The organism is Rothia sp. CCM 9418, assembly GCF_048512825.1.
In the GTDB taxonomy this organism is placed as follows: Bacteria; Actinomycetota; Actinomycetes; order Actinomycetales; family Micrococcaceae; genus Rothia.
In genome coordinates, this window is sequence record NZ_JBLXXX010000004.1 from 1 (window position 1) to 57,671 (window position 57,671).

General features: G+C 48.7%; 53 protein-coding genes, 1 tRNA gene, 3 pseudogenes and 2 riboswitches. Of the genes and pseudogenes, 34 read left to right on the plus strand and 23 right to left on the minus strand.

What is annotated here, in order from left to right; translation table 11 throughout:
- Positions 1-826: 826 nt before the first annotated feature.
- The 4 genes from ACN083_RS06080 to ACN083_RS06095 all read right to left on the minus strand — a co-directional run bounded on the left by ACN083_RS06080 (position 827) and on the right by ACN083_RS06095 (position 4,107).
- A complete protein-coding gene (locus ACN083_RS06080) occupies positions 827-1,411 on the minus strand; it encodes a hypothetical protein (RefSeq protein WP_419101947.1) in 585 nt (194 codons plus the stop codon).
- A gap of 108 nt (positions 1,412-1,519) precedes the next feature.
- Positions 1,520-2,125: an ATP-binding cassette domain-containing protein gene (locus tag ACN083_RS06085; protein ID WP_419101948.1), complete on the minus strand. Its 606-nt coding sequence runs from the start codon at positions 2,123-2,125 to the stop codon at positions 1,520-1,522.
- On the minus strand, positions 2,118-3,008 hold the full coding sequence (locus ACN083_RS06090) for a hypothetical protein (protein WP_419101949.1): 891 nt from the start codon (positions 3,006-3,008) through the stop codon (positions 2,118-2,120). The genes ACN083_RS06085 and ACN083_RS06090 overlap by 8 nt, the downstream gene beginning before the upstream one ends.
- 862 nt (positions 3,009-3,870) lie before the next feature.
- The gene (locus ACN083_RS06095) at positions 3,871-4,107 is read right to left on the minus strand and encodes a hypothetical protein (protein WP_419101950.1); all 237 of its coding nucleotides are present in this window, start codon (positions 4,105-4,107) and stop codon (positions 3,871-3,873) included.
- Between the two features lie 1,404 nt (positions 4,108-5,511).
- On the opposite strand from ACN083_RS06095, the gene ACN083_RS06100 reads away from it, so the two are divergent.
- The 9 genes from ACN083_RS06100 (at position 5,512) to ACN083_RS06140 (ending at position 12,586) form a co-directional block, all read left to right on the plus strand.
- Positions 5,512-6,183 carry a hypothetical protein gene (locus tag ACN083_RS06100; protein ID WP_419101951.1) on the plus strand — a complete coding sequence of 224 codons (672 nt, stop codon included), beginning with the start codon at positions 5,512-5,514 and terminating at the stop codon, positions 6,181-6,183.
- Between the two features lie 341 nt (positions 6,184-6,524).
- On the plus strand, positions 6,525-7,826 hold the full coding sequence (gene mpaD, locus ACN083_RS06105) for a daptide-type RiPP biosynthesis aminotransferase (RefSeq protein ID WP_419101952.1): 1,302 nt from the start codon (positions 6,525-6,527) through the stop codon (positions 7,824-7,826).
- A complete protein-coding gene (locus tag ACN083_RS06110) occupies positions 7,813-8,982 on the plus strand; it encodes an iron-containing alcohol dehydrogenase (protein ID WP_419101953.1) in 1,170 nt (389 codons plus the stop codon). The genes mpaD and ACN083_RS06110 overlap by 14 nt, the downstream gene beginning before the upstream one ends.
- An 11-nt stretch (positions 8,983-8,993) precedes the next feature.
- Positions 8,994-9,161 carry a hypothetical protein gene (locus ACN083_RS06115; protein WP_419101954.1) on the plus strand — a complete coding sequence of 56 codons (168 nt, stop codon included), beginning with the start codon at positions 8,994-8,996 and terminating at the stop codon, positions 9,159-9,161.
- 32 nt (positions 9,162-9,193) lie between these two features.
- The gene (locus tag ACN083_RS06120) at positions 9,194-9,352 is read left to right on the plus strand and encodes a daptide-type RiPP (RefSeq protein WP_419101955.1); all 159 of its coding nucleotides are present in this window, start codon (positions 9,194-9,196) and stop codon (positions 9,350-9,352) included.
- 277 nt (positions 9,353-9,629) lie between these two features.
- Complete coding sequence (locus ACN083_RS06125; protein ID WP_419101956.1) at positions 9,630-10,355, plus strand: ABC transporter ATP-binding protein; 726 nt, start codon at positions 9,630-9,632, stop codon at positions 10,353-10,355.
- Complete coding sequence (locus ACN083_RS06130) at positions 10,342-11,088, plus strand: hypothetical protein (RefSeq protein ID WP_419101957.1); 747 nt, start codon at positions 10,342-10,344, stop codon at positions 11,086-11,088. Before ACN083_RS06125 ends, ACN083_RS06130 begins: the two co-directional genes overlap by 14 nt.
- Positions 11,089-11,496: 408 nt before the next feature.
- Positions 11,497-11,766: a hypothetical protein gene (locus ACN083_RS06135; RefSeq protein WP_419101958.1), complete on the plus strand. Its 270-nt coding sequence runs from the start codon at positions 11,497-11,499 to the stop codon at positions 11,764-11,766.
- Positions 11,767-12,229: 463 nt separating this feature from the next.
- A complete protein-coding gene (locus ACN083_RS06140; RefSeq protein ID WP_419101959.1) occupies positions 12,230-12,586 on the plus strand; it encodes a hypothetical protein in 357 nt (118 codons plus the stop codon).
- A gap of 399 nt (positions 12,587-12,985) precedes the next feature.
- On the opposite strand, the pseudogene ACN083_RS06145 reads toward ACN083_RS06140, so the two are convergent.
- The 4 genes and pseudogenes from ACN083_RS06145 to ACN083_RS06160 form a co-directional block, all read right to left on the minus strand.
- Positions 12,986-13,190: pseudogene (locus ACN083_RS06145) on the minus strand (helix-turn-helix domain-containing protein).
- Positions 13,187-14,839 (minus strand): DUF2326 domain-containing protein, encoded by a 1,653-nt coding sequence (locus ACN083_RS06150; protein WP_419101960.1) that lies wholly within the window; start codon positions 14,837-14,839, stop codon positions 13,187-13,189. Before ACN083_RS06150 ends, ACN083_RS06145 begins: the two are co-directional and overlap by 4 nt.
- Positions 14,833-14,916: an ABC-three component system middle component 7 gene (locus ACN083_RS06155; RefSeq protein ID WP_419102220.1), complete on the minus strand. Its 84-nt coding sequence runs from the start codon at positions 14,914-14,916 to the stop codon at positions 14,833-14,835. The genes ACN083_RS06150 and ACN083_RS06155 overlap by 7 nt, the downstream gene beginning before the upstream one ends.
- Before the next feature lie 122 nt (positions 14,917-15,038).
- Complete coding sequence (locus ACN083_RS06160) at positions 15,039-15,458, minus strand: ABC-three component system protein (RefSeq protein ID WP_419102221.1); 420 nt, start codon at positions 15,456-15,458, stop codon at positions 15,039-15,041.
- Between the two features lie 152 nt (positions 15,459-15,610).
- On the opposite strand from ACN083_RS06160, the gene ACN083_RS06165 reads away from it, so the two are divergent.
- Positions 15,611-16,441 carry a DNA polymerase gene (locus tag ACN083_RS06165; protein ID WP_419101961.1) on the plus strand — a complete coding sequence of 277 codons (831 nt, stop codon included), beginning with the start codon at positions 15,611-15,613 and terminating at the stop codon, positions 16,439-16,441.
- On the opposite strand, the gene ACN083_RS06170 is transcribed toward ACN083_RS06165, so the two are convergent.
- A complete protein-coding gene (locus tag ACN083_RS06170) occupies positions 16,438-17,184 on the minus strand; it encodes an Abi family protein (protein WP_419101962.1) in 747 nt (248 codons plus the stop codon). The genes ACN083_RS06165 and ACN083_RS06170 overlap by 4 nt on opposite strands.
- A 349-nt stretch (positions 17,185-17,533) precedes the next feature.
- The gene (locus tag ACN083_RS06175) at positions 17,534-17,680 is read right to left on the minus strand and encodes a hypothetical protein (RefSeq protein WP_419101963.1); all 147 of its coding nucleotides are present in this window, start codon (positions 17,678-17,680) and stop codon (positions 17,534-17,536) included.
- Positions 17,681-17,707: 27 nt separating this feature from the next.
- Between ACN083_RS06175 and ACN083_RS06180 the strand changes: the two are divergent.
- Positions 17,708-18,488 (plus strand): annotated as a pseudogene (locus ACN083_RS06180) (phage antirepressor).
- Positions 18,488-18,924 (plus strand): annotated as a pseudogene (locus ACN083_RS06185) (DUF4406 domain-containing protein). Before ACN083_RS06180 ends, ACN083_RS06185 begins: the two co-directional pseudogenes overlap by 1 nt.
- 89 nt (positions 18,925-19,013) lie before the next feature.
- Here ACN083_RS06185 and ACN083_RS06190 read toward each other — a convergent pair.
- Entirely contained in the window at positions 19,014-19,178 is a 165-nt protein-coding gene (locus ACN083_RS06190) for a hypothetical protein (RefSeq protein WP_419101964.1), read from the minus strand.
- Positions 19,179-19,908: 730 nt separating this feature from the next.
- On the opposite strand from ACN083_RS06190, the gene ACN083_RS06195 reads away from it, so the two are divergent.
- From ACN083_RS06195 to ACN083_RS06210, 4 genes are read left to right on the plus strand one after another with little or no spacing between them, the layout of a single operon-like run.
- Positions 19,909-20,340, plus strand: coding sequence for a recombinase family protein (locus tag ACN083_RS06195; protein WP_419101965.1), 432 nt, complete (start codon positions 19,909-19,911; stop codon positions 20,338-20,340).
- Positions 20,283-20,636, plus strand: coding sequence for a recombinase family protein (locus ACN083_RS06200; protein ID WP_419101966.1), 354 nt, complete (start codon positions 20,283-20,285; stop codon positions 20,634-20,636). The genes ACN083_RS06195 and ACN083_RS06200 overlap by 58 nt, the downstream gene beginning before the upstream one ends.
- The gene (locus tag ACN083_RS06205) at positions 20,621-21,181 is read left to right on the plus strand and encodes a recombinase family protein (RefSeq protein WP_419101967.1); all 561 of its coding nucleotides are present in this window, start codon (positions 20,621-20,623) and stop codon (positions 21,179-21,181) included. The genes ACN083_RS06200 and ACN083_RS06205 overlap by 16 nt, the downstream gene beginning before the upstream one ends.
- On the plus strand, positions 21,178-22,485 hold the full coding sequence (locus ACN083_RS06210) for a recombinase family protein (RefSeq protein WP_419101968.1): 1,308 nt from the start codon (positions 21,178-21,180) through the stop codon (positions 22,483-22,485). Before ACN083_RS06205 ends, ACN083_RS06210 begins: the two co-directional genes overlap by 4 nt.
- A gap of 462 nt (positions 22,486-22,947) precedes the next feature.
- Here ACN083_RS06210 and ACN083_RS06215 read toward each other — a convergent pair.
- A tRNA-Gly gene (locus tag ACN083_RS06215) sits at positions 22,948-23,021 on the minus strand.
- Between the two features lie 114 nt (positions 23,022-23,135).
- Here ACN083_RS06215 and dcd point away from each other — a divergent pair.
- Both dcd and ACN083_RS06225 read left to right on the plus strand, forming a co-directional pair.
- Positions 23,136-23,723: a dCTP deaminase gene (dcd, locus tag ACN083_RS06220; protein ID WP_419101969.1), complete on the plus strand. Its 588-nt coding sequence runs from the start codon at positions 23,136-23,138 to the stop codon at positions 23,721-23,723.
- An 8-nt stretch (positions 23,724-23,731) separates the two neighbouring features.
- On the plus strand, positions 23,732-24,865 hold the full coding sequence (locus ACN083_RS06225; protein ID WP_419101970.1) for a hypothetical protein: 1,134 nt from the start codon (positions 23,732-23,734) through the stop codon (positions 24,863-24,865).
- 108 nt (positions 24,866-24,973) lie between these two features.
- Here ACN083_RS06225 and ACN083_RS06230 read toward each other — a convergent pair whose 3' ends face one another.
- Complete coding sequence (locus ACN083_RS06230; RefSeq protein WP_419101971.1) at positions 24,974-26,323, minus strand: MFS transporter; 1,350 nt, start codon at positions 26,321-26,323, stop codon at positions 24,974-24,976.
- A gap of 252 nt (positions 26,324-26,575) precedes the next feature.
- Positions 26,576-26,842, minus strand: coding sequence for a DUF4235 domain-containing protein (locus ACN083_RS06235; protein WP_419101972.1), 267 nt, complete (start codon positions 26,840-26,842; stop codon positions 26,576-26,578).
- A 203-nt stretch (positions 26,843-27,045) separates the two neighbouring features.
- Positions 27,046-27,148: riboswitch (TPP riboswitch) on the plus strand.
- 51 nt (positions 27,149-27,199) lie between these two features.
- On the opposite strand from ACN083_RS06235, the gene ACN083_RS06240 reads away from it, so the two are divergent.
- Genes ACN083_RS06240 through ACN083_RS06250 form a run of 3 tightly spaced genes read left to right on the plus strand, consistent with a single transcriptional unit; the run spans position 27,200 to position 30,239 of the window.
- Positions 27,200-27,796 carry an ECF transporter S component gene (locus ACN083_RS06240; protein ID WP_419101973.1) on the plus strand — a complete coding sequence of 199 codons (597 nt, stop codon included), beginning with the start codon at positions 27,200-27,202 and terminating at the stop codon, positions 27,794-27,796.
- 2 nt (positions 27,797-27,798) lie between these two features.
- Entirely contained in the window at positions 27,799-29,436 is a 1,638-nt protein-coding gene (locus tag ACN083_RS06245; RefSeq protein ID WP_419101974.1) for an ABC transporter ATP-binding protein, read from the plus strand.
- Entirely contained in the window at positions 29,436-30,239 is an 804-nt protein-coding gene (locus ACN083_RS06250; RefSeq protein ID WP_419101975.1) for an energy-coupling factor transporter transmembrane component T family protein, read from the plus strand. Before ACN083_RS06245 ends, ACN083_RS06250 begins: the two co-directional genes overlap by 1 nt.
- A 17-nt stretch (positions 30,240-30,256) precedes the next feature.
- On the opposite strand, the gene ACN083_RS06255 is transcribed toward ACN083_RS06250, so the two are convergent.
- The 4 genes from ACN083_RS06255 to ACN083_RS06270 all read right to left on the minus strand — a co-directional run bounded on the left by ACN083_RS06255 (position 30,257) and on the right by ACN083_RS06270 (position 33,277).
- Positions 30,257-31,135 carry an aminodeoxychorismate lyase gene (locus ACN083_RS06255; RefSeq protein WP_419101976.1) on the minus strand — a complete coding sequence of 293 codons (879 nt, stop codon included), beginning with the start codon at positions 31,133-31,135 and terminating at the stop codon, positions 30,257-30,259.
- A 28-nt stretch (positions 31,136-31,163) separates the two neighbouring features.
- Positions 31,164-31,745: a tRNA (adenosine(37)-N6)-threonylcarbamoyltransferase complex ATPase subunit type 1 TsaE gene (locus ACN083_RS06260; RefSeq protein WP_419101977.1), complete on the minus strand. Its 582-nt coding sequence runs from the start codon at positions 31,743-31,745 to the stop codon at positions 31,164-31,166.
- Positions 31,746-31,767: 22 nt separating this feature from the next.
- Complete coding sequence (locus ACN083_RS06265) at positions 31,768-32,247, minus strand: low molecular weight protein-tyrosine-phosphatase (RefSeq protein ID WP_419101978.1); 480 nt, start codon at positions 32,245-32,247, stop codon at positions 31,768-31,770.
- 151 nt (positions 32,248-32,398) lie between these two features.
- Entirely contained in the window at positions 32,399-33,277 is an 879-nt protein-coding gene (locus ACN083_RS06270) for a hypothetical protein (protein ID WP_419101979.1), read from the minus strand.
- Positions 33,278-33,758: 481 nt separating this feature from the next.
- Between ACN083_RS06270 and dnaK the strand changes: the two genes are divergently transcribed.
- The 5 genes from dnaK (at position 33,759) to ACN083_RS06295 (ending at position 39,459) form a co-directional block, all read left to right on the plus strand.
- Positions 33,759-35,600 (plus strand): molecular chaperone DnaK, encoded by a 1,842-nt coding sequence (dnaK, locus tag ACN083_RS06275; RefSeq protein ID WP_419101980.1) that lies wholly within the window; start codon positions 33,759-33,761, stop codon positions 35,598-35,600.
- Positions 35,601-35,603: 3 nt separating this feature from the next.
- Positions 35,604-36,188 (plus strand): nucleotide exchange factor GrpE, encoded by a 585-nt coding sequence (locus ACN083_RS06280; RefSeq protein WP_419101981.1) that lies wholly within the window; start codon positions 35,604-35,606, stop codon positions 36,186-36,188.
- Positions 36,189-36,372: 184 nt separating this feature from the next.
- Complete coding sequence (locus ACN083_RS06285) at positions 36,373-37,326, plus strand: DnaJ C-terminal domain-containing protein (RefSeq protein ID WP_419101982.1); 954 nt, start codon at positions 36,373-36,375, stop codon at positions 37,324-37,326.
- A 2-nt stretch (positions 37,327-37,328) separates the two neighbouring features.
- Positions 37,329-37,754, plus strand: coding sequence for a heat shock protein transcriptional repressor HspR (locus tag ACN083_RS06290; protein ID WP_419101983.1), 426 nt, complete (start codon positions 37,329-37,331; stop codon positions 37,752-37,754).
- A 256-nt stretch (positions 37,755-38,010) separates the two neighbouring features.
- Positions 38,011-39,459 carry an alanine/glycine:cation symporter family protein gene (locus ACN083_RS06295; RefSeq protein ID WP_419101984.1) on the plus strand — a complete coding sequence of 483 codons (1,449 nt, stop codon included), beginning with the start codon at positions 38,011-38,013 and terminating at the stop codon, positions 39,457-39,459.
- 176 nt (positions 39,460-39,635) lie between these two features.
- Here ACN083_RS06295 and trmB read toward each other — a convergent pair whose 3' ends face one another.
- The gene (trmB, locus tag ACN083_RS06300; protein ID WP_419101985.1) at positions 39,636-40,436 is read right to left on the minus strand and encodes a tRNA (guanosine(46)-N7)-methyltransferase TrmB; all 801 of its coding nucleotides are present in this window, start codon (positions 40,434-40,436) and stop codon (positions 39,636-39,638) included.
- A 351-nt stretch (positions 40,437-40,787) separates the two neighbouring features.
- On the opposite strand from trmB, the gene ACN083_RS06305 reads away from it, so the two are divergent.
- Positions 40,788-42,242 (plus strand): amino acid permease, encoded by a 1,455-nt coding sequence (locus tag ACN083_RS06305; protein WP_419101986.1) that lies wholly within the window; start codon positions 40,788-40,790, stop codon positions 42,240-42,242.
- 113 nt (positions 42,243-42,355) lie between these two features.
- Positions 42,356-43,156, plus strand: a complete 801-nt coding sequence (locus ACN083_RS06310; RefSeq protein WP_419101987.1) for an HNH endonuclease family protein — start codon at positions 42,356-42,358, stop codon at positions 43,154-43,156.
- Between the two features lie 24 nt (positions 43,157-43,180).
- Here the strand turns inward: ACN083_RS06310 and ACN083_RS06315 are convergent, their stop codons facing one another.
- A complete protein-coding gene (locus ACN083_RS06315; protein WP_419101988.1) occupies positions 43,181-44,554 on the minus strand; it encodes a hypothetical protein in 1,374 nt (457 codons plus the stop codon).
- A gap of 196 nt (positions 44,555-44,750) precedes the next feature.
- Between ACN083_RS06315 and ACN083_RS06320 the strand changes: the two genes are divergently transcribed.
- On the plus strand, positions 44,751-47,093 hold the full coding sequence (locus tag ACN083_RS06320) for a Tex family protein (RefSeq protein WP_419101989.1): 2,343 nt from the start codon (positions 44,751-44,753) through the stop codon (positions 47,091-47,093).
- Between the two features lie 22 nt (positions 47,094-47,115).
- Here the strand turns inward: ACN083_RS06320 and ACN083_RS06325 are convergent, their stop codons facing one another.
- Positions 47,116-47,673, minus strand: a complete 558-nt coding sequence (locus ACN083_RS06325) for a GtrA family protein (RefSeq protein ID WP_419101990.1) — start codon at positions 47,671-47,673, stop codon at positions 47,116-47,118.
- Between the two features lie 192 nt (positions 47,674-47,865).
- Positions 47,866-48,699, minus strand: a complete 834-nt coding sequence (locus tag ACN083_RS06330; protein WP_419101991.1) for an aldo/keto reductase — start codon at positions 48,697-48,699, stop codon at positions 47,866-47,868.
- 221 nt (positions 48,700-48,920) lie between these two features.
- On the opposite strand from ACN083_RS06330, the gene ACN083_RS06335 reads away from it, so the two are divergent.
- Both ACN083_RS06335 and ACN083_RS06340 read left to right on the plus strand, forming a co-directional pair.
- On the plus strand, positions 48,921-50,216 hold the full coding sequence (locus ACN083_RS06335; RefSeq protein WP_419101992.1) for an MFS transporter: 1,296 nt from the start codon (positions 48,921-48,923) through the stop codon (positions 50,214-50,216).
- 69 nt (positions 50,217-50,285) lie between these two features.
- Complete coding sequence (locus ACN083_RS06340) at positions 50,286-51,233, plus strand: DUF808 domain-containing protein (RefSeq protein WP_419101993.1); 948 nt, start codon at positions 50,286-50,288, stop codon at positions 51,231-51,233.
- Here ACN083_RS06340 and ACN083_RS06345 read toward each other — a convergent pair.
- Complete coding sequence (locus tag ACN083_RS06345; protein WP_419101994.1) at positions 51,216-54,731, minus strand: SNF2-related protein; 3,516 nt, start codon at positions 54,729-54,731, stop codon at positions 51,216-51,218. The two genes, ACN083_RS06340 and ACN083_RS06345, sit on opposite strands and share 18 nt — an antisense overlap.
- A gap of 145 nt (positions 54,732-54,876) precedes the next feature.
- Positions 54,877-55,005, plus strand: a riboswitch (SAM riboswitch).
- 31 nt (positions 55,006-55,036) lie between these two features.
- On the opposite strand from ACN083_RS06345, the gene ACN083_RS06350 reads away from it, so the two are divergent.
- The 3 genes from ACN083_RS06350 (at position 55,037) to ACN083_RS06360 (ending at position 57,652) form a co-directional block, all read left to right on the plus strand.
- On the plus strand, positions 55,037-55,231 hold the full coding sequence (locus ACN083_RS06350) for a nuclease PIN (RefSeq protein ID WP_419101995.1): 195 nt from the start codon (positions 55,037-55,039) through the stop codon (positions 55,229-55,231).
- Positions 55,228-55,677 carry a plasmid stabilization protein gene (locus tag ACN083_RS06355; RefSeq protein WP_419101996.1) on the plus strand — a complete coding sequence of 150 codons (450 nt, stop codon included), beginning with the start codon at positions 55,228-55,230 and terminating at the stop codon, positions 55,675-55,677. The genes ACN083_RS06350 and ACN083_RS06355 overlap by 4 nt, the downstream gene beginning before the upstream one ends.
- Before the next feature lie 184 nt (positions 55,678-55,861).
- The gene (locus ACN083_RS06360) at positions 55,862-57,652 is read left to right on the plus strand and encodes a DUF6350 family protein (protein ID WP_419101997.1); all 1,791 of its coding nucleotides are present in this window, start codon (positions 55,862-55,864) and stop codon (positions 57,650-57,652) included.
- Positions 57,653-57,671 lie beyond the last annotated feature (19 nt).

A 57,671-nucleotide genomic window follows, 5' to 3' on the forward strand; every position in this document is an offset into this window, starting at 1 on the left:
TACTCCTCAAAGTGTCTCCAACTAATACTCGACAATCAACCTCGACTCTAGCTGTAACCAACAGCCGATAATGAAATAATAGCGCTATCGTTGACAGTGTTAGCATTAAAATCGTTCTATATTCTATAACGTATCTAAAATATCTCATTAAAATATCAGAGTCCGCTGATATTCGTTCAATAAATAGTAATAGTATTAGAAAAGAGAATAAAGAAAAGTATGATAAAAATAATTCAATGCGATTATTTGTTCTTAAAAATGATTTTGACAAAAAATCTGACACTGCTTACTCCAAATAGGCTTATGGCAATAGCTGAAGCTATTCATAGTGTTTACTCCTTCGTAACCAGCTAGAACCAGCCACCCTAATTACAGCCAACTAACCATCACCATTGTCACGATTAGTTGGTCAATTTTAAAGATATTTTTACTATCCTATCCGAATTCTTAGATAAGTAAAGAGTATAGAAGCTATATCGCTATACACCCGCCACCCAAAGCAAAAGACCTTGTTGCCTCAGCGATAGAAGGAGAATACTAGATGGTTAAATATCATGACGAAGATTTAATTTAAGCATTATCTTCTGACAAACAGTCGCAGTCTCTCCTCAACATCTCCGTTATCAGGGCACTGATGTTCTGAAAAACTATAGTTTGTAATCACCATAATCTTTCTTGGCTCAATAGAATCTTGAGGACATGGCTTACTAACTTAACTATCAAGCTTAGCGTCCTGACTAAAATATGGTTCGCCTATACCCGCACGGTGTCTACCATGAAGCATAGACAGGACGGAGGAACAGATAAACCTTCTAATCTAGCTTGCTCAACTTTTAGACAGTGCTAGATGAGCGTGTATCTGACTTGTTAGCAAGAGTATTGCAGAATTAGCCGCGATTGTTAGCACAATAAATGCAACGAGTCTCGGATACACAACCTGCTTCCCTCGTGAAGCAAAAATCGCAAAAACAATCGCTGTTATCACTCCCGATAGCTGTTGAACATACGGCCCATAAGCCATTGGTAGAGCGTCAGTTTTGCCTAGAACAAATAGTGTGAATACTGCGAGTGAAAATGGCATCTGCGCTACTAAAATATATCCCCAACTTTCGCCAATTCTTGGGCGGGGAAGGCCCGTTGATACTGCAAAAAGAATACCCAACGCTATACCTTGGAAAAGAGTCAGTAAAAGAGCCCATCCAGCAGTGATAACACGCAAGAAAACCATAGTCGCACTCAGCGATAAAACTTGTGACCCGCCAAAAGAATTAAGTTGCGTAACGAGCAAATTTTCTACAGTAATAAGGATAGATGCGGTATACACCAGCCCTAAGATAATACGGAGACTTACAGGGATGAGCGTTCGTTGTGATGCATCGGTTTGTTGAGTATGTGACGGTGTCGTTAACATTTTATGGGTCCTTTATCGGTGAAGAAAATAATGATTTCATCTCATCCGGTAACCGTTGCTCTATACAAGTAGAACAACGCTTAATACATTACGAGTAATTTTGCCCAATCATTTTGGAGTGTTTTTCTCTAAGGAAATCAGATGCGGTCCATCAATGTGCAAAATGTGTGTTGCTAGCTCATTCATATCCTGTAAATTATGCGTCGCAAAAAGAATCGACTTTTCTTGACTAATATTCACTAACTGATCTTGAGCGCTCGTACAGGATTCAACGTCCAGCCCATTAAAAGGCTCGTCAAGCAATAGCATCGAAGAGGTAGGTAACGAACAAGCTATTGCAAGTACCAGCCTTTGACGTTGCCCCAAAGATAATGCCCCTAGCTGGGTACTCAACATCTGCTGAGTGATTAGAGGATTTTTTGACAACATCTCACTTTTGAGATGCTTACCCTGCCGAGAAAGCACATCAACTACCTCAGCAACCGTTAACGTGTCGAGAGTTAAATATTCTGTGTCTATATAAGTAGCCGTAAATTGAGGCGAACCAATGAAATGAGCCTGATATACCCTGCCAAGAATTCGTAATAAGGTTGTTTTGCCAACCCCATTACGTCCGGTGACTGCTACGAGACCTCGTTCTGGTAATTGAAACGTAACATCGTCAAATACAACATGATTCCCATACGAAAAAAATAGTTCCTCAATTTTAATCATCTATATCTTGATCCTTTGGTGTGCAAAAAATTGAAAGCAACCACTTATCTGAGTCGAGGTAACGAAGCCACATGAGAACACCAGCCGATACAAGAAATAACAAACTTGCAATAACGACGCTTAAAGAATTCTCGTCTAAGTGAATAGAAGGCGTTACTCCAACAGCGCCCGAAACGGAACACACTATGGCTAGGGCAATACCAGCGCCTAATCCAGAACGAGAAATTATCCCTAATGAATTAAGTGATGACGAAGGTAGAACTACTGTTCGACGCTGAATGGCTATTTCCTCGACAGCTAACTCCAAAAATACAAGAGAAAAAAGCAGAATGATTCCAGAATAGGTACCTTGTAACGCTAAAAAGAGAACCCCTCCAACAAACAGAGGTAATGACAAAAGCACCCAATTAAAACGATAGAATCTCACAATTTTCTCACCAGAAAATTGCAAATCTCGACCAAGTAATAGACCCATGCCTAGTGATTCGGGGTTGGTAAACCGTGCCGCATGTACTCGTAGCAAGAGGCAACCCAACATGATGCCAGTAACAAGAATAAGACCTGTTAAATGTGAAAAGCGGTCACTCATCTGTAAAACAATAGTCACTACCCACGACAGTGCAAGGGATAGACCAACAAGTATTCCAATCTTTTGATGGGTCTTGGTATCTTTCGGTCCCAAACGGTGCTTCCCAAGCCAACTAGCCATAATAGAAGTCGTGATTGCGGCTAATACAGTTAGTAGTCCGGCAAAAAGTGATTGCACTATTGTGAGGGCAAATAACTTGATACCCCACTGGCTCACATCAAAATAATACGTTACTAGCCCAAGAGCAACCGCAACGGTTGTCAGGTTGATGACGCGAACCAATAATGTGCTCATTTTTCGCTCAAAGGCTAGAAGCAGCATTAGCAGTATTACATAAATTGAGACTACCTCGAATAAAATTTCAGTTTGTAGATGTATCGCCTGTTTAATCGTGAATACCACGATAGGAAGAGCCACTAACAGAGACCCCGAACAAAACCCGTATCGGCTAGCTGGAGATAATAAGCTGAGGAAAAGATGATGACGACGCCTATTCTTTGCCTCAACGTTCAGTACAAACAGTACGCACCCCATACAGATTAGTAAGATCATTCCGTTTGCATCGGACGTTTGAAGGTCAAAAATTCGCTGAAGGGGAGGGGCGATAAATGAGCATACTAGACTCGTAGCGATATTTATCCACGAAAAATAAGCAAGCACACGAGAAATTGTGCGTGCATTACGGGTCTCAATCCCAAAAGATTCTAAACGGCTTTGGGTAGCATGCATTACTTTACGCGTCTCGAATAAAAGTGCTACCCGAACGCCGATGAGCAGTGAGCCAGCCCATGACTTCAACGAATACACTCGAACCGCCTATACATTCAGAACAACGCTCACATTGAAGATAAAAACCATAAAAATACCGTCAAATACCCTGTATAAGGATATACACCTACTATCTTAAAAAATTAATGACAGTACCAATAGTAGCTTTAACCCTTGTCTTGGCAATAGTGCTGACCATCAGGAGGAATAGAGAACATGAAACTCAGCTTCTCCAAATTGCTAAATAAAGTGTTTGGGCGTTAACCCCTAAAGGGGTTAACGCCCAAACAGTGCTGACTTATCCAACCTCATGCCAAACCGCTTGAGGCAGTGTCACAAAGCAACAGCATAAAAACCCTGCGCTACTGACGTATGCAGGCAAGTGTAATCAATGCTTGTTCTTATTCCGGTGCTGCATGAAAGCATTCCACCATAACAGCATGGCCAGGCCAACGTATCCTGCAGCAATTTCACCAGCAACGATGAGTAACTTCAGCCATGTTGCCTCGATACTCGCTAATTCGTCCCAGGTGAAAAAGTATGCGACCAGAGCTAGCACTGGGATGCCAAACAGCGCCCAACGCCAGAACTGAGAATCCAAAAGATGTGGCTTCATCTTCTCCATATGCCATCCTCCTGACTAGGCGTGGCAAGAACCGGTAAATTGGTCAGGTGAAACAATAGCCGTGACCGCCACCTTAAACCTTGTAGTCATGAATTACTCCTTAGGTTTTGTGTAGTGCACCATTGCACTATGAAAGAATATTAGCACTCAGTATGTGTCTTTCAGCACATGTAACATTGTTAGTATGAAATGCTCTATAATACCAAAAGCCTGCACTCGTCATACACGCTCCCACTCGCTTCGCCTTCACCTCTGATAGCGCGGTCGAATCCGCCGTAACATGCCCTGCCTTCCATATCTGATAGGTTTGATGGGGATAGAGGCTCGTGCCCAAACATGCATGGGGGTATCCACCACATGGACTGTTTGACTCGCTGACTGAGGCGTACTTGTCTGGAAGGTGTTTTTCTTCGGTTGGGTTGTGCTGGGTCTTGCTTACACTCGACCCTGACCTTTCTCGATTGTTACTATCATCACCTAGAAGACCGCGATAACAAGCAAGAACACCCACTCGGATATTTTGTATCCAAATGGGCGTCTAGATGGATACTTAGACGTCGGATTTGATAAGGGCTCAACTTGCCTTAGATTTTTGGTGATAAGGGGTTTTGTTACTTCCGGGGGCGACCTCTAGAGCTCTGTCCTAAGCGTCCGGTGACCGCCATGGGACTGACTCATACTGAAGGGCTGCGCAGCGGACTGTCTAGGGGGTGCGGATCGCGGTTTGCGTTGGCGTGTATCTCGTGAGGGGGAGCAGCCTCGCTGGGTACCATCTTTAGTAAATAACTTTATGGATTGCATAGTGCATTAGCTTATGACTGCGGAGCTGCGCTGAGAAGGATCGATGTGGGTGGCAAAACGGAGAAGACAACAATTGGCTTCTACAATATGTAGACTTCCTGCATGGTCAGCCCTCGAAGGTCATCACGAAGCTATCCGAAGAAGATGAGGCTGCTTTCATGCTCAAGAACGGCAGACCGATGGCGGTGCTCATCTCGATCGACAGGTGCGAGCGACTAATGAAGGCCGGGATCGGCGTCACCGAGTACTAGAAGGCTTCTACGAGGGATATTTGATGGCAGTGAAAAGACATACTGGATCTACTGGTGGAACACCACACGCCTTAACGAGTCCTTGGATTACGCCGTACCAGGCAGGGGCCTCGCCAGCTAGAATCAAACCCGGATCAACGAGCTGGTCCCATATAAGAAGCGGAACAAAATCCAGTACTCTTCAACCGCTACTGACTAACCCAAAACGACAGTCTATATGACTGTTCAAACTGCTAAATCGATCCGGGAATTGTGTAATCTTGTCAAGCTAATACATAGCTTGACTATCATCTTGTTCATAGGTATAGGTATGATTCTATACAGTTCTCAAATGCAACGATGGAGTTGAATTTTGATACGTAGGAATACTGTTAAATGGGGCTTTGCTAGCTGGGCTAGCGGTTGTCCTCAGGCTCTTGGAATTTCGCGAGTTGTTGTACTTGCCGACGTACATCATCTGCCCATACTGCTCGAAAATAACTACATCAACGACAAGACACTCGTTTTTGCTCCATCCGAGGCACCAAGGGTTGATGTGACGTTTGATGGAGATTTGGAAGCTCCGACCAGTGAGGTGCGCCTCGCGAATAGTTTTACCATCCAATCAACCTCACTCGCACTGGCTGACTTCATGCCAACCATTGGACCCCGGTTGTTGCGAATCGCAACAGAATCAGACCTTGACGTACTGTTAGTTGCTGCTGACGAAGCTTTCCATAACGGTTACTTCAAACCAATACTAGTAGACCCATCTACGATCATTGCGAACGAAACAGCCTTCGGGCTTTGGCGGGGTCAGGGAACACCCAATGAGCGTCTATGGATTGCTTCTGACGGGACTGTGCGGGTGAGTGCTGATGGCACTCCGCTCGGGAGTGTACGTCAACAATTTAGCCATATTAAGAAGTCATATGCCGAATTGCATAGCCCAATATCAGGTTGCCCAGCAGCTCTCGAAATCGTATCGGCTAACAAGGGTTGCCAAGAAGCTATCGAGAGTAGACCTTGGTTGAAAACTTCCTGAATGTGGCAGGCATGTGGCGTTCACTCCTAGCTAGAGGAATTGAACCCGTGAGAGCTTCAGGATTTGGTGGCGTTCACGACCTGGAATCCTCGATGCAGTGGGGACGCACTGACTACGGCATCTTGTGGAGTGCTGAAAACGCGTACATAGGTACAGGATCACTTGGCTCGATTATCAAAATCTCACGTGAGGCTGCCCGTGTATTAGAAACAGTGCGGATGCTAAACGGAGATTCCCTGAATGATCTGGACCCAACCATCCGCAGCCACGTAGAAAAATTGGAACGAAAGTTAGGTGTTCACATCCTACCAAGTAGCTCATTAGTGAGAGGGGAGTAGGAAATGACGGCAAATCCAAGTAGCGCGCTCTTGGCAAACCTTCTAGCTCCCGTAGATCGTAATCGCCCAGAACACATCGCCATGAGTGCTCAAGGTCATCACGTGACATATGAGGATGGAAGTGTCAAGCTTTGCGCAACAAGTGGGTTATGGAATGTACCACTGGGATACGGTAACCGCAACATCGCAGATGCGATACATCGGGCGGCTATTGATGCTTCATACCTCAGCACGTTTCGTGCCGAACATACGTATGCTCGACAAGCCGCTGACGCACTGGTTACGTTCAGTGGACTGGATAATGCGTATACGAGGGTGTACTTCTCCACAAGTGGTGCTTCTGCGAACGATCTCGCGATGAAGATCATTCGTATATATCAACTTGTAAATGGCAACACGAACAAGGCGAATATCGTTTCCCTTCACGATAGTTATCATGGATTGTCTTTCGGTGCTTTCGCATTGACAGGTCAAGATCTCGGTCAAGCCATGTATGGAGTAGATCAAAGGAATATTCGGCATGTTCGCGTAAACGACGTGAATCAGCTGCGACAGTTATTCGACATCGAAGGAGAACGTATCGGTGGCATCATTCTTGAGCCGGTCCTTGGAAACGGATGCCAGGTTATTGAACCAGATTTCTTGCGTGCAGTCTTCACCTTACGTTCCCGCTACGGCTTCTTAATTATTGCCGATGAGGTCGCCACTGGCTTTTGGCGCACAGGAGTAGATTTTGCGAGTAATCAGTGGGAGGAGAAGCCCGATGTGCTTTTACTTTCGAAGGCGCTGACAAACGGGACACTTGCAGCTTCTGCGATTTTGTTGAGCAAGAATACTTCGGAAGTGCTCGATACGGTGACAATCGCCCATGGGGAAACTCAGGCCGGTTCACCAATTGTAAGTGCAGCAATCCTAGCGACATTGCAGGAACTCTCTGCGTTTGAAACGGATACACGTGTTAAACAATTAGAAATTAGACTGACAAGTGCACTCGAAACTCTCCGGGAAAGCAATGAGCTGATCACCGAAATAGGTGGCGTAGGCGCAATGCGGTCAATTAGCTGTGTAACTCCGAATGGTCATCCGCTGAATGGCGAACAGGTTCAACGTCTAGTCAGGTTAATCAAGACCGAGGGAGTCATAGTATATCCAGGAGTTTCCGGTATTCAAGTATTTCCGGCTTATACCTACACGACAACAGATCTCGAGTTTATGACGGAACAAATCGACGCAGGGCTCGAAGCGTTTTCGCAGACATTTCAAGATGAATCAAAGCTAAAGGGGGTGTCTAATGCTTCCCATTAACACTCAAACTGTGCTTGTCGCTGGGATGTCAGATCTCCGTAGGTGGATCCATGGCTATAACAGTGACTTTTTAGATATCGTCCTTGATTCATCCATCTTGGAAGGCTCAGTGACGGAAAGATTCATTAATTCTTTGGGACATTCTGTTGGTGACACTCGTGTGATCACGTATCGCAGTGGAAGACTCGACGGTCATCTCCGAACTGGTTCTTTTGTAATCGTTGTTGGAGGAGGCTCCTGCCTCGATGACGTGAAGCTCCGTGTCTATTTGAACTCCCTTGGACTTACGGAGTTGCCTAATCTAAATGCGCGGTGTGGGTTTCTCCTTCTTCCTGAGCTACAACACCGTGCCCACCTTCTAGCGGCAATCCCGACGACTCTCGGGACTGGAAGCGAAGTAAGCCAAGTTGCGGTGGCGAAGAAGCCGGGAGATCGAAAGCTTGTCTTGGGGGCAGGGCTTGCACCTACGGTCGCGTGGCATAATACGGATTTCTTGCAATCGCTCCCTTTGAATATCCTCCATGAAGGTGTTCTGGAAATCTTTGCTCGTCTCCTTGGAACATTTATCGCACCGCAAGACGATACGCATCAGCCTGAAGATGCAGTGGTTCGGGGATACGTGCACTGCATGGCTCCAGCACTAATGGACGGTGACCGACTCAAAGACTCTCGTTGGCAAGAGAACTTACTCAGAATTGGCGCACGTTCTCATCAATCAGGTGTGACGTACAAACGCCCACCTTTTGGAGTTAAGTGGTGGCCAATCGTCAACGAGATTTGCGCACTGACAGGGGAGCGTAAAATCCCTGTTCTGTCGTTGATCCTTCCCCAAATACTTCTTCGGATCCTAGAAGGTGATGATCGTTGGGGAAGTGCGGTACGCCTGAGATCCATTTGGAGCTCGTTTGCAGAGAACGCCGGGCGGGATGTACCTGAAGACCCAGTGGCAGGTGTTGCTTCCCTACTTGCTGACAACGTTCAGCACTCAGATCATCAATCTTTATGCATTCCCATGCTTGTGCAGAGAATAATGCGAGCATGGGGTGAAAGGCTACCGATGTTTCGTGGATTCGAGGGCAATGAGCTTGAGAACCTTCTTGAAGCTGCATTAGTACCGTCCCATGCTGTATCGGTAGCTAGTCAAGGTAATAATTGAAAGGAGGGGAAATGAAAAACCAGCTAGAACTTCTGGAACTCGATATGCAGGAGCTTGAGCCTATGGACGCTCCGTTCTGGGCAACTGCAGCAAGTGTTGTATCGGGAATCTCTGCAGTGTCTGGCACGGCATACACCGTGTTTAAGTCACTCGTTGCGGTGCCGATCATTGCGACCTAAATTCTTCCAAATTACCGAAAGGAGTACATACCATGGAACCTTTTGAAATCCGAGCACTACCAGAATTGGAAATGCAGGAACTTGAGGCCATGGACGCACCCGGTTGGTGGACTGGTTTCCAAAAGGGCGTCGAAATTACCGTCGCGACACTGGTCTTCTCGGCTGCGACAGCTGCCTCCGCAGCAACCTAATCCCAAACGATCCATTACTGACTAGTAATGCTAATTGGCTATGTGAACCTGAGCATTCAGGTTCACATAGCCACCCAGAGGACGTGATACACGTGAATAAGAAGAACAATGGTAGTGCCAAGGTGACGTGGGTCCTCATTGCCCTGCTCGCCGCAATCTTTGTCATCGTTACATTTGTCGATGAGAGGTTTAAGTCGGGCTCCCTCTACGTCGCACTCATAGCCACTCTAGCTGCCTTGGCTTTTATTGGCTTTCAAAATCGCCGGGATCGATAGTTATGGCAGAGGCGGCAATCGAGTTTCGAGGATTTTCAAAGTCTTTTGGATCAGTAACAGCTGTTGAGGATGTATCGTTCTCTGTCGAACCAGGTCGGGTCGTAGGGCTCTTAGGAGAAAATGGGGCTGGTAAAACGACATGCATACGTGGACTCCTTGGCCTTCTTGAATCGGACGCAGGCGACGCACTTATTTTCGGTAAACCGTTCAGCACCCGTCGCGAGAGAAATATTGTAGGAACTTCAATCGACGGCATAGGGTTCACTCCTGGTGCGACTGTCAGACGTGAACTTATGATATGGGCTCATGCACATAATGTCAGTCGCGAGAGAGTCGATACTGTGTTGGAACAAGTGAGCCTTACCGATGCCGAAAACCGTAGCGTCCAGAAGCTCTCCCAAGGTATGAAACAAAGGCTCGCCCTCGCGACGGCCCTGTTGCCCGATCCTGATATTTTGCTTCTTGACGAACCAACAAATGGTCTTGATCCAACTGGAATTCGTTGGCTGAGAACGCTTTTGCGCAATTTTGTTGCAGCGGGGAAAACAGTTCTGCTTTCTAGTCATTTGCTCAACGAAGTTGAGCAAACTGTTGATGATGTAGTCATCTTAAAACGAACTGTGAAGTTCACTGGTTCCCTGAGTAATTTTACAGAGAACGGACATTTTAGATTAGAGGATAAGTTCTTTGAACTGATGGGAACCGAGGGACTGAATGATGCTAGGTAACCGATTTCGCTCAGACCTCCTGAAAGCATTTACCGGGAAGCCGTTCTGGGTCCTTATAGCAATTGGTCTCGGTCTAACCGTACTTTTTGCCTTTGGATTCGCAGAATCGTTGGTGGATCCTGCCTTACCTCAAGTTTCATCGGAGGAAGGGAGTGCCACGATCCTTCGCTCATTCTTCGCGATGACTATCTGTGCTGCCTGGATGGGCGCTTTGATTATCACCCGCGAATATGGAACTGGGACTATTGCTCGGACGGCTATAATCTCTCCCACTAGAACAAGTGTTGTGGGAATGAAGACACTTACTGCAACAATTGTCGGCGCAATCTTGGGCGCCGTAGCGGTGATTGTCGCAATCCCAGTATCAATGCTCCTTGTCGAATCAAAAGGATTTGAGTTTGTGTGGACGAGTGACGTCGTTACTATCGCGATCGGTGTTTTTGTGTCGACACTACTTTCTTCTTTGTGGGGGCTGTACATAGGTTTCATAACCCGTAATTCCGTTACCGCTATCTCCGTCATTGCACTCGTTACGTGGATGATCGAACCCGCAATTCAACGATTTGCACCAGAAATATCTGGGTATCTGTTCACTCTTGCCACAACGGGGGTAGTGCTGGACCCTCACGATGAATTACTCAGTGTCGGCGCATCATATCTTGTTCTCATTGTTTGGCTGGTAGCACTTGGGCTGGTCTCGACTGTGCTGTTCCGTCGGAAAGACATTGCGTAAGGACTGCATGCGTATGAAGAACACGGGATTTAACGACAGCTGGCCCACAAAAATCCTCCTAGGATTTCAGACGCGGTTGTTCTCCACGAGCCCCATCAAGATGACGAATCGTGGATCCTTCAAGCTGGTAGTCGGCGTTATATCCGGATCCAACCTGAACTTGCGCGACTCATTCAGTCGCTCACTGGAGAGCGCAGCGTTGAAGAGCTTTCTAGAACTCTAGGCGGGGTGTGGACTCCAGCAAATATCGAAGCTGCACTCGAGAAGCTTCACGGAATGAATCTGTTGTACACAGGGGAATCAAAAAGGAATAGCCGGCGCTTTCGATTCGAGGGACTCCACCGAATTCAGTTTACTCTTCTAGAAACTCCCCAGTTGTTTGAGAAGTTGAGGCCCTTTGCGAGATCGGTGGTATCCAAGCCAAGTCAAATTATCTGGGCAACCATTTGCGCGGTTGGTGTTCTCGCATTGCTCGGAAACTTCCAAACATTAATTGATGCAGTCGCGACTCCTGTTGATTTTCGAACTTACCTTATTGTTGGACTCGCATCCTTGTCCATTATGTTCTTACATGAGTTTGCGCATGGACTAGTTCTTACTGGATTCGGAGGATACCCCCAACAGCGTCGGAGTCATGCTTTTCTACTTTACTCCAGCTTTTTATTGCGACATCAGTGATGATTGGCGGCTTAGGAATAATAATCGACGCGTCGCTGTCGCATTGGCAGGGATTATCTTTCAGCTCGGTGTTGCTGGTATATCGTGCATCATAGCGCTCTTTCCCATTAGCTATGAAGTGTCTAAGGGTCTCCTCTTATTTGCAACGCTGAACTACGTTTCGTGCATAGTTAATGCGCTCCCGTTTATCAAGCTTGACGGCTATCTAGCTCTGATGACTTATCTAGACCGCCCATTCTTGCGAGAGAACTCTATGAAGCTCGCACGTACCTGGCTCTCTCGAGTATTCTTTGGTATTAGAAGACCTCAAACCGACTTCGAACCAAAGGTTATACTGTTCGGATTGCTCTCCATGATGACGCCGATAGTTATTGTAGCTACTCTCATAAAGATCGATCGAGACAATCCGACTCGAGCATTGGAAGGATTGAGCTTCACTCACGTATTTGACCCATTTGTCGATATGAATCTTCCACTGGGGGCCGAGATTCTAGAGTTGGGTGGCACCTACACGACGTGCGGATTCTTGAACCAACATCCAGAATTGTATGGCGAGTCGACCAAGAAGCTAGGACTCGGTGTTCAGGTCGGGTTGCAGAACGTCATCATCAAGAATTTACGAATTCAGGGAAATTGTCTCGGCTTTCGCTCAGACCTTGAACGAGCTCTCAATATAGCGACAATTCATGGAGCTCCATTCCCTGTTGAACGCGAGTTTTCTTTTGCCGATATTGAAGGATTCATCAATGAGAGTTTCTTCGACAGATCGAAGCTTGGAAAAGTCGTCATGCGAATGCGTCAGCCTGAGCCAGCTGAGTAGTATCTTGAGGTACTGAGTGAGGTCTGTACAGATGATCACTCGTCGCAGGTAGTAGTCTCATCATGAGTGCGCTAGGAGCGAGTAGTTGGTACTGTGATTATGGAACTGTGGTATTGCTAGCTTCCGGGTATTCCGTACCGCAGCGGGGATCTTAACTATTGGTGACTGGCTGAGCTTGTGTGGGGTGTTGCCGTATATCGTAGTCACCGAGTTCGACGCATTGGCCAGTGCTGGATTTGCTAACGAGTGACGTCCTATCCATTAGCCGACCCATGTCATCTAGGTTAAAATGCGGTTGACCTTTAAGGGCGCTATAACTAGTCTGAAGGATACCAATCTGCGTCTCGATGTTTGATCTGGGGTTCCTGAATCTCCGCTCTTCACTTTTGAGCGGTGCAACTACTCGTTGACGCTCTCAAATAGTTCCTCTACTTTGCATTCCAAGACGGTTGCGATTTTCATCAGGACGTCCATGCGCACGGGTTCGTTTTTTGCCGAGTTTGGCGAGTGAGTTACTGCTGATTCCTGCTGCTTCGCGGAGTTGGACTTTGTTCATGTTCTTGTCAATGAGGATCTTCCAGAGTTTGTTGTATCGGATTTTCATGGGCGTTCCTTTCGACTCCACTTTTCACCGAAGAGAGCTTGTTCATTATTGTCGAGCTTGAGTACCATCGTGGCCGTGAGAATAGCTTGAGCCTCGGGTGTGCATTCGCTGGTTTTGTCTACGGAGATGAAGATCTGTTTCTCGATTTGACCGTTGTAGACGCGCACAAGGTTGGACAGGTCGGGTCTGGGCATTGAATCGAACACAATCGAGTCGTGAGCGACTGCGGGTAGCACTGTGTTTTGCATGACCGCGAGGTCGTAGATGACCATGCTGCGATGGTTTGTTCCCGTGCCTTTATCCTTCGGTGTCTCAAAGGTATAGCTGTTGTAGGCGTTGAGTGTGAGTTTGGGAGCGTTGTATTCACCGCCGGTAATTTCATCGTTGATTAGCTCCATCTGGGTATTGATGGCAATCTCAATATCGGTGAGGACGTTCTCGATTTGTTCGTGGTAGCGATTGCTGGCTTGCTTTTTCTCGTTCTGGAGGCGGTTGCGGGTGTCAAATGCCTCATTCTCGTCTTTGAGCTTATTGATCCTGCGATCCAGAGACGTGTAGGCATCGAGGAACTCGTCTGTGAAAGCTTTCGATGTCGGGATCGAGTCCATGTATGAAAAGAGGTCGCGTTCGGCTACTTCAAATTCCTCGATTTGTCGCTCGACCTCGATTTTGGCTTCCTCGAGCTCTTCGCTGAGGATGGTCTGGATCTTGGTGTGGAATTTTTCAATGTCGACGAGTTTTTCGAGGTAGGCGTTAGGAAAGAACTCGTGGAGTGCGGCTAGGTCGGCTTCTGTGGGGTATGCGCCATGGCGGAGGTTGAGATCCAATAGGTGGAGCTCGTCCTTCTTAGCCTTGATTGCGCGTCGTATGTCAGTCAGCTGGAGTTTGAGGGTATTGCGTTCATTAGCGTTTTCAACTTCGGCAGGATCAACTGAGGTTTCAGTGGATTGGGCGAGTTTGTTCCGTTCGTGTTCGAGCTTGGCAATCTCGACGATGTTTGCCTTGTATTTAGTGAGCCCGTCGACAGCAGAGGGGATGAACTCGTAGCGGCGAGCCGCACGGAAAGCACTTATCCGTTCATCGGCGTTTTGGAGTTGGTTCTTAAACTCTTCGATGGATTTATAGTACTTGAACAAAGCGATTAGGATGTTGATCGCGTCGCGTTGGGATTCTTCACCGCTCCGTGTTTGGAGGGGTTTGAGTTCGTTGTGGTTGGTCTTGCCGTAGATGCGGAAGAAGCGACTGAGTGTGTTACGGAAGGACACTCCTGGCAGATCCATCCCGTATTGCTGGGCGAGCCAGGTGGTGAACTGCCTAATCTCCCATGGCTGCGCGATGATGTTTCGGTTTTCGTTAACGACAAGCACTGTCTTTGCATCATCAGAACGCCGGGCGAAGCGATATTCGATGCCGCCGAATTGGAATGTGAAGTAGATGGTGTGGGGGTCGAGTTCTTTAACAGCGTCACTGTCAACGTAGGAGTTGCCGCCAAAGACAAAGTCGATGATGAGCATCATAGTGGATTTGCCGATGGATCCTGCTTCTCCTTTGATCGAGCCAAGGATTGTATTGAGCCCCATGTGAAACGTGATGGGTGGGCGTGGCTGGCCATCAACCTTAAACAGGTCACAACTGATTTCTTTCAGCATCGGTATAGAATCCCTTCATCGCTGAGGTCGATGCGTCCGAGAGCGTACAGGCAGTCCAGTGCATCGATCAGCTTGATCGGATCGGTCCGGGGCTGGAACCAGGTGGAGCGCTACTTGCTTGGGTGTCATCGGCTCATCGAGAAGCCTCAAGATCTCAGGCAGTAGCGGCACTGCTGTGGCTTGGTAGGAGAACAATTTGTTAGGAAGCAGCATCGAACACCTCGCATGACTGGACAAAGTAGGACACCACGTAGGCGCAGTAACGCTGGTCTTGTTTCGTGATCTGGATCAGTCGATCAGTGAGGTCGCTGTGGATGCGCATTTTGGGGTAACCCTTGTCGATGAGTTTGCGCGCCAAGGCTTTGATTTGTGCACGCAACAGCGTGTCGTCGAAGGTTTTCAAACGGACTTCTTCTTGCATCTGCTGTTCGATAAACCTGTAGAAGCGGGTAACATGCGTCACGACTTCGTCGTAGATGAAGAAGTCCGTGTGTTCGTCAATCTTGTCCTTGACCGCGACTGGTTCGAACTCCAGCGGCTCGAAGTCGGTGTACTTGGCATTGCCGAGCTTTTCTATGACTTTGGTGATGCCGCGTTCAATATCGACGGTAGAGAGCAGTTGCCGGGCGTTTCGCCGGAAGACTTATCCAGGTTCAAAACCTGCCCCGCAACTACCTGCCTGACCTCACCCAAGCACGCAACCTCATACGCTCCGGTGATTTTGAGGCGCTCGAGCTGCTCTACGAGTCAGTGCCAGATACCTTGTCCCAGTTGATCCGCACCGCATTCATACCCGACAGCGGCTACCGGTTTGTGGTAGCGGACTTTAGTGCGATCGAGGCCAGGGTGATTGCCTGGCTCGCCGGCGAAGAGACCACCCTCGAGGCCTTCCGTGACGGTAAGGACCTGTATTGCGAGACCGCATCACGCATGTTCGGCGTGCCAGTCGAAAAACACGGGGCGAATAGTGAACTGCGGCAGAAAGGCAAAATTGCGGTGCTCGCCTGCGGATACCAAGGCGGTATCGGCGCGCTCAAAGCCATGGGAGCACTACGCATGGGATTAACCGAATCCGAACTACAACCCCTGGTGGATGCTTGGCGGGCTGCCAACCCTAATATCGTCCAGCTGTGGGCAGACATCAACACCGCCACCATCGAAACAGTATCAATTCGCCAGCCCACCCAGGTAGGGCCACTAACCTTCAGCCTCGAGTCAGGAATCCTCTTCATCCAACTCCCACCTGGCAGGCGGCTAGCCTGCGTGAAGCCTCGCCTGGGCGAGAACCGGTTCGGAGGAACCAGCATTATTTACGACGGCATCACCACCAGTAGAAAATGGGGCACCCTAGAAACCTACGGTGGGAAACTCACCGAGAACATTGTCCAAGCTATCGCCCGTGACCTCCTCGTCTACGCCATGGCCAAGGTTGCTGATGCTGGGAATCGGATCGTGATGCACGTCCACGACGAAATCATTGTTGAAACCACCACTGGCACCGTGGACGAGATCTGTGCCCTCATGAGTCAAACCCCACCCTGGGCCAAGAACCTACCCCTGGATGCCGACGGATATGAATGCGACTTCTATATGAAGGACTAGCTGCGCCAGAGTGGGAGCTCTTGCCAGTTCGATGGGAATCCCATCTCCTCGAGGGTGTGGCCCTGTAACGGCAGGTACTCGGTTTCGATGAGGTGACATACCTTGTGGGGCCAGGATGTGCCTGGGGAGATGGTTGTGAGCATGAATGCCATCACGAGCAGCGCCCCGTAGAGCCGATCGCTTTGCCCGCGAGGGAGAGACGAGAGTTTTTCAATAGTGAGGAAGGCATTGGATGAGGCGGGTGTCAGGTATCTGTTCCATACGCGTCCGTGGTGTGCGCAGGTGTTTCGAAGAACAGTGAACTGTTCCAGCCAGCGCGCCAGTGGGTCTTGACGGTAGTAGGCCCGCTTCTGTTTCGCGTTCAAACGCTCTGCATCGACGGTGAATCCATAGCTTTCAGAAATGGCTCGCTGGTCATCAAGCAGCAAGCCGTCGTACAACTGGGAGATGTCCGAGAAGTCGAGGACATCCGCGAGCACCCAAAATGGATAGTCGTCATAGTTGGCCGCATAGTGGGCAATGGCATGGTTACGTTTACGCGCACGCTCAACTCGGCCCTGAGCTGTGCGAAGCCACGACTCGTGGTCGAAGTCATCACGGAAAAGTGAGGCGTCTTTGTAGGACAGCGCCCCTTTGGCGACTAGGAGTTCGCCGATACGAGCTCGCATAGCGACCTCGATCCGTTCCATTCCGTCGTGGATAAGGGTTCTCAACTTTCGATCAAACTCATAGAGAGCAGTCACCTGAATGAAAGTTGTCCCCGGAATAAATATGTCTAGCCGTTTCGGCTGCCTTGGATCGGAAGAATTCGATACGTGTACCAGTAGCCGGAGAGACGGTAGTAAGAAACACTGGTGAGCCACTGTCTAGCAAGGGACTCATCTACGTCCATGCCTCGGGATCTCAGGATCTCCAGCTGCTGATCGAGCGTCGTCGGCTGTTTGACTGTACCCACGCGCTCACTTCCCCTGGTGTAGATAGAAATCCAGCCCGTCTGCGACCCGATGGGTCGTAGCGGGCTGAACGATTACCTCAAGACTACCACAGTGAGAGCGAAAAATCACTAGTCACGCACAAAGGACAAGACGACCCCTAGTTGGCAACAGCAAGTACCACAGCCCCCGCTCCGAGAACGGCAGTGGGAAACGCCACACGGCTCTTTGCTGTCAGATGGCTTAACACTTTCACGTTGGTCGGCAGTGGGGTGAGGGCAATAGGTTCCATCACGGTGGTGGGCATTGAACGGCTCTCAGAAAGGAGCCTGTTATGGCTACTAGCACTGTCCAGGCATTCACTAACGATATGTTCGGCACTATTCGCACCGTTGAGGAAACGGGAAGGGTTTTGTTTTGTGGTCGTGATGTGGCCACGGCACTAGGGTATGCCAACACGAAAGATGCACTGGCGCGTCATTGTAAGGGGGTCGCAAAACACTACCCCCCTTCAAACCCCTGGCGGCACACAACATGCCCGTTTTATCACCGAGGGCGACCTTTACCGGCTGATCGCAGCGTCGAAACTCCCCGCCGCAGCGCGGTTTGAGTCATGGGTGTTCGACGAAGTCTTACCATCGATCCGCCGACACGGCATGTACGCGATCGATGAACTACTGGCTAACGATGAATTCCTCGAACGAGCCATCGTCCAGCTACGCACAGAACGCACCAAGCGTCTGGCCGCCGAGCAGGCGCTAGCAGAGGCTAAACCCAAGCTGACCTATTACGACCAAGTCCTTAAAGCTACTCGAGCGGTTGCGATTAGCTGTATCGCTAAGGATTACGGGATGAGCGCGCAGGAGTTCAATCAGCTCCTGGCTGATCTACACGTTCAATACAAGCGAGATGGCCAATGGTTGCTCTACGCCGAACACGCCGGTCATGGTTACACCAAATCAGAAACAGGCACTGCCAAGAACGGCTACTTGTGGATGCATACCAAATGGACCCAGAAAGGTCGCTTGTTCATTTACGACCTGCTCAAAAACTCTCGCGGCCTGCTACCCGTGATCGAACGCGAGGAACACGAGTATGAAGGGCAGGCAGAGTAATGGATTCGAGTGTGATTGATGTGGGGGTGCCGCGTAAGAACCGTGAGGGCTATGCGGACCCGACCATGTACCAAGCATTGAAGCAAGTCCAGCGCGCCGAGTACGGATACCGGCCCCTGGTCTACATTTGCTCACCCTACGCCGGCGATACCGAAACCAATATCGAGATTGCTCGAGAGTTTTGCGCTGTGGCAGTCAAGCAGCGTGTCATCCCGTTGGCTCCGCACCTGTTGTTCCCACAGTTCATGAACGACCAGGACCCGGATGCGCGCGAGCTTGCGATGTTTTTAACCGGGTTTTGCTATCCAAATGCGAACAAATCTGGGTCTACAGCCCCCAGGTCAGTCCCGGCATGCGAGTCGAGATCGCATGGGCGCAGCATTTGGAGATTCCGATCAGGTTCTTCAATGAAGGATTTGAGGAGGTTATGGCGTGAAACCAATGACCATGTACACCGCGGGCGTTGCCGGCCAGCAAACCAACGCCTACTACCCACACCAGCACACCGTCACCACGGCTGCTGATTTAGAGGATGTCGCCAGGTTTGATCATGTGGTTGGTGAGTATGCCGGCGGGAAACGCTCCTACAACGCCGGGTGAATCAGAAACTCGGCTACTAACCACCACGCCTCGCAACAACCCCTGTTCTGGCCCCGCCATCACCTGCCCATCGGGTGACGGCGGGGCCATTTTTTCGTATTTCTTGGGGGATTTAACAGTAGTGGTCTGGTCGGCAGTGGAGTGAAAGGAAGGTGCTTCACTTGACGAACCTAGACTTAATGACGATTAGGCGTATCGAGAATCTTCGCGCAGCAGGATGGGGATATAAGGCTATCGCCTCGTTTTGCGATATTAGCCGTGACTGGGTGCGTACTTTTTGCAAGGCGCATCAGCTCGAAGCCGGCTCGTTGATATGCGAAGTTGTTTGCTTATGGTGCGGGAGGGCTCTTCAGGGAAGAACTGATCGAGCCACGTACTGTGGCGCTAGTTGCAGGTGGTCTGCTTGGCAATACCGGCAACGCGAACAGGGACAGCATTCCTCCACGTGTCTGGGGTGTGGCCATAGTTTTTCCAGGATCAAAAGGTCTCAGAAGTATTGTGCTCACGCCTGCTACATAAGAGATCGGTTTGGGACCCGTGGGGGTCGTAAATGACCACCCGCCAAAAAACAGACATTTGCTGACGCGATGAGGACGCCCGAGCTTTTTAACCGGGAGCTACGTCTGATCCAAATCAGTGACATCCTCATCCAGCTAGTAGTTGCTGGCCTGTTGCCTCAATCGGAAGCGGTCACAATATACGCCCAGCATTTCAACAAGATTAAACCGCTGTACCAGCCACCACATTTACCGGCCTGTACGACTGGATAATTCCTTGGTTTAGAGCGTGTATAGAAGTAAACGGATCGAGGTGAAAACACATGGCAAAACCAGACACTCGCCAGCGGACAATCGAACGCATCCCCACTCGCCCTATAACACCTAAGCGTCTACGCGTAGCTGCCTACGCCAGGGTTAGTGAGACCACCGGCCGTCTACCAGCATCGCTGTCTGCACAAGTGTCACATTACTCCAGGCTGATCCAGTCCACACCCGGCTGGGAATATGCAGGAGTATTTTCCGATCTTGGTACCAGCGGAACATCCACCAACCGAGCCGGATTCAACCAACTTATGAACAGCGCTAAATCCGGCCACATCGATGTCATTTTGTGTAAGTCGATCTCGCGTCTGGCGCGTAACACCGTGGACCTGTTAGAGACCATCCGCCAACTTAGGGCTCTGGGCGTGGGGGGGTGCGTTTTGAACGTGAGGGCATTGACACCCTCACTGCTGATGGGGAACTATTACTGACCCTGTTGGCTTCGTTTGCCCAAGAAGAATCCCATTCCCTGTCTCAAAACGTTACCTGGGCGATCCGCAGACGCTTCGCTAAGGGTGGGACGAACTCGTTTTGGATCTACGGCTACACCTGGACCGGATGCGGCTTCACGGTTAACGAGGACGAAGCAGACATCGTGCGACTACTTTTTTCCAACTACCTCGAGGGTATCTCCCCAGAAAAAACCGCCACCTGGTTGAATGCCAACGGTTACCACTCCAGGAGTGGGGGCAAGTTTTACGGATCGGGGTCATGCGACGCATGCTAGAAAACGAGCGCTACAAGGGATGCCAGCTACTACAGAAAACCTACCGGCCACACATCTCGACTACCACCCGCACTCCCAACACGGGACAGGTCAACCAGTACTGGGTCGAGGGCGCCTTACCAGCGATCATCGACCCCGACACTTTCGATGCGGTGCAAACAGAGATAGCACATCGCCGTGATATCGGCCCAGCAGCCACCCCATCGAAAAACACCGGCTGCTTCACCAGCCTGATCCAGTGTGCGACCTGTGGGTGCTGCTATCAACGTAAAACCCGCACCTACCCCTCTGGCACCAGCTACAAATACTGGCGCTGTTGGAGTGCATGCAAGGGTAAAGGAAACCCGTGTGGTGGTCATAACCTGCGCGAGACCATGCTCCAGACCCTCATGATTGACCTTCTCGATCTAGAGGTTTTCGACCCGCAGGCGGTCATGGACCGAATCGAAGTGATTGAAGCGTTTCGGGACCGGCTCGATATCCACCTTACAGACGGGAGCGTTCACACGGCCTGGTTGGATGCGGAAGGACACGCGCGATCATGAGTCCGAAAGTCACCACGATCCCCGCCACCAAACCCCTCACCAACAGCAATCTAGGTGCCAGCGCCCGGCAGACACTGAAACGGGTGGCGGCCTACGCGCGCGTGTCTACCGACATGGAAGAACAACAATCCTCCTACACTGCCCAGGTGGACTACTACACCCGCCACATCACCACCCACAATGGGTGGCAACTAGCCGGCATCTACACTGACGAGGGCATCTCGGGTACCTCCACGAAACACCGGGCAGGGTTCCAACAAATGATCACCGACGCCCTATCAGGCAAGATCGACCTAATCCTCACCAAGTCCGTCTCCCGGTTCGCTCGTAATACTGTCGATACCCTCACGCATGTGCGCCGGCTCAAAGAAGCAGGCGTCGAGGTGTTCTTCGAGAAAGAAAACATTTGGACCCTCGACTCTAAAGGCGAACTCCTCATCACCATCATGTCCAGCCTCGCCCAAGAAGAATCCCGCTCCATCAGCGAGAACGTCACGTGGGGGCATAGAAAAAGATTCGCTGATGGGAAGGTTATGGTACCCTACGCCTCCCTGCTCGGATACAAGAAAGGCAAAGACGGAAACCTCGCCATCGACGAAACCCAAGCCCCGATCGTGCGAGAAATCTACGGCCTGTTCCTGGCCGGTAAATCCATCCGTGAAATCGCCACCTGCCTACAAGACAAAGGACATTTGACCCCGCGAGGCAAGACCCGCTGGTCAGTATCCACAATCCGCTCGATCCTGTCCAACGAGAAACACAAAGGAGACGCCCTCCTACAGAAAACCTTCACCACCGACTTCCTCACCAAAACCACCAAGACCAATAAAGGCGAGATACCCCAGTACTACGTGACTGGCAACCACGATCCCATCATCGACCCAGACGTATGGGACCAAGTCCAATACGAACTCACCACCCGACACGGCACTGGCAGCGGGTCGAAACTCCACCTGTTTTCCTCCCGACTTAAATGCGCGGACTGTGGATCCTGGTACGGACGTAAAACCTGGTCATCAACCACCAACAAACACACCGTATGGCACTGCAACAACAAACACACCGCCCCCAAGACTTGCACCACGCCAACCCTGCGTGACCACCAGATCAAGACCGCGTTCCTCGCCGCACTCTCACGACTCGCCACAGACCTCGAAAACGAGGATCTGCGCCAAGACCTAGCAACAGTTTTCACCACCAAGGAACTCGAGGAAGATCGTGACCAAGTGGCCAAACGGCAGGCCGAACTAGAGGCAATGTTTAGCGCGATGGTCGCTCACAATCAGCAAACCGCGCTCGATTAAGACGAATACGACCGCCACATCCAACGCTTAGAAAACGAATACCACCAGCTCAGCGAGCAGCTAGAAAACATCAACACTCAAATCCGTGACCGCAACGCAAAACAACACGCCCTGCTCACAACCTACGACCTGCTAGCCGGCAAAACAATCAAGCACTTCACGCCCACCCAATGGACCGCCCTCATCGATCACGCCACTGTCCTGCAACAGGCAATCGAATTCACCTTCCGCACCGGGCAAACAATCCGCATCAGCCTATAACCAACACTCACAACCCCAGCCCACACTCTAGCCCGCTCCATATCCGAGTGGGCTTTTCTCGCGTGCCGATGAAACCGAAGAGCCATGAAACCGCGGAATATCAGGCAAAACCCGAACCCGCCAACGCGAGCCAAAAATCTAACCCCCCCCAAGCGCAAACACACCAACGCAACCAGGGGCTTATCAAATACGACGTGAAAGTGGAGCGGCTGACGGGAATCGAACCCGCGTATCAGGCTTGGGAAGCGTGCGCTCTACCATTGAGCTACAGCCGCATATAGCGTTGGTAAGACGGTCTGTCTTCATCTTTATTGCTATGTTGTGAATACTTTAGCGCGTTCTGGTACTAAATGAAAATTTCTGCACGTTTAATACGATATTTTTAGAGTGTGCTTATTTCAGACCGTGATATTCGCCAGGAGATTGCTGGCGGTCGTATAGTTTTAGAACCTTTTGATGAGTCGATGATTCAGCCGGCGTCGGTTGATGTTCGTTTGGACCGTTTTTTCCGTCTTTTTGATAATCATAAGTATCCGCATATTGATCCGTCGTCGGATCAGTCTGAGCTGACTCGTCTGGTTGAGGTCGCTCCGGATGAGCCGTTTATTTTGCATCCGGGGGAGTTTGTTCTTGGCTCAACGTATGAGTCTGTCACCTTGCCTGCTGATGTAGCTGCCCGTTTGGAGGGTAAGTCGTCGTTGGGGCGTTTGGGTCTTTTGACGCATTCTACAGCTGGTTTTATTGATCCTGGTTTTTCGGGGCATGTGACGTTAGAGCTGTCAAATATGGCGACGTTGCCTATTATGTTGTGGCCTGGTTCTAAGGTTGGTCAGTTGTGCTTTTTCCGGTTGTCTTCAGAAGCTGAGCACCCTTATGGTGATGGCGCATACGGCAACCGTTATCAGGGTCAGCGTGGCCCGACGGCTTCGCGTAGCTATCTGAATTTTCATCGTACTAATATCGTTTCGGACGGTTAGGGTTTTTGATGCGCGCTATACGTTTATGTCCTGCTGGTACGAGCGTCGAATTATTTTTTGACGATTCTCTTGAAGAGTCATTGGTTGCGGACGTTTTGAGTTCGTGGGCGGCGATGAATCCGGTTCGTTGTGTGGGCGATTTAGAGCAGAGCACCGCGGATGGGAAAGTTTTTGTTTCTGCGGAGTTGAGTTGCCCTGAAAAATATCGGGGTGTTGAAGGCTTGCAGTTTTTGAGTGTTCAGCATGTTGATGTCGCTCAAGAGCGTTTGACGGTTGAGGTGACGTTGGCGATGCTTCGTACTTTAGCTGGTTCGGTGAGTCTTTTTCATGCGGCTGCCTTGGGTGATGAATCTTCTGGCCGTGCCATGATTTTAATTGGCCCGTCAGGGCGTGGTAAAACGACGGCGTCTCGTTTTTTGGGTCAGCATTTTGCGTATTTGTCGGATGAGACGGCTGTTGTGCAGGATGATTTATGTGTACGTCCGTATCCTAAGCCGTTGTCGGTGATTGTGGAGAAGGGTTTTCCTAAACATCAGATAGATCCGGGGTCTTTGGGTATTTCGGTAGTTGCGCCAGATAATTTTTCGTATCAGCTGTCTCGTATCGTACTTTTGGGGCGTGTTGAGGAGCCAACTGTTCCGTATGTGGAGGATGTGAGTTGGGCTGAAGCGTTAGTGGAGATTGCTGGTCAGACTTCTGGCTTGTTGCTCACCGATGATGGTTTACCTCGTTTGCTGAATGCGATGAAGCGTTGTGGCGGTGTGCGCCGTGTGGTGTATTCTGAGATTTCTCAGACATTGCCGGTCTTTAGGGAGTTATTGTCTTCACCGGCGGAGGAGTCTTCTGCATCGTGGCAGATTGTTCATTCTGTTGAGCAGGAAGTACCGGCGGGCCTTGTGTCTCGTGTCTCGGGTACGTCTGCTGTGCTTTTGGACGATGCTTCGTTAATTTATGGTGGTGGGCGGTTGTCTGAGGTGTCGGAGTTCGCTGCTGATAGTTGGCTGTTGCTGGATGAGCCGTTGCCTATGGATGTTTTTCGTCAGAGGATTGAACAACAGTATGGGCCTATTCCTAATGACCAGTTCCCTGCTGTATTGCAGAATCTTGTGGATTCTCAGATGATTTCTTATCAGAAGCCGTGATGTTTTAGTGGCTGTTGTATCGTATGGTGCAACACAAAAAGCTAGGGTGGGTGCTTACACAACGATGTAAGCACCCACCCTATTCTTTGATAAGCGGTAAGTGGCGTATTATAGTTGCCCTTTTTCGAGGGTTTCTTGGTGTTCTTTGCGGTGTACTCGTGGTAGTGGCAGGGTGAGTAACAGACCTGCTACGAGAACCACCATGATGCCAAGAATACCCCAGATTTGTGCACCGAATGCCCAGACGAATAGTCCAAATAGTAGCGGTGCTAGGGGTGCTGCTGCACGTCCTGTGGTGGAGTATAGTCCGAAGATTTCTCCTTCATGCCCGGGTGGGGTGATACGGGAGAGGTAGGTGCGTGACGCGGATTGTGCTGGCCCGACGAAAGCGCAGAGCCCTAATCCACAAATCCAGAAGACAATAGGGCTTTGGATAAATAGGAGCGGGGTTGCAGAGATGAGCAAGCAGACAAGGCTAGAGACGATAACTCGTTTGGGTCCGATGAGGTCATCAAATTTACCGCCGAGAAGTGCACCGATACCGGCAACAACGTTACCTGCGATAGCGAAGATGATAATTTCTGTGGTGCTAAAACCGAATGTGCCTGCGGCCACGATGCCACCGAAGGTGAAGATGCCGGTAAAGCCATCACGGAAGATTGCGGAGGCAAAGAGGAACGCGAGAGTTTTGGGTGAGTTTTTGTAGAGGCTTTTTAATGTAGCCCAGAGTTTTTTATAAGAGTCTATGAGCCCAACTTTGGGTGCTACTGGTTTTTTGGGGTGACGACGGTCGTGACGGTAGAGCGCAATAACTAGTGGTGTGCTAAGTATGATGGACCATACTGCTGAGAAGATGGCGACTGCACGAATATTCAAAGAGTTATCGGGTGAGATACCTAAGAAACCGGTGTCTGAGCCAAGCCCAACAAATGCGAAGAGGACGATTCCTAGGGCGATAATGCCGCCGAAGTAGCCTGCAGACCATCCGATACCACTAATTTTTCCAACCGTTGAGGGCGTTGATAGTTCTGGCAGTAGCGCGTTGTAGTTGACGATGGCGAACTCGTTCATGACGTTTGCTGCGCAGATGAGCGTTACACCGTAGAGAAGCCATTGTGGTTCGGGGAATGTGAAGAAGCAAAGTGCCATGAGCACGGCTGTGAGGAATGTGTTGACTGCTAACCATAGGGTGCGTTGACCTGATGCGTCTGCGCGTTGTCCTGTGACGGGGGCAAGTAATGCGATGAGCAGTCCTGCAATGGCGAGGCCGGTGGAGAGCATTTCGGAGGCGTCTTTGGGATCGCCGAATGCTTTGCTGGTGAGATAGACGGTGAAGACGAATGTTGTCATGACCGCGTTGAAGGAGGCGCCACCGGCGTCCCATAATGCCCAGGCTGTGATGGTGCCTCGGGTCCCTAATGGCACAGATTCGTTCTGCTCTTTGGCGTGTTTGCTCATAAGGATAAGAGTATCTATTGAGCGTGGGTAATGGTGTGAAATACCCGCAGAAACAAAGATAAAGTGAAGAAATTTGTGTACTTTTTACCAGAACTATGCGCACCGTCTAAGGTTCACTTACAGTGGGCTTATCTTCAAAGGATTTGTTAATGCTGATGAGCGGTAAGTTCATGGGGTTTAAAGAAGTGTAGACGGCAACAAAATGACTGTTGCCGTCTACACGAGGATGAGGTTTTCTAAGAGATGTTGTTCTTAGACTTCGTTTTGTCCAATGGGGTCATTTTTGCGTTTTGCTTTGACCTCGTTTGTTTTGCGAGTAATGCTGACTTTGATGACGGTACCAACAAGACCTGTTAACAGTGACCATAGAATGATATCTCGCCAACGCTCATCATCGTCGGGGTTGCTTGCGGGTGGTTCATTTCCGGTTACTTTTTTCCATGTTGCAGAGAGCGCTTTGTTTGCCACGGTGATGCCAGCAAGAGAAGCCGCGGTTCCTACAAGATTAATGGGGTTCATGTTTTTCTCCATCGTTGATGAGTATCCTTAGCAATCCTATAACAGGAGAAGCCCAACAGCGTATTACTACTCACGAATAATTCTCTAAGAAAGCGTGGAAACTGCAGATATTGTCATAACTTCTCTGGAGGGTGGAATTGAACGTGGTGAACAAACTATACTGAACAAGGCTTTGACAATAAAGCCGTATAAACATATACGTATAGAAGCGACAGGGGAGCACCGTAGGGTGCTGAGAGTGCGAAAGCAGACCCTCGAACCTGATCCGGTTAGTACCGGCGTTTAGGAAGTCGAGTTCTCTCAAACGTTCACGTAGTGTAACGTTCCCCTTCCTGTATTCGGGAAGGAAAATTTACGATGGCTAAGAAATCTTCTTTAGCGTGGCGAGTTAACGATATCGTTATCGCCTCTGTCCTGTCCGTAGCATGCGGACTCATTTTCTGGTTCTGGTCTGTTGCGATTTACCCGCTGGCAAAAACGATTTTTGCAACGGTACCAGAATATATGCCTCTTATTGGCGGTGGCTGGCTGATTGCTGGTGTGCTGGGCGGAATTGTTATCCGTAAACCTGGTGCAGCACTATATTGTGAACTTCTTGGCGCCATTATTGAGGGTATCCTTGGCACACATTTTGGTATGTCCGTTATTATCTCAGGCTTAATCCAAGGTCTTGGTGCAGAACTAATTTTTGCGGTATTCCTTTACCGCCAGTGGAATATTATGGTCGCAGCTCTTGCCGGCGCAGTATCTGGTTTCGGTATGGGTGTCTCAGAAATTATCATCTACTACGCAAATGAGCTTTCTTTTGCAAAGATGCTGGTTTACACGGCATGCGGAACGATTTCTGGGGCATTGCTTGCTGGGGTTCTTTCGTGGTTCTTAATGAAAGCACTAGCACAAACGGGTGTCTTGTCGTCCTTGGCTTCTGGACGGTCGAAACGAGCACGCGCCTAACCGTGGATACAACATCTTCCATAACGCCACCGCCTGCTGACTCTCAGCCGGTGCGTGGCGTTCGTATTAGTGTACGTGAGTTTGGCTGGCATTACGCAGGACGAGAAAAACCTACTCTAGAATCTGTACATCTGACCATTGAACCTGGACAAAAAGTGCTTCTTTTGGGTTCTTCTGGCGCAGGCAAATCAACCCTTCTGCACGCCATGGGCGGGCTATTACACGACGATGATGGTCAATCTCAACAGGGCACTATCACCATTGATGGTATACCTGCTGAAGATGCTCACGGTGCAGTAGGACTCATGCAACAGGACCCAGAGTCATCTATTGTGCTATCTCGTATAGGAGATGATGTTGCTTTCGGTCCCGAAAATTTAGGTGTGCCGCATGAACAAATATGGGAACGTGTTAAACGTGCTTTAGCAGATGTTGGCTTAGAGAAGTTTGACTTATCACATCCGACGAGTGCCCTATCTGGCGGACAAAAACAACGACTAGGGTTGGCTGGCATCCTTGCGATGCATCCTGGTGGTATTTTCTTAGATGAACCAACAGCAAATCTTGATCCTGCTGGTGTTGAAGATGTTCGTGATGCCGTAATACGCGCACAAAAACATACGGGAGCAACCCTTGTCGTTATTGAACATCGTGTTGGTGTGTGGGCTGAGCATATGGACAGAATTATTGTTCTTGGTGCAGGCGGACGTGTTACTCATGACGGTTCACCTACTGAGGTTCTTGCAGAAGCGAGGGAAGAGCTTATTTCTGCGGGGGTATGGGTTCCTGACTACACGCCAGAGGTTCTTCCTTCAACGCAACAGGCTGGGGCAGAGCTAATTTGTGCTCGTAATGTGGCAGTAACTCGTCATTATCCTTCTGCACGAGAGCGACGTAAACGACGAAAGGCCCTTAAGAATTGTTCTGAACCGTATATTTTTGATGCGCCTATTGTTTCTTCAGGGATTAATGCTTCTATCCGAGCTGGTGAACATACAAGTGTCCTTGGCTGTAATGGTGCCGGAAAATCTACTTTTGCTCTGACCTTAGCTGGGTTACTCTACCCTGTTTCTGGGGAGATTGTAGCAACATCAGCATTTTTAGAAGACGCTGCTCCTTCACCGTCACGGCAGTATAAGGAGCCTTCACCTGATATGACACAGTGGCGTTCTCGTGATATTGCTTCGCGTATTGGTCTAGTCTTTCAAGAACCTGAGCAACAGTTTTTAACTGCTACGGTACGTGAAGAACTTGAATTTGGGCCACGACAACTTGCGCGGCTTCGTCAAGAACCTGTCGACGAACAAGCTCTTAAACACCGTATTGACGCGTTATCTGAACGTTTACGTTTGCGTCATCTTGAAGGAGCAAACCCGTTCACCCTTTCTGGGGGTGAGAAACGCCGTCTTTCTGTAGCAACCGCATTGGCAACAGCACCTCAGGTCCTCATTCTTGACGAACCTACTTTTGGGCAAGACGCTCATACATGGAAGGAATTGGTGCTTTTGATTCAAGAACTCTTGGAACAGGGCACAGCAGTCGTTTCAGTAACTCACGATGATGATTTTGTGCGTGCTTTAGGAGGAATACAGCTAAGGCTTATCGCGGAATCAGACTATCACGGGGAAGAAGAACGTTGATGAGTTTTGATATTTTTGCGTCTACCGCAGAAAAAGAAGGGATTCTTGGAAGCGTTAATGCAGGGGTTAAAGTTGCGCTCACTTTGCTTCTGACAATTATCCTTATTCTGCTCAAAGATTGGGTGAGCATCACCATCATCTTTTGTATCGAGTTAGTGGGTTTATGGGCCCTGGGGTTGAACCCTGTGCGTCTTTTGGGTCAGCTTTGGCCTGTATTATTTGGTGTTCTACTATCGGGCTGGTCGACTGCTCTTTTGGTGGAGAAGACAGGGACGATGCTTTTTGACATGGGATTTTTGTCGATGAGCACTGGTTCTCTTGTGACAGGTATTGTTCTGACTATTCGTGGCTTGGCAATGGTTCTTCCTGGGATGATGCTCATGCTAACAACCGACCCAACGGACGTTGCTGATTCTTTGGCGCAGAGCACAAAATTGCCGGTTCGTTTTGTGCTCGGAGCATTGGTTGCTTTACGTCTTGTCGGGTTGTTGTTGAGCGAATGGAATACACTAGGGCAGGCTCGACGCGCTCGCGGTCTTGGATCAGAAGATACGTTGTGGCAACGTGTTAAAACGTTTTGTGGTCAGAGCTTCGCCTTGTTAGTTCAGGCTATTCGTCGTGGTACACGCTTATCTATAACGATGGAGGCCCGCGGTTTTGGGTCTGCTTCAACTCGCACTTGGGCTCGTATACCGCAGTACGGTCTCGTAGACGTATGGTTTACGGTGGGTGTTGTACTGACGGTTTTGGCAGGTGTTTTAGGTGCTTTAGGAGCCGGTACCTTAACTTTTATCTGGCAGTAGTTTTAAGGTTGCGTGTTTTACCCTTCTGCAAGGAATGCTAAGAATTCTTCAGTGGTCTGTTGGGACGTTGCTAATGCTGTTCCGTTGAGGTGTGTTACAGGAGCGATAAGCCGTACGGAAGAGGCTAACCAGACACCTTCAGATTCGAGTAAATCCTGAGGGTAAAGTTCTTGGTATTTGAGTTCCCAGCCGTGTTTGCGTGCTTGCTCAAAAATCATTCCTTGGGTAGTGCCGGGGAGGATTCCGTGGTTTGGTTCTGGTGTGAGGAGGGTTTTTTGCCCATTAATAGTTTGTGCCACAATGACAGAGCTGGTTGCGCCTTCTAGAATACGGCGGTCATCGGTGATGAAGATTGCTTCGTCTGCTCCTTGGGTTCGTACGTATCGTAGGACGGCCATGTTGATGGCGTACGAGAGAGTTTTTGCGCCGGCAAGTAGCCACGGGTATGCGGTGTCTTGAGCAGGATCATGTCCGCGAGGCAGAGTGATTGCTTTGACGCCGTGGGTTCTTTGATCGAGGGTATTCTGAGGTGTCGGTGCGACGGTAACCCAGCTGTGTGGGCCGTTTGATGTGGTACCACGAGAGATAATAATTTTGACGGTGTGTTCTTCACCTAGTGTCGTGGTGTGAGCCTGTTCGGCATTTTCTAGGGCGGTCTTAAGCGCTTGAGTGAGGTGCTCTTTTGCTGGTAGAGGGAGTTGCAATTTTCGGGCAGAATTTGTTAGCCGTTCAAAGTGTGCGTCAAATTTTCGGATGCTGCGGTTGACGGCAATCATCGTTTCAAAGACGCCGTCTCCGCGGGTGAGTCCTTCGTCTTCGATGCTGATGAGGGGGCGTGAGGGGTCTACAAGTTCTCCCTCTGGGTGCTGAGGGGTGAGCATTACTACTGTTGTCATAATTTCATCCTATTCTTGAGATGTCGTTTTATACAGGTGGCGAGAAAATATAGTCAATATGTGATGCTGGGTGTGCAGGTAGTTGGAGGTTTTCTTGTTCTGCCCACGTATCCCAATAGGGGCGGTATGTTTCTCCGTCACGGTTGAGTGCTCGCTCTTTGCGGTGATGTGATGACATATCGAGCCAACATGTGATGACGTTAAATGGTGCTTGGTAGCTGTGAGGCGGTGTGGCGCCGACGCCCTCGACGATGAGCGTTTGGCGTGGGTCAATTGTCGTGAGGTGTGGACCTGTTGGTTGTTGTGTTTCCCAATCCCAACCGAACCAGATGAGGGGTGATTGCGGGTTATCACTGAGGTTATTGAGGTTGCGGTGCCATTGCTTGATACCTGCTTGTAGTCCGTTCCATCCTTGATAGAGATTTTCGAGGGTGAAGATTTGGGATGGAATGTTGCGTTGGTTGAGGTAGGTGTAGAGGCTATGGGAGAACGTTGTTTTTCCGGCCCCGCTTCGTCCATCAATAGTGATAATTTTGGGCGCGCCTTGTTGGCAGATGTTGTGGTGGATTTTTTCGAGTAGCTGTTGTTCTTCAATGCACAGTACGCTCATGGGCGTTGAATTTTCCTCGTTTTTAGTGGGACTGGATGTAGTGGATAATTCCGGGTATGGCATCTTCAATCATGCGTTGGGTGCAGTAGAAGTCTTCTTGAGTTCCATACCAAGGGTCATAGATGCCGAGTTCTTTGAACGGTGTGTTACATAGTTGCGGGTCGTATTCACGCCAGAGGTGTATTTTTTCTTGGTCTTTGGGGTTTCGTGCGAGTTGCTGTAACCGTTGGTAATGGTTGGTGTCCATGGCAAGAATGAGGTGGTATATGTCAAAGTCTTCTCGTGTGAAGGTTTTGGCACGGTGTTTGCTACTGTCGATTCCGCGTTCGTTGAGGACTTTTTGTGCTCTTGGGTCGATAGGGTTTCCGTATTCTTCGGAAGATATTCCGCATGAGGATACTTCAACATTGAGTTGTAGTGATGTAATTTTTTCTCTGAGGAGGTATTCCCCCATAGGGGACCGGCAAATATTTCCTGTACAGACAACCAAGATTTTATTCATGTTTCTATCTTTTCATGGTGGGGGAGATATTACCTATCTTTTCTTGTGAATAGATGGTGGGGTAGGAGAACTGATAGAAAAAGCGGTTTCTTTGCTCCTCCTAGTAGGAGAACCAAAGAAACCGCTTAAGAATTTTTATACGAGATGGAGTTTAGAATTTTCCGTCGTATGCTGAACGGTTGATGGGACCTGCATATCCGACGGTGTCAAGTACGTGCCAGTGTCCCATGTCGTTGTTGCGGATAACCCAGATAGCTTTGACCCAGCTCTTTCCGGAGGAGAACCAACGGTTATTGAGGTTGAGGTTGAGGCGTCCAATTCCGGTTTTGCCGGAGAAACGTAGTTTCTGTGCTTGAACCATGATGGAGCCTGAGGGTAGAACGATATCAGAGCCGTTGGGGTTACCGGTGGAACCGTTGAATGAGTGGGGGATGACTGCGCCAGAAACGTTAACTGGTGCAGACCAGTTACCGGCGTAGAATCCTGGTGCGCTTCCGGACCCGGTGGTGATGGATTGGAAGCGTGCGCTTGCGTTGCCGTAGGCGTTAGTGCGGTTGTAATCATTGTTAACGGGGACGATGTAGCACTGTACGTCGTAGCCGTTAGGTCCTGCGTCTTCTGCGGAGAGCGCTAGTGAGACTTCACGTCCCCAATGCCATGCTCGTCCTTCACCATTGGACTGGTCAATAAAGGACGCGCAAGGGATGTCTTTGCGCCATGCTCCGTCGGGGCATCCTGCAGGTAGTGTTGGGTATGAGGGGTTTGTTGCTCCACCGTGGCCACCGTGGCCACCGGTGCTTCCCCCGTTACCGTGACCTCCACCTTGGTGACCACCGTTTCCGTGCCCACCGTCGTGGTGTCCGCCGCCGGTGCTTCCACCATTACCATGACCGCCGTGATGGTGGCCGTGTCCCTGATTATCATCGGTGCCGGTGCTATTGGAGAATGCCGCTGTGGTAGTGATAGCAAGTGCGGGGATTGCTAAGGCTGCGCCTTTGAGGACGATGCGGCGTGATTCTGAGTGAGTCATGCTGTCTTCCTAACATATGTTTTGTGATAGGTGGCGCGATAGTGCGCCCGGTCTTGCTCTAGCGTATGTCAGTTTTTTGTAGAGGAGACATGAAAGAACAGAATTGTAGGGACAAGTGTTTACACCTGTCCGCTAGGTAGATGTGTCATATTTCTGATGGTTACGTATCGGCTGGTTCTGAAGTCTTATATGGCTTTTCAACCGGTGGAGCAACAACCCCCTCAATAATTAATTGCTGAAAGCGAACAGTTCACAATATTTACTCAATAAATGCCGGTTCTTAGGCCGTTTTTTGAGTGTTCTAAGGTAAACATACGCAAAAAATACTGCTATCCATATAAATAAAGTTGAGTTAATTCGACTCAACTCTATTGACAAATAGATAAGAAGTGAGAAACTTAAGACAAGCGCTTATCGAAAAAGCTGTTCGATAAAGCTAAATATCTAAGAAAACAACATCTATCTCTAAGGAGTGCATATTATGTCACGTGCAGTAGGCATTGACCTCGGTACCACAAACTCAGTCGTTTCAGTTCTTGAAGGCGGCGAACCTACCGTTATTGCTAACGCAGAAGGTGCGCGCACCACCCCCTCTATCGTTGCATTCTCTAAAGATGGAGAAGTTCTTGTTGGTGACGTCGCAAAACGTCAGGCTGTTACCAACGTCGACCGCACCATTGCTTCGGTAAAACGCCACATGGGAACCAACTGGACCACCGATATTGACGATAAAAAATACACCGCTCAAGAAATTTCAGCACGTACTCTGATGAAGCTCAAAGGCGACGCAGAGGCATACCTCAACGACACCGTAACCGACGCCGTTATCACCGTTCCTGCATACTTTAACGACGCAGAACGTCAGGCAACTAAAGAAGCAGGCGAAATCGCAGGCCTAAACGTACTACGTATCGTCAACGAGCCTACTGCTGCAGCGTTGGCATACGGACTAGACAAGGGTAAAGAAGACGAGCTCATCCTCGTGTTTGACCTTGGCGGTGGTACTTTCGACGTTTCCTTGCTTGAAGTTGGCAAGGACGAAGACGGATTCTCTACCATTCAGGTTCGTGCAACCTCCGGCGACAACCGCCTCGGTGGCGACGACTGGGATCAGCGTATCGTCGACTGGCTGCTCGAACAGGTCAAGTCCAAGAGCGGCGCTGATCTTTCTAAAGATAAGATTGCTCTTCAGCGTCTTCGTGAAGCAGCTGAACAAGCTAAAAAAGAACTCTCTTCTGCAACCTCAACCAATATCTCTTTGCAGTACCTCTCTGTAACCCCAGAAGGTCCTATCCACTTGGACGAGAAACTCTCTCGTGCAAAGTTCCAGGATATGACTGCTGATTTACTTGAACGCACTAAGAAGCCTTTCAACGATGTTATTAAAGAAGCTGGTGTTTCCGTTTCTGAGATTGCACACGTAATTCTTGTGGGTGGTTCAACCCGTATGCCAGCAGTAAGCGAAGTTGTCAAAGAATTGACCGGCGGTCGCGAACCTAACAAGGGTGTTAACCCTGATGAGGTTGTCGCTATGGGCGCTGCTATTCAGGCAGGCGTGCTCAAGGGTGACCGCAAAGACGTTCTTCTCATCGACGTTACTCCGCTATCTCTTGGTATCGAAACCAAGGGTGGTGTGATGACTAAACTCATCGAACGTAACACCGCAATTCCTACCAAGCGTAGCGAAACCTTCACCACTGCAGAAGACAACCAGCCTTCTGTTTCTATTCAGGTATTCCAAGGTGAACGCGAATTTACTCGCGACAACAAGAACCTCGGTACCTTTGAGCTAACTGGTATTGCTCCTGCACCTCGTGGCGTTCCTCAGATTGAAGTGACCTTCGATATCGACGCAAACGGTATTGTTCACGTATCCGCTAAGGACAAGGGCACCGGTAAGGAACAGTCCATGACCATTACCGGTGGATCTTCCCTCTCTAAGGAAGACATCGACCGCATGGTTAAGGATGCTGAAGCACACGCTGAACAGGATAAGGCTCGTCGTGAGGCTGCAGAAACCCGCAACCAAGCGGAAACTGCTGCATACTCCATCGAAAAACTTATCAAGGAGAACGGCGATAAGCTCCCTGAAGAGGTCAAGACTGAAGTTCAGGCAGATGTCGACGAACTCAAGAAGGCTCTCGAAGGTGAAGATGACGACGCTGTCAAGTCTGCATTTGAGAAATTGCAGGCTAGCCAGAGCAAACTTGGCGAAGCTATCTACGCCGCAGCTCAGGCAGAAGCAACTCAAGAAGGTGCTGCTGAAGCTGACGACGACGTAGTAGACGCCGAAGTCATCGATGACGACAACGAAAAGAAATAAGTGATGTCCGAGAATACTAACAACTCTCAGAACACTGATCCTTTGGAAGAAGCTTTCAACGCTCCTTCTGCACCAGAACACCCAGAGCCACAAGAAGACGCTGGAACAGAACCTCTACCTGAGGACGTTTCAGCAGAAGCTGAGGCCTCTGAAGAAGTAGCTGAAGATTTTGAGCAGGTGGCACTTGAACGCCTCGAGGATTTGCGCCGGTTACAGGCAGAGTTCACGAACTTCAAGAACCGCAGCGCAAAAGAGAAGGAACAGTTGCGTCAGTTTGTTATCTCTGATGTGGTATCTGCTTTGCTGCCAGTCATTGATGATATCGATGCAGCTCGTCAGCATGGTGACCTTGAAGAAGGCCCGTTTGCTGCCATCGCTAATAAGCTAGAGGAAACTCTTGGTAAGCAGGGTATGGAACGTTATGGTGCTGTCGGCGATAAGTTCGACCCGAAGGTTCACGAAGCTGTTCTGCAGCAGCCTTCTGAGGACATTCCAGAAGACCATGTAGCAATGGTGTTGCGACATGGGTATCGTGTGAATGATCGAATTGTGCGAACTGCACAGGTTGCTGTTGCGGCAGCAATGTAAATAGATAAAAGTGTAGGCGGGCTCGAATCAGCGGGTCCGCCTGCACTACACTTAGGGGATTTACTCCTCTGTACCGTACCTGATATGGCAGGAACGTGCCTCTGACAGAGAGGGATTAACTGCCTCTTGTTATATAGATTTTTAAGAGAACTTAAGGAACGCTTTTGAAAGGAGGCGTCAAAACATGGCTAGCGAAAATTGGCTTCATCAAGACTTCTACAAGGTGCTGGGCGTCTCTGAGAAGGCGAGCGATGCTGACATTAAAAAGGCATATCGAAAATTAGCACGTAAATATCATCCAGATCAGAACCCTGGAGATACTGTAGCTGAGAAAAAATTTAAAGAAGTATCTGAAGCGTATGATGTTCTTTCTGATAAGAAACAGCGTGAAGAATATGACCAGATTCGCACATACGGTGCCGCTGGTTTTGGTGGGGGAGGATTCCCCGGAGGTTCTGGATTCCCCGGAGGTTTCAGTAGCACTTCGACCTCCAGTAACGTTAATCTCGAAGATCTATTGGGTGGTCTTTTCGGAGGTGGAGGTTTTGGGGGTGCTTCTGCCGGCGGTTTCGGTGGTTTTTCTCAGCCTGCGCCTAAAGGTCAAGACGCTCAAACAAGTGTCACCATTTCTTTTGCTGATGCTTATCGAGGAACGACTGCTTCTGTTATTCGTCCAGATGGCTCTGAAGCTAAAGCTCGTATTCCTGCTGGCATTAAAGATGGACAAAAAATTAAGTTGCGCGGTAAGGGGCACCCCGGTCCTGGCGGAGCTGGCGATTTGACGGTTGTCGTTAAGGTTCGTAAACATCCCGTCTTTACGCGTGAAGGCAATGATGTGATTGTCCATATTCCTATCAGCATTAAAGAAGCTGTTCAAGGAACTATTCTTAGCGTCCCCACCCCTTCTGGTAAGACTGTTAAACTCCGTTTGGCTGCTGGTTCTTCTTCCGGTGTAAAACTTCGTGCTAAAGGCTATGGATTCCCCTCTAAAACCGGGGCAGGTCATCTGATGGTTACTCCAGAAATTCATCTTCCTCAGAATCTTTCTGAACAGGCGCAAGAAGCTTTTGATACGTTCCTTGCTGCTGCAGATGACGATACTGTACGAGACGAATTTCTACGGAAAGCAGCTGAGTAAGTATGGGTTTATCAGCAGATCAACCGGTTTTTGTTATTTCAGTGGCAGCTGAGCTTGCAGGGATGCACCCTCAAACCTTGCGTCAATATGACCGTCTGGGTTTAGTTCAGCCTCAGCGTGCGCCGGGACGTGCTCGTCGATACTCAGCACGAGATGTGGCGAAGCTGCAAGAGATTCAGCAGCTATCTCAAGACGGTGTTTCTCTTGAAGGCATTCGCCGTATTATGGGGCTTGAATCTGAAGTAGAGACCTTGCGTTACGAGATAGAGTCTCTACGTCAAGAGCTTGCAACAGCGAAGACTCGATTAGGGGAGTCCTCTCGCGTCTTTGCTGCTGGCGTTTCTGGCGACATCGTGAGAGTTCCTCGTGGTAAACGCCCGTCTGCCCACGCTCGTTCTCGAGCTATGGTGCTCTATCAGCCTCGATAACTACATATTTTATAGATGAAGGTTCTGCCGTATCTATTCTTAACAGGTTTGTTCTGTTGAATGGGTACGGCAGATTTTTCTATGCTCTGCTTGTCGTCTTACTTGGTGGACATAGTTGCGTATAGTGTCGCCCGTCACGTAAGCTGTGCTTTCAAGCAGTAGCTGTGGTTTCTTTCAACAAGGAACAACGCTATCTGCAACACCACACATCTGCTAGGAAACCGCTCGCAACGGGCGAAAACAACAAGGAACGCATATGAACATCGACGACGTCCTCGGGGCGATTTCCTCTTTTATTTGGGGACCCTTCGTCCTCATCCCTTTACTTCTAGGTACAGGTATTTATCTGAGTATTCGCCTCGGATTCATCCAACTGACCAAACTCATTGTGGCGAACCGTCTAGCGTTTGTTGATCGTAAAGATGCTGACGCACAAGGTGGAGACATCTCTCAATTTCAGGCACTAACTACTGCTCTTGCTGCAACAGTTGGTACCGGTAACATCGTAGGCGTAGCAACAGCTATTTCTATTGGCGGTCCAGGTGCTCTCTTTTGGATGTGGGTCACCGCTATTTTCGGTATGGCCTCTAAATACTCTGAGGCGTTTCTTGGTGTACGTTTCCGCACCCACGACTCAAAAGGTGAAGTCAACGGTGGACCACAATACTACCTTGAACGTGGTATTGGTGGAGCGCTCGGCAAATCTCTTGCAATATTCTTTGCAATCGCTGCGGTAATTGCCTCTTTCGGCATCGGTAATATGACCCAAGGTAATTCAATCGCCGGTAACCTATACACCACTTTTAACGTTCCTGTTGGCTTTACCGGCACAATCTTGGCGCTCTTGACGCTTTTCGTACTCCTCGGAGGCATCAAATCCATTGGTAAAGTTACCTCCGCTTTCGTTCCCGTCATGATTATCTTCTACGTCGGTGGCGCTCTATACATTTTAGGAACACACCTAGGGCAGATTCCTGAAGCATTCGCTACAGTCTTTTCGGAGGCATTTACCGGCACTTCTGCTGTAGGCGGTTTTGCAGGTTCAGCACTCATCTACGCAATTCAGTACGGTGTAGCTCGTGGCATTTTCTCGAACGAATCTGGCATGGGTTCTGCTGCTATTGCTGCTTCCGCTGCGCAGACAACTCACCCTGTACGTCAAGGCATGGTCTCCATGACACAGACCTTTATCGACACGATTATTGTGGTGACATGTACCGGCCTCGTTTTGATTATTACCGGTGCTTGGCATCAGAGCGAGAACGGCGAACTAATTTCTGCTTCTACGATGACGAACTGGGCATTTAGCCAAGAAATTGGTCCGATTGGTGGTTGGATCGTCACCATCGGTTTGGTACTTTTTGCGTACTCTACAATTCTTGGGTGGGCATACTACGGGGAACGTTGTATCGAACGTATCTTAGGCCGTTCTGGTGTGCTACCTTATCGTGTATTTTTCTCTGCCATAGTTTTCATCGGATGCACTGTTGAACTAACGACTGTATGGACATTCTCAGATATTGCTAATGGTCTAATGGCTATTCCAAACTTGATTGGTTTGCTCCTCCTCTCAGGTCTGATTGTTCGTGAGACTCGCTGGTATTTGAAGAATGACCCTCACCTGACAGCAACGAAAGAAGAAATCGACCAGTTCATGGAAGGCCATGACGGTGCGATTGATTCTTACGAGAAGACCGGACGCTAACCGTCTAACAAGCATTGTGTAGGTGCTTTCTTTGACGAACACCTATCACATGGGGCGGGGCGGAATACAGTTTTGTATTCCGCCCCGCCCCATAAACGTAGCTGTGTTCACTGCCGCTTACTCAGAGACATAACACCTGCTACAAACGTAGTTTAAACCTACCAACATTTTTTCATCTATCGACGAATATAGGTCAAATCATGTGCTCCACGGCCAGCTTCGCGAGCCTTACGTTCAAAACTCGTTAGCACTCGACCCTCCCAACGCGGCGCCCAACCGCCTTGCGGGTCTTCCTCCGTTGCACCCTCGCCACGATGCGCATTAACAAAATCGGGATGAGCGTCGAGCACGTCACGCATTACAATAGCGTATTCTTCCCAGTCAGTTGCTAAACGCCAAGTTGCACCAGGTTTCAACACACGTGCAACCTTATGGGCAAATTCTGTGCTAATAAGACGGCGCTTATGATGACGAGTCTTATGCCAAGGATCGGGGAAAAACACCCACAGCTCATCGACAGAAGCTGGCTTTAACATGTTCTCTAAAAGCTCTGGAGCATTAGCCTGCGCTACACGGATATTCTCCGCACCAGCACTTGCCATCTTGCGTAGTAAATCAGCAATACCGGGGGTATACACCTCAACAGCGAGGAAGTTATGCTCAGGAACCTCCTGCGCACGATGAACAATCGCCTCACCAAGACCAGAACCAATTTCTACCACAAGAGGAGCGACCCTGCCATAGACTTCTTCAGCATTAAACTGTGCCTCTGGCGCTACTGACGTATCAGTGAGTAGACGAGGTATCTGCAAAACATGGGTAGGAGCATACTGCTCCCACGCGGTGAGTCGGCGACCTGTGAGCCTATCGCCACGACGAACGAACGAAAGTGGCTGTCGGTGAAACTTCTCAGGAACAGCAGAATCTTCTGCTAGATGTTCGGTGTTTTCGTTATTAGTATGCGTTGTCGTTTCCACGAGTCTCCTCAATCTAGTACGGGCGCGTACGGAAACAAAAGCACCGCCCGAATCTGCTCGAATATGAGCAACCTAATCATCCTAGAGGATAGAGAATGAAGCATGCCAGCAACCCTTAAAACTCAACAAATAAAAAAATGTGATATACAATTCATTATTTTCTCGCAATAATAGGGACTAATAGCCTATAAGAACTGAAAGGCCTCCTAGCCTGTCTAAACGGAGAACACCTCAAAACCAGACTAGGATTAACACAAATATCAAAGACCACAAAGGCATGCAGGTCGGCGATACCCTCTCACCATAGAGAACTATTCAAGACACGTATGCCCATCAAACAATGGAGGCGAGATGCCAGACCAACATCATGGTTCGCATCCTCAAACGGAAAACGAACTACAACGTGGACTCAGCAATAGACATATCCAGCTCATCGCCATCGGCGGAGCTATCGGAACAGGACTCTTCATGGGGTCAGGAAAGACCATCTCCCTGACAGGTCCGTCCATTCTCTTTGTCTACATGATTATTGGTACAGCAATCTTCTTCGTCCTTCGAGCGATGGGAGAACTACTCCTCTCAAACCTCAAATACAAATCATTCTCTGACTTTGCCTCCGACATCCTTGGACCAGGCGCAGGATTCTTCGTCGGATGGTCCTACTGGTTCACATGGGTCGTTACAGCCGTCGCTGACGTTATTGCCATCACCGGCTACTCACAATATTGGTGGCCACACCTACAACAATGGATACCCGCTATTATCGTCATCGGGTTACTTCTGGCACTGAACCTTCCCAGCGTCAAAAACTTTGGCGAAATAGAATTCTGGTTTGCCCTCATCAAAATAGTCGCTATCTTTGCGCTCATCGTTGTTGGTATTTTCATGATTGCTATCAGCTTCCAGCTACCTAACGGTGGTACAGCAAGTGTCACAAATCTTTGGTCAGATGGAGGTTTCTTCCCTCACGGTATTGTCGGGTTCCTCGGGGCATTCCAAATCGCACTATTTGCTTTCCTCGGTGCTGAACTTGTTGGAACTGCAGCAGCAGAAACACGCGACCCACATAAAACACTACCTAAAGCAATCAACGCTGTCCCCGTCCGTATCATCCTCTTCTACGTACTGACTTTGGCAGTAATCCTGATGGTAACCCCTTGGCAAGATATTAACCCCGCCAAGAGTCCTTTTGTGACAATGTTTAGCCTTGCCGGCTTCGGTTTTGCTGCATCATTAGTGAACTTCGTAGTGCTCACTTCTGCAACATCTTCGGCAAACTCGGGTATTTTCTCTACCTCACGTATGATTTATGGACTTGCAGAAGAAGGTTCTGCACCACGTATCTTCCGTATTCTCAGCCCCGGAGGCGTCCCACGTAACGCACTCTTCCTCACCAGCGTGCTCTTACTCTCCTCCCTCGTACTGCTATACTCCGGAGAATCAGTGATTAGCGCTTTTACCCTTGTCACCACTGTGGCAGCGGTACTTGCCATCTTCAACTGGACGATGATCCTTGTCTCCTACCTCGTCTACCGCAAAAAATACCCAGAACGTCACGAAGCATCCACCTACAAAATGCCAGGAGGTATTCTTGCCTGCTGGATTGTGCTCGCATTCTTCGTCGCAATGGTCATCATCCTGGCATTCTACGATGACACCCGCCAAGCACTCTTTGCAATGCCACTATGGTTCGTCCTTCTAGGCATCGGGTGGATGTTCGTCCGTAAGAACCCCACCCACCTCGAACTGCAGAAAAAAGCCCAACAAGCACGCACCAAAGACACCTCTTACGAGGATTCTCTCTAAATCCACAGAGCGCTCGAAGAACCCTTATCTCAACAGGGCGGGGTATAGCATTAATACGCTATATCCCGCCCTGTACTTTTAAAGCAACAGCACCCTAAAACAACCTAAACCTTATGAAAAAATACCCCAAAAATCCTGTACCTCGACGCGGTAGACAACACCATCATCGAATACGTAGACGACGTTCTTTTCTCTTTCGACTCAGCACACTCTTTTGGGTTGTCCTCCTTTGCGGAGGTTTTTATATATGGGTAAATCACGAGAAAATTGAAGAACTACTCGGCGCCCCAAATGTTCCTGTAGAAACTGGTTTTGCACGGAGCTCTGCACACCCTTATGGCACTGCTGAACAGGTATTAGAGACGCTCCCCGTGAAAAAACCTGCAGGTGCACGCGGCTACTCTCGTTCGCAATTTGGTGCCCCTTGGGAAGATCTTGATAAGAACGGGTGTGATCAACGTAATGATGTACTTGCCAGAGACCTATCGAATGTTCAATACACTCGACGGTGTAAAGTTGCTTCAGGTACTTTTATCGATCCTTACACCGCTGAGCATCTTGATTTTATTCGAGGGGAAAAAACAAGCCCAAGCGTTCCTATTGACCACGTTGTAGCTCTTTCTAACGCCTGGCAAACTGGCGCCGCAGAACTTCCTTTAGCGCAACGTCAACGCCTAGCAAATGACCCGCTTAATTTACAAGCAACCGGATACGATGCCAATACCGAAAAATCTAATAAAGATGCCTCACAATGGTTACCTCAACGAGGCTATCGTTGTGAATACGTAGCACGACAAATCTCTGTTAAAGCAATCTACCATTTGTGGGTTACTCCAGCAGAAAAACAAGCCATGCACGCTGTTCTTCAGGAGTGTCCACAACAACCGGCATACCGTTCTGATTTAAAGCGCTAAAACAACCTAATTTCAGAGAAATTTTTATGAGCTTGAGACTTCTCCCGATGGTTCTTGGTCTTCAAAATAGAAGAGTTCAGGTTTTGTGTAGTTCAGAATCCAACGTAGTGCATACACAATTTCTTGTGTAGCAGATTCAGCATCTTGAAATGTCTGAGCCCAACAATAATAATCTGCAGTGGCTGGTGCCCAACCATGTTCTTCAAGAGTTTTAGAATCGTGACTAGAATCAGTATTTTCGGTGATGAGATCGCAACGGTATCCCGAAGGAGAACGTAAAACATAGAGCCGTGGAGTAGTATTTTTTTGCTTGTGAAGAACCTGCGAAAGATAGTGAAGGTTGACGCTTTGCCCCCATGGAAGCTCTCGAAGAGCCTCGTAAAGTGAAAGTCCCATAACTTCCCACGGGTTCTTACCAGAGGTATCGGAATGCTGGTCTGTGGGAGAATGCACGACACCAATACCATTCGCATAAAGTGCTTTAACATCAACGCCGTTAGAGGAAGCTGTCGATGTTTTTATCTTAGATGAGGAATTGACGGGGAGGTTTGATAATGAACTCATTTTGAGAGCATCGTTAATAAGTCTACGCCCGTTTTTAAGACCTCGATACCATGAACCATATTTACTACGTACTGCGCCAAGAAGTGGAACTCGCCCTAACGGGTTACGGCTCACTGACCAACTTCCATACAGAAGAACCGTTGGTTTACGATCATAGCGGATACAATAACTTAAAAATTCTCCTAATGCGTTGCGAAAATTAAGGTCAGTTAAACTTGAGGGAGAGACACTAATCCCAAAATCTTCTAAATCGGGTGGACATACGCCAACACGCATTAAAGCGACACTCCAACTGCCATCGCCTAGTCGGTCTTCAATAATTTGTCGGTGCGGAGGCCAGCTGCTTACCTCGTCAACAATATCACGTGCTTCTTCAGGAACATCTTCGAAGAAATCATCATATGAGACTTCGTCAAGACGAATATAAGGGTTCTCACTAAGCGCTTTGAGCGCTGCACCACATTTTCCAAGAATGACGGATATTGCTTCGGGGCTGACTTTCGCTTGTGCGAAGATTCGCGGAATATCCTGCAATATGACAGGGTCAAGGTAAGCTGCCGCATAGTGAGGGTCTGGCTCCATGTCATGAGTGACAGCTACGGCATACCAAACGGCTGCCGACATCATAACGTTATTGAGAATATTCTCGGTGCGAGTGTTAAAAGTCCATCGCCGTGAAAAGACTGCACGATGAATCATACGAGGAGATTCTTCGGGGAAGAGTGTTGCCAGCCGGTGGCAGGCTTCTTCTTTTGACCAGCCAGAATCGGCTAGTTCTTCAATGAGAGGCGAGTAGTAGGAGAGAAAACGACTATAGTCCTCGTTACTTGCCATAATAGGGTCAATCCTTAAACTCAGGTATGTGCCTGTGTCGGTATAAATGGATACATAGTTTCGTTATCAAAATCTAAACACTCAAGAACAAAACTACCAATATATATACTCGTATTACTCCAATAAACCAAGATTTTCCATGCTTTATTCCAGCGAAAAACAAGAAAAAGACTGAACTAATGAGAAACTAGAAGCTATGAATTCACCTCGAACGGATAGATACAAACTAGAAAAAACGCTCGCTGGTGAACTAGGTGTACCTATTTCTGGTGTGAGAGCTAGCATTCGGCTGCTTGATGAAGGGGCAACGGTTCCCTTTATCGCTAGGTATCGTAAAGAACACACTGGGGGGATGAGCGATACTCAGCTTCGTGAACTTAACGAACGACTCGAATACCTCAGGGACCTAGAACAACGTCGCCATAAAATCCTTGAATTACTCGCTCAACGTGGTGTACTTGAAGAATCTTTACAAGCCTCAGTGCTTGCCGCAAACACGAAAAATGAGCTGGAATCACTCTACGCCCCCTATAAAATTGCTCGACGAACCCGCGCGCAATGCGCACTTGAAGCGGGGTTAGAACCACTTGTTGACGACCTCCTCGAAGTCCCACTAGCAGAAGCAGAACAAATCGCTCAAGCGTATGTTCGCCCATCTTGTGCAGAAGAACCAGAAGATACTGCTGTACTAGATGCAAAAACTGCACTTGAGGGGGCTCGCGCCATCCTTGAAGAATACGCGCTATATGACCACGAACTAATGGAACAACTCCGTGAACGCTTATGGTCTCATGGCGTCATTAGCTCACGTGTACTTCCGGCACATAGAGAGCATGACAGCAAATTTAGCGACTACTTTCATTTTTCCGAACCACTCAGAAAAATACCTAGCCACCGTGTTCTTGCTTTGATGAGAGCCGAAAAAGAAGGTGTTGTTGAGCTTCGTATAGAAATAGCTCAAACCCCAGAATTTTTAAAACAATCAGGTGAAAGCGACCTCGCAAAACTTCGTGCAAGCAGTGAACGTAACGAACAAGAACGTTATACCTATGAGTCTACTATCGCCTTTGCGTTAGGTATTCCGGTGCAGGTGCTCAACACCGTCAGCGATGAAGACCGTGTTCTTGGATGGTTGGCATCAACAGTACGTTCTACTTGGAAAAATCGTATTCTCCCTCGCCTTACAACGCAGATAAGAGCTCGTTTGCGAGAACACGCCGAAAAATCTGCTATTGATGTGTTCTCATCAAATCTACGAGACCTACTTTTGGCAGCACCAGCTGGTGAACGTGCTGTACTCGCCTTAGACCCCGGTCTACGCACTGGCGTAAAAGTCGCAGCGTTATCTGCACTTGGGGAGGTACTCGATACTACTGTTATCTACCCTCATGCCCCTAAAAAACAATGGGCTGAATCGCTGAATACCTTAGCTGAACTCGTTAAAGAACATCATCTTGAACTGGTTTCTATTGGTAACGGAACAGCCTCTCGCGATACCGATAAACTTGCCAGCGAACTACTGAGCACCCTTAAAAATGAGGGAATCTCTGTACAGAAAGTTACTGTTTCAGAAGCAGGAGCTTCCGTCTATTCTGCATCTGCTCTAGCAAGCGAAGAACTGCCAGATCTCGATGTGTCTCTGCGCGGGGCAGTCTCTATCGGACGTCGTCTACAAGACCCTCTTGCCGAGCTTGTTAAAGTGGACCCGCAATCTATTGGCGTAGGTCAATATCAGCATGATATTTCAGCTCATGCGCTACGACGCTCCTTAGACGCAACAGTTGAAGACTGCGTCAACAGTGTAGGTGTATGGGTTAATAGCGCATCCGTTGAATTACTTTCTCATGTTGCAGGTCTGAACCGTGCGTTAGCTCAAAATATTGTGAACTATCGGCAAGAACATGGTGCTTTCAAAAACCGTCAGGAACTTCTAAACGTCTCTGGAGTAGGCGCTAAAACCTTTGAACAAGCTGCCGGCTTTATTCGTATTAGGGGAGGAGACGAACCTCTTGACGCCTCTGCCGTTCACCCTGAGTCTTATGAGTTAGCTCGTCGTCTCCTTCAGGATGCTGGGGTACTTACAGGTGCAGTGATACCGTCGAGTGCTCGAAAAAAGATGGAATTACAAAAATATTTAGATGAGGGTTTCGGCACTCAAACGCTCAACGATATTCTGGATGAACTCGAAACACCCGGCCGTGACCCGCGCCCAACGTTTCGTACTGTCCACTTCACTGAAGGTGTCGAAACCATCCATGACGTCAAAGTCGGCATGATCCTTGAAGGGACAGTATCAAACGTCGCTGGCTTTGGAGCTTTTGTGGATATTGGTGTTCACCAAGACGGGCTCATTCACGTCTCACAGATGAGCACAAACTATGTCCAAGACCCTCACCATATTGTACGTTCTGGCGACATCGTACAAGTTCGTGTCACCCATGTTGATACAAACCGTGGACGTATAGCGTTGTCGTTACTACTTGAAGAAGAAGTTTCTACTACTAAGAAAAATGCTCGACGTCGGCAACGTCGAGCATAAAAACCCAAATAACCTCTAAATTCTATGAGGTCTTTTGCACCGGCGGAACAGAATCTTCATCCATCGGTACAGAAGGTGATTTCTGTTCACTGTCGAAAGGTACCACTTCGTGTAGTTCTGCTTTTTTACGAGCCTCGTAACCTTTGAAAACAAAGCGGTCAAGCGCCCAAAATCTAAAGACCATCGCTAGAGCTGTACCGAGAATAGGGCCAGCAATAAAGTCTGCAATTTCTTGTGCTAGAAACGAGATATTGGGGTACGACAAATACAATATATAACGTGATACCCACTGCGGAAGAGCGTTCAACCCAATACCGATTACCGTCACAATGGCGAATCCTAGTAGCTGTATGAAAGTTGGTTTTCCGGAGGAACCTTGCCACGTCCAACGTGAAGAAAGAATATACGAGACAATACTTGCTATTCCGGTTGCAATAATAAGAGCTGTTGTCGGTTTTGCGGTAAGAACCGTGTATTTGAGGGCATAATTGATGACCATGGTGAGCACAAAGCAACCACCACCAACAATGAGAAAACGGACTTTCTCATTCTGAAGAAGCTTAAAAAAACTTTCTTTCATGCCCTCAGCTCTTTTCTTCCATCATGGGCTTTGTTCCATAAAGTCTTAGAACACATCACCTCAAAATAGCATTATTATCTCTCTAAAAGAGGAGTATAGCGCTAAAAAATAGCGTGGTATTAGTTGCAGTTTAACCTCAAGGAGGCAGACGCCCTATGACGCCTGCCTCACCTGAGAAGGTAAAAGCTGCTCTTAGAACTCGATATGTGACGGGTCAGGGCCAATACGACCATCTGCACGAGTCAATGAGTTAATAGACTCAATATCTACATCGTCGAGGCGTACCTGTAGTGACTCAAAGTTGGACACAATTCTTTCTGGCGTGACCGATTTAGGAATAACAACGTTGTCTAAGGCTAAATGCCATGCGATAACAACTTGTGCCGGTGTAATCTGATGTTTTTGAGCAATCTCAGTGATGACAGGGTCGCTGAGTAGTTGCCCGCCTTGACCTAACGGAGACCATGCTTCGGTTAATATTCCAAGCTCTTGATGAACGGCACGTAACTTCTCTTGAGAGAAATATGGGTGCAACTCAATTTGATGGATAGCAGGGGTTACCCCTGTTACCTCAATAATTTCGCGTAACTGTTGTTCGGGAAAATTTGAGACACCGATGGAACGTACTAGTCCACGACGACGTAACTCAATGAAAGCTTCCCATGTCTGAACATATTTTTCACGATGGATAGAAGCCCAATGAATGAGGAGAAGATCAACACTTTTGAGCCCGAGGCGTTCTAAGGATTCTTCACAGGCTCGAAGTGTTTGGTCGTACCCTTGGTCGTCATTCCAAATTTTGGTGGTGACAAAGATGTCTTCACGAGCTACTTGGCTAGATGCTAATGCTTTGCCCACACCACTTTCGTTGCCGTAGATTTTTGCGGTATCGATATGTCGGTATCCGGCATCAAGCGCTAGTTGTGTAACTTCTTCTGCGCGGTCGTTTTCGACCTGCCAGAGCCCATAACCTAGCTGAGGGATGGTGTGTCCATCATTAAATGTTTTGAGAGGTTGCTGTGCCATCTGATAATCCTTTCGAAGGTGTACTCAACGGCATCGATCAGAAAACTTTATGCGTAAAATTTTCTGTCTGTTCTTTCATCATAGATTTAGTGCCGCCAAAAATGGTGGTGTTACTTTTCTTTGCGTCATCATATGCTCTTCATCAACGCACCGATAACCCCTGAAAAGATGGGTAAATGGACGGCATAAGGCACGGTTATCCATAGTGTAGTATTTCCCTCATGGCGAAAATTTTTATGGATTTAACGCCGGTCAGAGAACTCCCCGAGTACCGCCGGCTGTGGATTGGTTCTCTCTTTTCTAGTTTGGGTTTCCAAATTACATCAACAGCCGTCACCCTAGAAATTTTTTCGTTCACGCACTCCACCTTCGCCGTAGGGCTTCTCGGCTTTATTGTGGTGTTACCCCTTATCATAGGAGGTCTTTACGGAGGAGTCATCGCCGATAACTATGACCGTCGTAAAGTTTCTTTAACCGCCAGCTGGGGTATGTGGCTCATGACCCTTTTCATTGCTTTGCAATCATGGATTAACCTCCAGAACCAATGGATTTTGTATACTCTCGTCGCTTTAGAATCATTACTTTTCCCCATTAATCAGGCTGCTCGTGGCGCTATTATTCCTCGAATAGTTCCTCCAAAACTTCTTGCATCTGCCAACGCACTTAATATGAGCGTTGGCTCCTTGGGCATGGCTCTTGGGCCTTTGCTCAGTGGCTTATTCATTGCTTCTATCGGGTATAACTACACATACCTTGTTAACGTTTTTGCGCTACTGGTCAGTATCTGGGCGCTATATAAACTTCCTACAGTTCTTCCTGAACACGATGAAAAAACACCAAAAGTTCGTGGTCTTCGCTCCGTAGTAGAAGGTTTTTATTTTGTACGGCGCACCCCCGTCATTGCGATGACGTTCATCATTGATTTGATTGCGATGATATGCATCCAAGCCCGTCCTCTCATTCCTGCTCTAGTGCTCCTCTCCTTTGGTGGTGGAGACCTTGGCGCCGGTGTACTCTTTTCAGCTGGCGCACTAGGGGCTTTTATCGGGGTCACTTTTTCGGGGTGGCTATCAGCTATACAACGTCGTGGAGCTTTCCTCACAATGAGCTATATGTTGTGGGGGATAGGATTCGTTTTCTTCGGTGCAATTGCACTCTTCTTAGAAGGACGTTCTCCGAGCGAGTCCTTACACGAAAACCTATTACCTCTTGTCTGTGCTTCTTGCGCGTTAGCGGTAGCAGGCTGGGCAGATGGTGTAGGCGGTATATTCCGTTCTACTATCATTCAACAAGAAACCCCCGATAGGCTTCGCGGACGCCTTCAGGGTATCTTCATCATGACCCTTGCTGGTGGGCCTAACATCGGTATTGGTGTGATGGGTCTGGGAGCTGCACTATTTGGTACCTCAATGACAGCCATCATTGGTGGTGTGATATGCGTTGGTGCTATCGTGCTAGCGACATACTGGAAACCAGCTTTGTGGAGATATCCAACCGAAAATACTCTTGAACAGTAATGAACGATAACTTCCCTTGTATTCTTGGGGTAGTAGCTTATTGGACGGATATAAAGAAAAGAGATCCTCATGGCTGGCGGGCTAGTTGCGCTTCTAGACGACATCGCAGCATTAGTAAAACTTACAGCGGCAAGTACCGACGACGTTGCTGCTGCCGCCTCTAAAGCAAGTGCGCGCGCTATTGGTGTTGTTGTTGATGATACTGCGGTTGTTCCCCAATATTTAAACGGGGTAGAACCTCGTCGTGAGCTACCTATTATTCGTAAAATTGCGGTTGGTTCTCTCCGTAATAAGCTACTTTTTATTCTTCCACTGATTATCTTTTTGAGTTGGTTATGGCCAGCGTCATTAACTCCGTTGTTAATGTTTGGTGGTCTGTACCTCTGCTTTGAAGGTGCTGAGAAGATACTAGAGCTATTTCATCCGCACTCAGCAGAAGAGACAGAAACTCCTGCGCTCATTGCCGGGGAAGAAGCCGAGAAAAACGTTATTTCTGGGGCGATTAGAACAGACTTCATTCTCTCTGCCGAGATTATGGTTATCGCCATGAACACTATTGCTCATGAGGGAACGTGGGCTATTCGTATTATCTCCCTCATCGTGGTGGCGGTGCTGATTACTTTACTTGTTTATGGTGTTGTTGCCGTACTCGTGAAGATGGATGATGTCGGCTTAGCGCTCATGCGCGGTGAATCTTCTATGACACAGAAAATAGGCGCTGCGCTCGTGTCAGGAATGCCTCTTGTGATGAAAGGCATTTCATTACTTGGTACTTTTGCGATGCTTTGGGTGGGCGGGCATATCGTCTTGAGTGGCTTAGCAGATGTCGGTTTTCACGCCCCAGAACACGCGGTTGAATACCTTGTTCGTGCTCTCACATCGTGGAGTGCCGGTACTCTTCTGAGCGTGCTTGCATGGTGCGCTGAAACATTTTTCGCCATGATTTTTGGTCTGTTATGTGGCGGTATCGTGGTTGTTGCAACGCACTTCTTTTCATCGCTACGAGGTACTCAATAGTTCTCGGATATGTTCTGCTGTCATCTTTTCGCTAAAGAAATCTCCATCATCAACAACAGCGTCGAAGAGTGCAGACTTATTTTTTTGTAATTCCATAACTTTTTCTTCAATGGTTCCCGCAGCAATAAGCCTGTAAACCATCACATGTCTGGTCTGCCCAATACGGTGGATTCTGTCGATGGCTTGTTGCTCTGCTGCAGGGTTCCACCACGGATCCATTAAGAAACAATAATCTGCTGAGGTGAGGTTAAGCCCGAACCCTCCCGCCTTGAGCGAGATGAGAAAGACGGAGCTTTCTCCTTTCTCAAATTGTTCGATAACTTTTGCACGGTCTTTTGTCGAACCGTCAAGATAGCAGAACTCAATATTCTGTTCTTCTAAATCTTGTGCGATGGTTTTAAGGTAGCTGGTGAACTGGGAGAAAATCAGTACACGGTGTCCCTGAGAGAGAACTTCTGGCAGATGCGCCTGAAGGTACTCTAGTTTTGATGAGGTAATGTGCGAGTACTCTTCGTCGACTAGATGAGGTGCTAGCGCCATCATGCGCAGTTTTGTTAACGAACGGAAGACCGTAAAACGGTTTTTGTCCATATCTTTGAGCAGTCCCAGAACTTTTTTGCGTTCTTGTTGTAGGAGCATATCGTATGCTTTACGATGCTCTGGGTTAAGAGCAATGGGCATTCTTTGGTCTGTTTTATCTGGTAGCTCTGTGGCAACAAGTTCTTTCGTTCGCCGGAGGATTAGTGGGCGTATCCGTTGCCGTAACTGTTCGAGTTTTTCGTGGTCTTTGCTTTCAGTGATGGGTTGTACGTAATAGTCTTTGAATTTTCGTGCACTGGGGAATAGACCTGGTGCTACGAGAGAGAAAATGGACCATAACTCCATGAGGTTGTTTTCCATGGGTGTTCCGGTGACGGCAAGTTTGAAACGTGCAGGTATTTTTCGTGCTATTTGGTGTGCTTGAGTTCTCGCATTCTTGATGAATTGCGCTTCATCAAGGATGACCCCGTTCCACGGTGTTTCTTGTGCGTAACTGTTAAAAGCGTTGGAATCTAGTCGTAGCAGAGTGTATGACGTGATAACGACTTGTGCCTGACCGATACGTTCTGTGAGTGTTTGTTGCGATTTTGCAGTGGACGTGGTGATGGCGGCGACTTCAAGTTCTGGTGCGAAGCGTTCTAATTCTTGTACCCAGTTGGGAACAACAGAGGTGGGGGCAATGATGAGGAAGGGAGCAAATGATGGGGTGCTGTTATTGAGCTCTTCGACCCACTGTTCATAGGCTTTGAGCATCATGGAAATAGTTTGTAGTGTTTTACCAAGCCCCATGTCATCACCGAGGACGGCTCCAAGGCGGTGTTTCCACAGGAAGTAGAGCCATTGGTAGCCTTCTTCTTGGTAGGGGCGTAGCTGTGCTTGGAGTGTTGCTGGAGTTGGTACGTTATCGCTACTGTCTTTGTCGCTGAGGAGGCTGTGAATACTTTCTTGCCATCCTTGGCATGATTGTGTGGTGGTGGCAAGCTCTTCGAGTTCTTCCCACATCCCTAATTGGTGTTTGTTGAGGCTAAGTGGTTGGTCTGGTTCTGAGAAGTCTTCTATTTCGGCTAGTAGTTGACGTAGTTTGATAAATTCTGGTCGGTTGAGGGGATAGTAGTTGCCATCACCGAGAAGGATGTGTTTTTTCCCCGCGTTGAGTGCCTCAAAGATCGTAGAGAATGATACGGTCCATTGACCAATGGTGACGATAATTCCAAGGTCAAACCAGTCTTGAGTATCGCTTGGTTCAACTCTCATCTGGATTTCGGGGGTAACGTCCAGTTCTGTGAATTGAGGTTCTTGTCCGTGGGTTTGGATGCGGAGCCCGTGAACATTACAGTATTGGGGCAGTATAGATTCGGTGAGTTGTTGAACATCCCAGTCGTAGAAGTGTTGTTCTGTGAGCTGTAATGCGGGGTAGATATTTTTGAGTTGCGCGAGGATTGTATTTTCGTAGTTTTTATCGCGCTGTTCATAGATGTCTAATAAGGTGCTCTGTACTGGGAAGTATTCGAGGTTGCTTTCATCCCGTGTGTTCTTGAGCGGGTCTTTAGGGTATTCCCATTCCCAGCGGGTGTGGGCGTGGGGTGTTTGTTCGCTGTCGAAGTAGACGTGAAGAATCAGCTCCGGTTGTTGTACTTGGGGTGGTTGTATTGTTGCGTCGTTGGTGTAGAAGCTGATATTGCGTGTGAGATATGGGTAGAACTCTTGATAGAAACTATTGATATCTTGTGAGGGGATTTCGATATGTTCTTCTCGGATAAGGGTTTCTGCTGCGCCGTTGAGTGTTTCTTTCAGGGGAATGAAAATGAGGTCGGCTGCGGCGTATTGGTCGTTGAGACGTGTTGGATTGATGGCGCTAGGTAGGGTTGTTTCCCAATGTTCAGCTTGTGCTGTGGCTTTGTAGTGTTCTTGTGCTTTGTGTCCGAGGGCAATGAATCCGTTGCGGGGCTGGCCTATTGGGTGGCAGTAGTATGCGGGGAAGGCGTTTTCTCCTGCGGTGAGTGTAGGTGTGATGCGTAGACCGTCTTTGTAGCTGTGAAGTTCTGCTTTTAGCGTGGCTTCTTCGGTGTGCGCCGTAGTGATGGGTGTTCCCTCTAGCAGGATGGGCAGTGCTATTTTTTCTGCTTTTTTGAGTACTTTCCATAGTAGGGAAGAGTTAACCGTAGAAAGTGTTACCCAATCGCGGTGGGAAGTGTACGCTGATTGCCAAGGTCTGATGATGGAGTAGAACTCTCGCAACCATCGTTCGTGTTGGGGTCGGAGGGCGTGGCTACTTGTCTTTCCGGTGTGATCTTTTTGGAAGTGTTCCCAGTTGATGCCGTCTTTAATCCATCGGTTGTTTTTACCTTGGACGAGTGGGCGTGCTTGTAGGGTGATACGTGGTGTTTTGTGTTGACCGCTACCGAGTGCGAAGCGGGAGTTGACGTGCATTTTGAGGTCGAGAGCGGCGATGGTATTGCTGTTATTTTCGTAGGGTATCCGGTGATGCTGCGCCAGTGTTTGTGACAGCGTTCTGCGCCATGTCGACATTTTTTGTTGTTCTGCTAGCTCTTGTGCAGTGGTGATTCCGTGTTGTTTGAGCTGTTCTTTGCTGAGTCCGTCTGTGACGCGTTGAGTGGAGCTTTGGGCTTTGCTAACTTTTTCGGCTCTTTCGATGGCGGTGAGCATGATGGCTACGGAGTGTTTGCAGTCGGTGCGTACGGGGCAGGTGCATCGTGCGGAGAAGGCGAGGGATCCTTCAACCTGTTTTGCGGGGAAGACAATTTTGCTGAGGTATGGGTCTGTTGCGTCGCCGTAGGTTGTTCCTGTCAGGATGTGTGCTTGTGCGTCGTAGGAGTATCGGGCGACTTTGCCTTCTTGCATGTATTGTTTTCCGCGGAGGTAGGTGCGGTGTCCTACTTGCTGGATAATTTTTGCTGCGCTGACGGGGATTCTGGGGAAAGCTGATGGTGCATTCACGGTGGTTGTATCCTCTGCTGGCAGGGTGCATATATGTTCTAGGTTACCGGATGAGCTTTCACTAAAGCTGGTGTAGCCTAAATCTCTCAAATATTTTGGGTTGTGCTCTTTGTTTTTTGTGGTGGTTGCGTTATTCTGGATTCAGCTTCAAGAGTTTCAACTGATAAGCTCCGACTTTAGTTGAACGCCAACCCCATGTTCACGGGTGGCTCGGATGACGAAGCGGTTCGTATTCGCGTCATAGTACGCAGGCTGGTACGGACAAGAGCACTTCGAAAGGAAAGCGCATTCAGCGCAGTTGTATCATGCACAACACCGCTCGCCCTCAGCACAATATTCAACCTGTTTCTTCTGCTCAAACTCGTGGCGGTTACGCTGCCGTAAGCATTCAAGATTACACTCGTATTTCCCATGAGCGTTCTGAGTTTCTTAACTTTTTGCTTTCTCCTAATCCGCACGGTATCCCTAACCAGGAATACGGTATCTTACAAGCAGCATGAGTATAAGAGGACTACTTCTAGACTCTGATGTACTAGCAGAGATTCGCAAAGCCACACCACATCCGCAGGTCGTTGCGTTTCTTCGCCGTCGCTCATATATGGTGATGTACATATCAGCACTTAGCCTAGGCGAACTTAAAGGGCTTTACCCCTACCCTGAAACAGAGCGGTGGGTTAACGAACTTCTCGAACGTTTTAGCGGGCAGGTTCTCGACGTTGATACGAACGTATCTTTGGCATGGGCCGGTCGCCAAATTCGTGCTGAAGAACGCCCCTCACCAGAAGGCCCTTATACGCCATTGCCTACCGCCGCACTTGAAGGGCTCATGGCTGCTACCGCTGAAGTGCATCAGCTAGAAATAGTTTCTTCTAAAGCAGATATTTATCGTCGCTGGGGAGTCCCTGCCGTTAATCCGCTGCACGAAAACGCCGCGCGAGGACTATAAACCCTGTGTCTTTTACGTGACCTTAAGACGTAGGCTGTGATGAGCTTAGCGTCTTGACCGGCATACATGGTATGGTTCAGTGGGGTGCACGCGGTGAAGAAAATCCTTGGTTTATGTCTCATTTGGATTAGAAAAGCTGTGTGAACTTCAGAGTTCAATAGAGTTCATGACAAGATAAAAGACGATGAAAACCAGCGTGATGAAACCTCAACAACGTTCGATACCGATGCCCCTCTGGCTACAGGGTGTTGTCGAACTCTTTCGTACTGCCTTCTACTCTTGCTTTGCTGTAGTGCTACTACTGGGTGCCGTATGGTTTACCGGCGGTTTTGAACAGCGTGACCTCTACGCTATGGCAGTTTTAGTTAGCCAAATGTGGCTTCTAATCCACGGGGTTCCTCTTCATCTGAACATCTCTGCCCCGTATGGAGACACCCCCGATATTCAAGGGATGATGAGCTTTATCCCGTTGGGCTTAACGCTGATACCCTTATGGTTATGTTTCCGTTCAGGACGAGTCTTAGCTCAAGCATCTCGTGAGGGACAATTCTGGATACCAACATTAACCGGAGCTATCACTTATAGTGCCTGTGCTGGGGGTTTGAGCCTTTTGACAACAGATACTGCTGCGGTAGCGTATCCTGTAGCTTCTGCACTTGTACCGTGTTGGGTCGTTTTATCAGGGCTTATTCTTGGTGGCTGGTACGAGTCTCGTTCTTTGGCGAGAATGATCGGTGTTAACGCTGCCGAATGGGTTGCTCAGTTTAGCCAGTACTCACGTTGGGCGGGTTCTTATGTTTGGACAGTTCTTCGCGCATCAATCGTGGCAGTTCTTGCGTTTATTGGCTGTGGAGGGCTATTACTGAGCTTGTCTTTGCTCTGGCATTGGAGCGATGTCGTAACAATTTATCAATTGCTTGATGCTGGTGCCATCGGCGATACTGCTTTGACCTTTTTACAGCTTGGTGTTATCCCTAACGTAGTTTTTTGGGCGATGTCTTGGAGTGTCGGAGCTGGTTTCTCATTGGGAGAACATACCTCCGTAAACTTCTTTGAACACTCTACTGGTGTGCTCCCCGCTTTCCCTCTTCTGGGTGCCTTACCAACGGTCAATGAACCGTGGAACTATATTGCTATTGCGGTTCCTGTGCTGTGCGGTATTGTTGCTGGCTGGTGGTTCTTCCGTGCCGGTGAAGACCACCTTGATGAGTGGCTTTCTCTGAAAATTCCTTTCCGCTGGATTTCTTTGCCACTATCAACTTTTGCCTTAGCTATCTTTGTTTCTGTTCCTGCCGGCATCATTTTGGCGTTATGCGGTTGGGCATCGCGCGGTTCTCTTGGTATGGGACGTTTTACTGATTTAGGGCCAGATGCTTTATTATTTGGTGCTTTATCTGCCGGTTGGATTGCTTGTGGCGTGATGATGGGATCGGTGATGGCCCCTATCTTCCATCGTGGCGCTATTACTGAGCTTGAGCGTTTCTCTGAGCTAAAGAACGACCGTGAAGAGCGCCGTCGTCGTAAACGCCTTGCCCGCGAGCAGAAAAAAGCGCAACGTCGGAACTCTCGTCAGAATTCTGCTATCGCAGAAGTTGAAGAACAGCATGATGAAACCGATAAGCCTTCTTCAGAGGCTGTGCGTCGTCTCTTAGAAGACCCTGATGAACCGTTATCGGATACGACGCTATCTGAGGTGGCTCAAAAAGAGGAGCAAAAAACTGCTGATTTTGAATCTGTCGTAGCCCAAAACTTACGATTGTTTTCTGATCTCGAAGAGGAACACCTCGAGGCTCAGGCAGAAGCTTCGTCAACTGAAGATGACGTATCGAAACAAAAAAATGATACTGCAACCGATAAGGTAACTGGAGATAAGGATTCTTCTGAAGGGAAAACCCTCACTCACTTTAAACATGGGCGAGTTATACGCCGTCCAAAATCTCGACGTCGTTCTTCGTCGAAGTCTGATGACTCTTAACGCTTTTCGGGGCACAGAG

Excerpts from the sequence above, each read along its gene's own strand:
- ACN083_RS06355 (WP_419101996.1), top strand. The coding sequence starts at position 55,228 with ATGAGTATAAGAGGACTACTTCTAGACTCTGATGTACTAGCAGAGATT.
- ACN083_RS06090 (WP_419101949.1), bottom strand. The coding sequence starts at position 3,008 with ATGAGCACATTATTGGTTCGCGTCATCAACCTGACAACCGTTGCGGTT.
- ACN083_RS06210 (WP_419101968.1), top strand. The coding sequence starts at position 21,178 with ATGAGTCCGAAAGTCACCACGATCCCCGCCACCAAACCCCTCACCAAC.
- ACN083_RS06205 (WP_419101967.1), top strand. The coding sequence starts at position 20,621 with ATGCGACGCATGCTAGAAAACGAGCGCTACAAGGGATGCCAGCTACTA.
- ACN083_RS06225 (WP_419101970.1), top strand. The coding sequence starts at position 23,732 with ATGCGCGCTATACGTTTATGTCCTGCTGGTACGAGCGTCGAATTATTT.
- ACN083_RS06325 (WP_419101990.1), bottom strand. The coding sequence starts at position 47,673 with ATGAAAGAAAGTTTTTTTAAGCTTCTTCAGAATGAGAAAGTCCGTTTT.
- ACN083_RS06315 (WP_419101988.1), bottom strand. The coding sequence starts at position 44,554 with ATGGCAAGTAACGAGGACTATAGTCGTTTTCTCTCCTACTACTCGCCT.
- ACN083_RS06320 (WP_419101989.1), top strand. The coding sequence starts at position 44,751 with ATGAATTCACCTCGAACGGATAGATACAAACTAGAAAAAACGCTCGCT.
- ACN083_RS06120 (WP_419101955.1), top strand. The coding sequence starts at position 9,194 with ATGGAACCTTTTGAAATCCGAGCACTACCAGAATTGGAAATGCAGGAA.
- ACN083_RS06175 (WP_419101963.1), bottom strand. The coding sequence starts at position 17,680 with ATGCCCACCACCGTGATGGAACCTATTGCCCTCACCCCACTGCCGACC.
- ACN083_RS06250 (WP_419101975.1), top strand. The coding sequence starts at position 29,436 with ATGAGTTTTGATATTTTTGCGTCTACCGCAGAAAAAGAAGGGATTCTT.
- ACN083_RS06115 (WP_419101954.1), top strand. The coding sequence starts at position 8,994 with ATGAAAAACCAGCTAGAACTTCTGGAACTCGATATGCAGGAGCTTGAG.
- ACN083_RS06080 (WP_419101947.1), bottom strand. The coding sequence starts at position 1,411 with ATGTTAACGACACCGTCACATACTCAACAAACCGATGCATCACAACGA.
- ACN083_RS06305 (WP_419101986.1), top strand. The coding sequence starts at position 40,788 with ATGCCAGACCAACATCATGGTTCGCATCCTCAAACGGAAAACGAACTA.
- dnaK (WP_419101980.1), top strand. The coding sequence starts at position 33,759 with ATGTCACGTGCAGTAGGCATTGACCTCGGTACCACAAACTCAGTCGTT.
- ACN083_RS06255 (WP_419101976.1), bottom strand. The coding sequence starts at position 31,135 with ATGACAACAGTAGTAATGCTCACCCCTCAGCACCCAGAGGGAGAACTT.
- ACN083_RS06265 (WP_419101978.1), bottom strand. The coding sequence starts at position 32,247 with ATGAATAAAATCTTGGTTGTCTGTACAGGAAATATTTGCCGGTCCCCT.
- ACN083_RS06280 (WP_419101981.1), top strand. The coding sequence starts at position 35,604 with ATGTCCGAGAATACTAACAACTCTCAGAACACTGATCCTTTGGAAGAA.
- ACN083_RS06140 (WP_419101959.1), top strand. The coding sequence starts at position 12,230 with ATGAATCTTCCACTGGGGGCCGAGATTCTAGAGTTGGGTGGCACCTAC.
- ACN083_RS06330 (WP_419101991.1), bottom strand. The coding sequence starts at position 48,699 with ATGGCACAGCAACCTCTCAAAACATTTAATGATGGACACACCATCCCT.
- ACN083_RS06270 (WP_419101979.1), bottom strand. The coding sequence starts at position 33,277 with ATGACTCACTCAGAATCACGCCGCATCGTCCTCAAAGGCGCAGCCTTA.
- ACN083_RS06095 (WP_419101950.1), bottom strand. The coding sequence starts at position 4,107 with ATGGAGAAGATGAAGCCACATCTTTTGGATTCTCAGTTCTGGCGTTGG.
- ACN083_RS06085 (WP_419101948.1), bottom strand. The coding sequence starts at position 2,125 with ATGATTAAAATTGAGGAACTATTTTTTTCGTATGGGAATCATGTTGTA.
- ACN083_RS06190 (WP_419101964.1), bottom strand. The coding sequence starts at position 19,178 with ATGGCCCCGCCGTCACCCGATGGGCAGGTGATGGCGGGGCCAGAACAG.
- ACN083_RS06125 (WP_419101956.1), top strand. The coding sequence starts at position 9,630 with ATGGCAGAGGCGGCAATCGAGTTTCGAGGATTTTCAAAGTCTTTTGGA.
- mpaD (WP_419101952.1), top strand. The coding sequence starts at position 6,525 with ATGACGGCAAATCCAAGTAGCGCGCTCTTGGCAAACCTTCTAGCTCCC.
- ACN083_RS06130 (WP_419101957.1), top strand. The coding sequence starts at position 10,342 with ATGATGCTAGGTAACCGATTTCGCTCAGACCTCCTGAAAGCATTTACC.
- ACN083_RS06240 (WP_419101973.1), top strand. The coding sequence starts at position 27,200 with ATGGCTAAGAAATCTTCTTTAGCGTGGCGAGTTAACGATATCGTTATC.
- ACN083_RS06195 (WP_419101965.1), top strand. The coding sequence starts at position 19,909 with ATGGCAAAACCAGACACTCGCCAGCGGACAATCGAACGCATCCCCACT.
- ACN083_RS06340 (WP_419101993.1), top strand. The coding sequence starts at position 50,286 with ATGGCTGGCGGGCTAGTTGCGCTTCTAGACGACATCGCAGCATTAGTA.
- ACN083_RS06350 (WP_419101995.1), top strand. The coding sequence starts at position 55,037 with ATGCACAACACCGCTCGCCCTCAGCACAATATTCAACCTGTTTCTTCT.
- ACN083_RS06360 (WP_419101997.1), top strand. The coding sequence starts at position 55,862 with ATGAAAACCAGCGTGATGAAACCTCAACAACGTTCGATACCGATGCCC.
- ACN083_RS06295 (WP_419101984.1), top strand. The coding sequence starts at position 38,011 with ATGAACATCGACGACGTCCTCGGGGCGATTTCCTCTTTTATTTGGGGA.
- ACN083_RS06290 (WP_419101983.1), top strand. The coding sequence starts at position 37,329 with ATGGGTTTATCAGCAGATCAACCGGTTTTTGTTATTTCAGTGGCAGCT.
- ACN083_RS06150 (WP_419101960.1), bottom strand. The coding sequence starts at position 14,839 with ATGCTGAAAGAAATCAGTTGTGACCTGTTTAAGGTTGATGGCCAGCCA.
- ACN083_RS06260 (WP_419101977.1), bottom strand. The coding sequence starts at position 31,745 with ATGAGCGTACTGTGCATTGAAGAACAACAGCTACTCGAAAAAATCCAC.
- ACN083_RS06230 (WP_419101971.1), bottom strand. The coding sequence starts at position 26,323 with ATGAGCAAACACGCCAAAGAGCAGAACGAATCTGTGCCATTAGGGACC.
- ACN083_RS06335 (WP_419101992.1), top strand. The coding sequence starts at position 48,921 with ATGGCGAAAATTTTTATGGATTTAACGCCGGTCAGAGAACTCCCCGAG.
- ACN083_RS06235 (WP_419101972.1), bottom strand. The coding sequence starts at position 26,842 with ATGAACCCCATTAATCTTGTAGGAACCGCGGCTTCTCTTGCTGGCATC.
- ACN083_RS06285 (WP_419101982.1), top strand. The coding sequence starts at position 36,373 with ATGGCTAGCGAAAATTGGCTTCATCAAGACTTCTACAAGGTGCTGGGC.
- ACN083_RS06110 (WP_419101953.1), top strand. The coding sequence starts at position 7,813 with ATGCTTCCCATTAACACTCAAACTGTGCTTGTCGCTGGGATGTCAGAT.
- ACN083_RS06310 (WP_419101987.1), top strand. The coding sequence starts at position 42,356 with ATGAAAAAATACCCCAAAAATCCTGTACCTCGACGCGGTAGACAACAC.